At 52.0% G+C, this 57,671-nt stretch carries 44 protein-coding genes and 1 tRNA gene (1 of these 45 running past the window's edge); 25 read left to right on the top strand and 20 right to left on the bottom strand.

The window, feature by feature from the left end; genetic code table 11:
• Window positions 1–1,193: the end of a response regulator gene (locus HMPREF6485_RS06510; RefSeq protein ID WP_004345522.1), read on the top strand. The gene continues 2,773 nt to the left of window position 1, outside the view; 1,193 of the gene's 3,966 nt are visible here — the last part of the coding sequence; its start codon lies off the left edge, out of view; its stop codon occupies window positions 1,191–1,193.
• Window positions 1,194–2,166: 973 nt separating this feature from the next.
• On the opposite strand, the gene HMPREF6485_RS06500 is transcribed toward HMPREF6485_RS06510, so the two are convergent.
• Window positions 2,167–2,237, bottom strand: a tRNA-Gln gene (locus tag HMPREF6485_RS06500).
• Between the two features lie 193 nt (window positions 2,238–2,430).
• Between HMPREF6485_RS06500 and rsfS the strand changes: the two genes are divergently transcribed.
• Genes rsfS through HMPREF6485_RS06480 form a run of 4 tightly spaced genes read left to right on the top strand, consistent with a single transcriptional unit; the run spans window position 2,431 to window position 6,775 of the window.
• Window positions 2,431–2,790 (top strand): ribosome silencing factor, encoded by a 360-nt coding sequence (gene rsfS, locus HMPREF6485_RS06495; protein WP_007411543.1) that lies wholly within the window; start codon window positions 2,431–2,433, stop codon window positions 2,788–2,790.
• 20 nt (window positions 2,791–2,810) lie between these two features.
• Window positions 2,811–4,883 carry an ATP-dependent zinc metalloprotease FtsH gene (gene ftsH / locus HMPREF6485_RS06490; protein WP_004345520.1) on the top strand — a complete coding sequence of 691 codons (2,073 nt, stop codon included), beginning with the start codon at window positions 2,811–2,813 and terminating at the stop codon, window positions 4,881–4,883.
• Between the two features lie 12 nt (window positions 4,884–4,895).
• A complete protein-coding gene (locus HMPREF6485_RS06485; protein WP_004340180.1) occupies window positions 4,896–5,768 on the top strand; it encodes a phosphatidate cytidylyltransferase in 873 nt (290 codons plus the stop codon).
• 53 nt (window positions 5,769–5,821) lie between these two features.
• Window positions 5,822–6,775, top strand: a complete 954-nt coding sequence (locus tag HMPREF6485_RS06480) for a glycoside hydrolase family 5 protein (RefSeq protein WP_004345518.1) — start codon at window positions 5,822–5,824, stop codon at window positions 6,773–6,775.
• Window positions 6,776–6,836: 61 nt separating this feature from the next.
• On the opposite strand, the gene lpxB is transcribed toward HMPREF6485_RS06480, so the two are convergent.
• Together lpxB and surE are read right to left on the bottom strand one after the other, a co-directional pair.
• Complete coding sequence (gene lpxB / locus HMPREF6485_RS06475) at window positions 6,837–7,985, bottom strand: lipid-A-disaccharide synthase (RefSeq protein WP_004345516.1); 1,149 nt, start codon at window positions 7,983–7,985, stop codon at window positions 6,837–6,839.
• 57 nt (window positions 7,986–8,042) lie between these two features.
• Entirely contained in the window at window positions 8,043–8,822 is a 780-nt protein-coding gene (surE, locus tag HMPREF6485_RS06470; protein WP_004345514.1) for a 5'/3'-nucleotidase SurE, read from the bottom strand.
• A gap of 105 nt (window positions 8,823–8,927) precedes the next feature.
• Between surE and HMPREF6485_RS06465 the strand changes: the two genes are divergently transcribed.
• The 11 genes from HMPREF6485_RS06465 to HMPREF6485_RS06415 all read left to right on the top strand — a co-directional run bounded on the left by HMPREF6485_RS06465 (window position 8,928) and on the right by HMPREF6485_RS06415 (window position 29,218).
• A complete protein-coding gene (locus tag HMPREF6485_RS06465) occupies window positions 8,928–9,692 on the top strand; it encodes a ParA family protein (RefSeq protein WP_004340173.1) in 765 nt (254 codons plus the stop codon).
• 114 nt (window positions 9,693–9,806) lie between these two features.
• Window positions 9,807–10,715, top strand: a complete 909-nt coding sequence (locus HMPREF6485_RS06460) for a ParB/RepB/Spo0J family partition protein (protein ID WP_004345513.1) — start codon at window positions 9,807–9,809, stop codon at window positions 10,713–10,715.
• Between the two features lie 49 nt (window positions 10,716–10,764).
• Complete coding sequence (locus tag HMPREF6485_RS06455) at window positions 10,765–11,439, top strand: DUF5683 domain-containing protein (RefSeq protein WP_004345511.1); 675 nt, start codon at window positions 10,765–10,767, stop codon at window positions 11,437–11,439.
• A gap of 43 nt (window positions 11,440–11,482) precedes the next feature.
• Window positions 11,483–12,829 carry a lytic transglycosylase domain-containing protein gene (locus HMPREF6485_RS06450; protein ID WP_004345509.1) on the top strand — a complete coding sequence of 449 codons (1,347 nt, stop codon included), beginning with the start codon at window positions 11,483–11,485 and terminating at the stop codon, window positions 12,827–12,829.
• A 115-nt stretch (window positions 12,830–12,944) separates the two neighbouring features.
• Entirely contained in the window at window positions 12,945–15,233 is a 2,289-nt protein-coding gene (locus HMPREF6485_RS06445; protein WP_044126308.1) for a RelA/SpoT family protein, read from the top strand.
• Window positions 15,234–15,351: 118 nt separating this feature from the next.
• Entirely contained in the window at window positions 15,352–16,329 is a 978-nt protein-coding gene (locus HMPREF6485_RS06440) for a pectinesterase family protein (RefSeq protein WP_004340163.1), read from the top strand.
• Between the two features lie 368 nt (window positions 16,330–16,697).
• Complete coding sequence (locus HMPREF6485_RS06435) at window positions 16,698–18,242, top strand: hypothetical protein (RefSeq protein WP_004345506.1); 1,545 nt, start codon at window positions 16,698–16,700, stop codon at window positions 18,240–18,242.
• 689 nt (window positions 18,243–18,931) lie between these two features.
• Window positions 18,932–22,033 carry a SusC/RagA family TonB-linked outer membrane protein gene (locus tag HMPREF6485_RS06430; protein WP_004345505.1) on the top strand — a complete coding sequence of 1,034 codons (3,102 nt, stop codon included), beginning with the start codon at window positions 18,932–18,934 and terminating at the stop codon, window positions 22,031–22,033.
• Window positions 22,034–22,051: 18 nt separating this feature from the next.
• Entirely contained in the window at window positions 22,052–24,118 is a 2,067-nt protein-coding gene (locus tag HMPREF6485_RS06425; protein ID WP_004345504.1) for a RagB/SusD family nutrient uptake outer membrane protein, read from the top strand.
• A gap of 199 nt (window positions 24,119–24,317) precedes the next feature.
• Window positions 24,318–27,467, top strand: a complete 3,150-nt coding sequence (locus HMPREF6485_RS06420; RefSeq protein WP_004345503.1) for a SusC/RagA family TonB-linked outer membrane protein — start codon at window positions 24,318–24,320, stop codon at window positions 27,465–27,467.
• 11 nt (window positions 27,468–27,478) lie between these two features.
• Entirely contained in the window at window positions 27,479–29,218 is a 1,740-nt protein-coding gene (locus tag HMPREF6485_RS06415) for a RagB/SusD family nutrient uptake outer membrane protein (RefSeq protein ID WP_004345502.1), read from the top strand.
• Window positions 29,219–29,283: 65 nt separating this feature from the next.
• On the opposite strand, the gene HMPREF6485_RS13990 is transcribed toward HMPREF6485_RS06415, so the two are convergent.
• The gene (locus HMPREF6485_RS13990) at window positions 29,284–29,433 is read right to left on the bottom strand and encodes a hypothetical protein (RefSeq protein ID WP_155814395.1); all 150 of its coding nucleotides are present in this window, start codon (window positions 29,431–29,433) and stop codon (window positions 29,284–29,286) included.
• 64 nt (window positions 29,434–29,497) lie between these two features.
• Between HMPREF6485_RS13990 and HMPREF6485_RS06410 the strand changes: the two genes are divergently transcribed.
• Window positions 29,498–30,178 (top strand): hypothetical protein, encoded by a 681-nt coding sequence (locus tag HMPREF6485_RS06410; protein ID WP_004340148.1) that lies wholly within the window; start codon window positions 29,498–29,500, stop codon window positions 30,176–30,178.
• Between the two features lie 627 nt (window positions 30,179–30,805).
• On the opposite strand, the gene HMPREF6485_RS06405 is transcribed toward HMPREF6485_RS06410, so the two are convergent.
• Window positions 30,806–31,153, bottom strand: coding sequence for a MerR family transcriptional regulator (locus HMPREF6485_RS06405; protein WP_004340147.1), 348 nt, complete (start codon window positions 31,151–31,153; stop codon window positions 30,806–30,808).
• A 147-nt stretch (window positions 31,154–31,300) separates the two neighbouring features.
• Here HMPREF6485_RS06405 and alaS point away from each other — a divergent pair, with 147 nt between their 5' ends.
• Window positions 31,301–33,946 (top strand): alanine--tRNA ligase, encoded by a 2,646-nt coding sequence (alaS, locus tag HMPREF6485_RS06400; protein WP_004340146.1) that lies wholly within the window; start codon window positions 31,301–31,303, stop codon window positions 33,944–33,946.
• 122 nt (window positions 33,947–34,068) lie between these two features.
• Here alaS and HMPREF6485_RS06395 read toward each other — a convergent pair whose 3' ends face one another.
• From HMPREF6485_RS06395 to HMPREF6485_RS06380, 3 genes are all read right to left on the bottom strand, one after another.
• On the bottom strand, window positions 34,069–34,731 hold the full coding sequence (locus HMPREF6485_RS06395; RefSeq protein WP_004345500.1) for a SprT-like domain-containing protein: 663 nt from the start codon (window positions 34,729–34,731) through the stop codon (window positions 34,069–34,071).
• A 108-nt stretch (window positions 34,732–34,839) separates the two neighbouring features.
• The gene (locus tag HMPREF6485_RS06390) at window positions 34,840–35,922 is read right to left on the bottom strand and encodes a metallophosphoesterase (RefSeq protein ID WP_248622249.1); all 1,083 of its coding nucleotides are present in this window, start codon (window positions 35,920–35,922) and stop codon (window positions 34,840–34,842) included.
• Between the two features lie 635 nt (window positions 35,923–36,557).
• Window positions 36,558–38,015, bottom strand: coding sequence for an ATP-dependent DNA helicase (locus HMPREF6485_RS06380; protein ID WP_004345498.1), 1,458 nt, complete (start codon window positions 38,013–38,015; stop codon window positions 36,558–36,560).
• A gap of 239 nt (window positions 38,016–38,254) precedes the next feature.
• Between HMPREF6485_RS06380 and HMPREF6485_RS06375 the strand changes: the two genes are divergently transcribed.
• The 4 genes from HMPREF6485_RS06375 (at window position 38,255) to HMPREF6485_RS06360 (ending at window position 41,095) form a co-directional block, all read left to right on the top strand.
• Window positions 38,255–38,710 (top strand): hypothetical protein, encoded by a 456-nt coding sequence (locus tag HMPREF6485_RS06375; protein ID WP_248622247.1) that lies wholly within the window; start codon window positions 38,255–38,257, stop codon window positions 38,708–38,710.
• Between the two features lie 447 nt (window positions 38,711–39,157).
• On the top strand, window positions 39,158–39,970 hold the full coding sequence (locus HMPREF6485_RS06370; RefSeq protein ID WP_004345495.1) for a DUF3822 family protein: 813 nt from the start codon (window positions 39,158–39,160) through the stop codon (window positions 39,968–39,970).
• Between the two features lie 16 nt (window positions 39,971–39,986).
• Entirely contained in the window at window positions 39,987–40,577 is a 591-nt protein-coding gene (gene rsmD, locus HMPREF6485_RS06365) for a 16S rRNA (guanine(966)-N(2))-methyltransferase RsmD (protein WP_258575510.1), read from the top strand.
• Between the two features lie 62 nt (window positions 40,578–40,639).
• Window positions 40,640–41,095, top strand: a complete 456-nt coding sequence (locus tag HMPREF6485_RS06360; RefSeq protein WP_004345491.1) for a DIP1984 family protein — start codon at window positions 40,640–40,642, stop codon at window positions 41,093–41,095.
• 314 nt (window positions 41,096–41,409) lie between these two features.
• Here the strand turns inward: HMPREF6485_RS06360 and cls are convergent, their stop codons facing one another.
• The 5 genes from cls to dnaG all read right to left on the bottom strand — a co-directional run bounded on the left by cls (window position 41,410) and on the right by dnaG (window position 47,653).
• On the bottom strand, window positions 41,410–42,834 hold the full coding sequence (gene cls, locus HMPREF6485_RS06355) for a cardiolipin synthase (protein WP_004340137.1): 1,425 nt from the start codon (window positions 42,832–42,834) through the stop codon (window positions 41,410–41,412).
• A 17-nt stretch (window positions 42,835–42,851) separates the two neighbouring features.
• Window positions 42,852–43,484 (bottom strand): 7-carboxy-7-deazaguanine synthase QueE, encoded by a 633-nt coding sequence (locus HMPREF6485_RS06350; RefSeq protein WP_004345489.1) that lies wholly within the window; start codon window positions 43,482–43,484, stop codon window positions 42,852–42,854.
• Window positions 43,477–43,812, bottom strand: a complete 336-nt coding sequence (locus tag HMPREF6485_RS06345) for a 6-pyruvoyl trahydropterin synthase family protein (RefSeq protein WP_004345488.1) — start codon at window positions 43,810–43,812, stop codon at window positions 43,477–43,479. The genes HMPREF6485_RS06350 and HMPREF6485_RS06345 overlap by 8 nt, the downstream gene beginning before the upstream one ends.
• 12 nt (window positions 43,813–43,824) lie before the next feature.
• Window positions 43,825–45,591: a hypothetical protein gene (locus tag HMPREF6485_RS06340; RefSeq protein ID WP_004345487.1), complete on the bottom strand. Its 1,767-nt coding sequence runs from the start codon at window positions 45,589–45,591 to the stop codon at window positions 43,825–43,827.
• 94 nt (window positions 45,592–45,685) lie between these two features.
• The gene (gene dnaG / locus HMPREF6485_RS06335) at window positions 45,686–47,653 is read right to left on the bottom strand and encodes a DNA primase (RefSeq protein ID WP_044125893.1); all 1,968 of its coding nucleotides are present in this window, start codon (window positions 47,651–47,653) and stop codon (window positions 45,686–45,688) included.
• Window positions 47,654–47,888: 235 nt separating this feature from the next.
• On the opposite strand from dnaG, the gene HMPREF6485_RS06330 reads away from it, so the two are divergent.
• The 3 genes from HMPREF6485_RS06330 to HMPREF6485_RS06320 all read left to right on the top strand — a co-directional run bounded on the left by HMPREF6485_RS06330 (window position 47,889) and on the right by HMPREF6485_RS06320 (window position 51,633).
• On the top strand, window positions 47,889–48,758 hold the full coding sequence (locus tag HMPREF6485_RS06330; protein WP_004340131.1) for an electron transfer flavoprotein subunit beta/FixA family protein: 870 nt from the start codon (window positions 47,889–47,891) through the stop codon (window positions 48,756–48,758).
• A gap of 24 nt (window positions 48,759–48,782) precedes the next feature.
• Entirely contained in the window at window positions 48,783–49,805 is a 1,023-nt protein-coding gene (locus HMPREF6485_RS06325) for an electron transfer flavoprotein subunit alpha/FixB family protein (protein ID WP_004345484.1), read from the top strand.
• A 94-nt stretch (window positions 49,806–49,899) separates the two neighbouring features.
• Complete coding sequence (locus tag HMPREF6485_RS06320) at window positions 49,900–51,633, top strand: acyl-CoA dehydrogenase family protein (protein WP_004345483.1); 1,734 nt, start codon at window positions 49,900–49,902, stop codon at window positions 51,631–51,633.
• Between the two features lie 256 nt (window positions 51,634–51,889).
• Here HMPREF6485_RS06320 and HMPREF6485_RS06315 read toward each other — a convergent pair whose 3' ends face one another.
• The 7 genes from HMPREF6485_RS06315 to HMPREF6485_RS14230 form a co-directional block, all read right to left on the bottom strand.
• Complete coding sequence (locus HMPREF6485_RS06315; protein WP_004345482.1) at window positions 51,890–52,900, bottom strand: hypothetical protein; 1,011 nt, start codon at window positions 52,898–52,900, stop codon at window positions 51,890–51,892.
• Between the two features lie 7 nt (window positions 52,901–52,907).
• Window positions 52,908–54,278, bottom strand: a complete 1,371-nt coding sequence (locus HMPREF6485_RS06310) for an MBOAT family O-acyltransferase (RefSeq protein WP_004345481.1) — start codon at window positions 54,276–54,278, stop codon at window positions 52,908–52,910.
• Between the two features lie 16 nt (window positions 54,279–54,294).
• Window positions 54,295–54,540, bottom strand: a complete 246-nt coding sequence (locus tag HMPREF6485_RS06305) for an acyl carrier protein (protein ID WP_004340126.1) — start codon at window positions 54,538–54,540, stop codon at window positions 54,295–54,297.
• Between the two features lie 106 nt (window positions 54,541–54,646).
• Window positions 54,647–56,128, bottom strand: coding sequence for an AMP-binding protein (locus HMPREF6485_RS06300; protein WP_004345480.1), 1,482 nt, complete (start codon window positions 56,126–56,128; stop codon window positions 54,647–54,649).
• 287 nt (window positions 56,129–56,415) lie between these two features.
• Window positions 56,416–56,781: a hypothetical protein gene (locus tag HMPREF6485_RS13985; RefSeq protein ID WP_155814394.1), complete on the bottom strand. Its 366-nt coding sequence runs from the start codon at window positions 56,779–56,781 to the stop codon at window positions 56,416–56,418.
• Between the two features lie 37 nt (window positions 56,782–56,818).
• Window positions 56,819–57,379: a hypothetical protein gene (locus tag HMPREF6485_RS06295; protein WP_004345479.1), complete on the bottom strand. Its 561-nt coding sequence runs from the start codon at window positions 57,377–57,379 to the stop codon at window positions 56,819–56,821.
• Window positions 57,380–57,462: 83 nt separating this feature from the next.
• Window positions 57,463–57,671 (bottom strand): hypothetical protein (locus HMPREF6485_RS14230; protein ID WP_004345478.1); only part of this gene is annotated, 209 nt, incomplete at its 5' end.

Raw genomic sequence — 57,671 nt, 5'->3', positions numbered from 1 at the left:
TGGGCGAAATGAAGTCGAGATTTTTCAACGACGCTTCCCACCGTTTGCGCACACCACTCACGCTCATCGGCGGACCGGTGGCCGAAGTGCTGCGTGAAGAACAACTGAGCGACAAGGGCACCATGCTGCTCGAAATGGTAGTACGCAACGTACAAAACATGCTCGCCCTTGTCAACCGCATGTCACGCTACGACAACCGCCACTTCTCCGTCGGTGAAGGGGCCACGGACCCTGCTGTAGCCGAAGGCATCGACGATGCCAATGCGGCGGAATACATCAAAGAGGGCTTCGACCTTGGCAGCCGGCCCGAATACGATTCCGACAAGGAGGTGACCATCCTCGTGGTGGAGGACAACAGCGACCTGCGCACGTTCCTTTACAGCATTCTGGGCCGTGACTACAATGTCATCATGGCCGAGAACGGAAAGGAAGGACTCGAAATGGCTATTAGGGAGATGCCCGACTTCATCCTCACCGATGTCTCCATGCCCGTGATGGACGGCCTCACGATGGTGCATCACATTAAGCAGAACAAAGACATCTCCCACCTGCCCATTATCATCCTCTCGGCCCGTGCCTCTATGAAAGATCAGGAACAGGGCCTCCGCGAGGGGGTGCATGGCTACATCACCAAACCTTTCTCGGCAGCCTACCTCAAGGGGCGCATCGAGAACATTCTGGCCCACCAGAAGATGTACCAGCAAAAAGCACTCGAACAGATACTCCACCAAAAGACTCTGACTGTAACTGCCGAAAACACTACAAGTGGCACCAAACCGACAGCCGGAACCGACACGCCCTCTGCTGTCTCCTCTATCGGAGACAGCTACGTTGAAACAGTAGACGGTGACGAACATGAGCGTGAAGACATAGACCCGACCATCGAACAGATTGTCAATTTTATCGACGACCATATCGCAGAACAAAATCTCAAGATAGACGACATAGCCGTCAACGTGGGCATGAGTCGCAGTGTGCTTTACTCCAAAATCAAGACGGCTGTGGGCATGACACCGGTCGACTTCGTGCGGCACATCCGGCTGCTACGGGCACAAAAACTCATCAACGACACCGACCAGTCACTGACTCAGATAGCCTACAGTGTGGGATTCAGCGACCCGAAATACTTCTCAAAAGTGTTCAAAAGGGAAATGGGTGTAACGCCTTCGGAGTATCGGGAAAAGAAAGATTAGACCTGTTAATATTTACTCATAATAGTGTAAAATCGTGTATATACGGAGATTTCCACAAAATTTCCACCCGAAAAAAGAGAATTTACCCCATCCAAAGAAGAAAAATCCTCTACCTTTGTGGCAGTTCTTAGAAAAGTAAAATGATAGATTAATCGTACACTTCCCCCACAAGTTTTTTCTTGGGAAGTGGAAGGAAATTTCCGACCGTTGTGAAACGTTCGGATTTTTTTGTTGTATAAGGTTTATGGGAGTGGAAAAGGATTTCCCTATTGCTATTCTGTTTCGAGCCTTCAATGATCGTCCCCACAAAACATAGGGGAATACACTCCGACTTATTTGAATCTTTAGAAAAGTCATGTTTTTTCTCTACCAATTTGCAGTTCCCCCTATTCTTTCGTATCTTTGCAATAGCAAGAGGAGCGTGATGGCGTTCCTCTTTTTTTAGCTCCAGCCTCTGAAAGGGGGCTTTTTCTCCCTTCTGTGATTGTCATTCGGTCCGAATGGTCTTGCAAGATGGCCTTTTTCAGTTTTTCATCCGGCCCAAACGACCTTTCGACTGTGGCTCTTTTGCATAGTCGCTTGGGCTTGGTAACAAGAAAAAATCATGATTTCTGTTTTTTCAAACCATAGAAAGGCCAATACTATACTTTCCATGTCCGACCAAGTGTAAGCCTTTTTCACAATCTCTGTATGTTAAACACTATAGGGCCGTTTCCCCCTCTTGCAAACGGGCTCCATTCACTTGCCATCCGCAGAAGGGGAGTCTTCTCTTATCGGATTTACACACAAAAAAACAAACACTTGTCAGTTGGGAAATATCAGCAAATAATCCAAGTGAGTGGACAATGCAAAGAAATGGCAAAAAGTTTCTATATTTGGCCACTCCGCCGGTGCCTGTCGCAAACCTTTCGGGCAATTCTAAAAAAGCAAAAAGGCAAGTAATTGAACATCAATCACTTGCCTTTTATCTACGTTGGGATACTCGGACTCGAACCAAGAATGACAGGACCAGAATCTGTAGTGTTACCATTACACCATATCCCAATGTCTTTACAACAAGGCTCCAGCCCCATCGTGTTTGCAAAGTTACTGCATTTTTTCGATTCTCCAAAATAAATTGGGAGTTTTTTCATAAAAAAGCGAAATTCAAGATGCTTTTTAGCGTTTTTCGGATATTTAGGCGTACCTTTGTAACATAAAAACAATGATTTTTTTCATCAAACATAATCTGAATTTAATGGAAGAGACAAAGCAATTAGTTGATATTATCACAGAAGGCATACAGGAGAAAAAAGGTTCTGGCATAGTTATTGCAGACCTCAGAGAGATAGAGGGCAGCATTGCCAACTACTTTGTCATCTGTCAGGGCAGTTCTCCCGCCCAAGTGGAGGCGATAGCAGAATCAGTATCTGATTTCGCCCGCAAGAAAGCCGGCGAAAAACCTGTCAATGTGGTCGGCCTGGGCAATGACCAATGGGTGGCCATCGACTATGTGGATGTGCTGGTACACATATTCCAACCAGAGACAAGGGCCTTCTATGATTTGGAGAATCTTTGGGAAGATGCTCCACTGACAAAAATAGCAGATATTGACTAACGAGACCCAATAAACAAGAAATGAACAATAACTCTTTCAACAATCCCAACAACAGGCAACCCAAGACACCCCGCAACATGGGGTGGTTCTACCTTATTATATTAGTAGGACTGATTGTGCTGTTCTATACCAACGCGGCCAACTCCATGGCCGGCAGTTCGTCGCAGGATGCCACCTACACCAAGTTTAAGGAATACGTGCAAAAGGGTTATGCCTCCAATGTCGTGGTCAACAAGACCGAAAGCACGTTGAAGATGTTTGTCAACTCCAAGAACACCCGCGACGTGTTCCAGCGGTCGGCTAAAGAACTGGGGCCCAATCCATACGTAAAGGTGGAATTCGGTTCGGTAGACGAGCTGGAGAAATATCTCACGGCCGAACAGAAAGCCGGCAAGCTGAAAGACTTCAGCTATGAGAACAAGAGCGGCAACGAACTGGTCAACATACTCATTCAGGTGCTGCCTTTCGTGTTCATACTGGCCTTCTTCTGGTGGATGTCAGGCCGTGTGGGCGGAGGTGCCGGCGGCGGTATGTTCAGTGTGGGCAAGTCGAAAGCCCGCATGTATGAAAAGGGTAACGACCTCGGTATCACCTTCAAAGACGTGGCCGGACAGGCCGGAGCCAAACAGGAGGTCGAAGAAATCGTGGAGTTTCTGAAAAATCCGAAGAAATATACCAACCTCGGAGGAAAAATCCCCAAAGGCGCACTGCTCGTGGGCCCTCCGGGAACCGGTAAGACCCTGCTGGCCAAGGCCGTGGCGGGCGAAGCCGGAGTACCGTTTTTCTCAATGAGCGGTTCCGACTTCGTGGAGATGTTTGTGGGTGTGGGGGCAAGCCGTGTGCGCGACCTGTTCCGGCAAGCCAAAGAGAAAGCTCCCTGCATCATCTTCATCGACGAAATTGACGCTGTGGGCCGTGCCCGTGCCAAAAACTCGATGATGAATGGCAACAGCGAACAGGAGAACACCCTCAACGCCCTGCTCACCGAGATGGACGGTTTCGGAACCAACAGCGGGGTGATCATCCTTGCGGCCACCAACCGTGTGGACATGCTCGACGCGGCTCTGCTGCGTGCAGGCCGCTTCGACCGCCAGATACATGTAGACTTGCCCGACCTTAACGAGCGCAAAGAGATATTTCAAGTGCATCTGAAACCTGTCAAGGTGGACGACTCGGTGGATATCGACCTGCTGGCTCGCCAGACACCGGGATTCTCGGGGGCCGACATAGCCAACGTGTGCAACGAGGCGGCTCTCATTGCCGCACGCCACGACCGCAGTGCCGTGACCAAACAAGACTTCCTTGACGCCGTGGACCGCATCATCGGCGGACTGGAAAAGAAAACCAAGGTGATGACAGCCGAGGAGAAACGCTCCATAGCCCTCCACGAAGCCGGACACGCCACCATCAGTTGGTTCTGCCGGTATGCCAACCCACTCGTCAAAGTGAGCATCGTGCCGCGTGGGCAGGCCCTTGGGGCCGCATGGTATCTGCCCGAGGAACGGCAAATCACGACCAAGGAGCAGATGCTCGACGAGATGTGCTCGCTCATGGGAGGCCGTGCCGCCGAAGAGCTTTTCACGGGGCATATCTCCACCGGAGCCATGAACGATCTCGAACGGGCCACCAAGAGTGCTTTCGGTATGATTGCCTACGCAGGTATGAGCGAAAAGCTGCCCAACATCTGCTATTACAACAACAATGAATATCAGTTTCAGCGTCCCTACTCCGAGTCGACGGCCAAGTTGCTTGATGAGGAAGTGCTGAAGATGGTCAACGAACAATACGAGCGGGCCAAGCGCATCTTGACCGAGCACAAGGAGGGGCACAACACACTGGCCGAACTGCTCATCAAGCGTGAGGTGATATTTGCGGAAGATGTGGAGAAAATCTTCGGCAAGCGTCCGTGGGTGAGCCGCAGTCAGGAAATCATGAACGAAACGCAGGCTGGCGGTAACAGTCCGTCGGCTTCGGAGGCTGTCAAAGAGACAGCAGCCGACGACGAGACGGTGAAGAATCTGCCCGAGGTGCAGGCGGCCATCAAGGAACATGAGAAAATGAAAAGCGAGGAAAAGAACGACGAGGATAAATAAAGACTGCACATCATGAGTGAGAAAGTGAAAAACCTGATTATACGGGCCATTACGGGTGCCGTGTTTGTGGCCATCATGGTGGTGGGCATCTCTTTCCGGCCCGACGTGATGATACTGCTCTTTGCTGCCATCACGGGGCTGACAATATGGGAGTTTACCGGCTTGGTGAACCAATCGGAAAATGTAGCCGTGAACCGTTTCATATCGACGGCGGCAGGCATTTACTTCTTTCTGGCCGTGGCAGGTTATTGCAGCGGGCTCACACCCTCGGCGGCTTTTGTGCCCTATCTGCTCACGGTGGTCTATCTGCTCGTGAGCGAACTTTATCTCAAACAGACCAATCCCATCAATAACTGGGCCTACACCATGCTCAGCCAGATGTACATCGCCCTCCCCTTCTCAATGATCAACGTGCTGGCTTTCCGCAGCACGCCTGATGGCAACGTGACCTTTGAATGGCTGCTGCCGCTGAGCCTGTTCATCTTTCTTTGGACCAACGACACCGGAGCCTATTGCAGCGGTTCGCTCTTGGGCAGGCACAAACTCTTCCCACGCATCAGCCCGGGAAAAAGCTGGGAGGGAAGCATAGGAGGAGCGGTGTTTGTAATGATAGCCGCAGCCATCATCTACTTCCTCAACGTCGGGCAGACGGATGGCCTTGTGGCCGGTATGCCGCTGTGGCAGTGGCTCGGCCTTGGGCTTGTGGTAGTGGTGTTCGGGACATGGGGAGACCTCGTGGAGAGTTTGTTCAAGCGTACATTGGGCATCAAGGACAGCGGCAACATATTGCCGGGACACGGCGGTATGCTCGACCGGTTTGACTCGTCGCTCATGGCCATTCCGGCTGCGGTGGTCTATCTTTACACTCTACAGCTATTCGCATAGCCACTCGGGCCCACCAATCCAAAATAACGTCTCACACTTCAAACCATAAGACGATGAAGAGGCTTTTCTTTTCGCTGCTGCTGATGCTGTCTTTGCAGGCCATTCAGGCGACAAAACCGGTGAAACAATGGGGACAACTGCAAGTGAAAGGCGCACAGTTGTGCGATCACAAGGGGCAGCCCGTCGTGTTGCGGGGAGTCAGTTTGGGCTGGCACAACCTGTGGCCACGGTTCTACAACAAGCAGGCGGTGAAGTGGCTGGCCGACGACTGGCACGCCACAGTGGTGCGTGCCGCCATGGGAGTGAAGATAGACAACAACTATCTGGAGAATCCCCAATTTGCAATCAGCTGCATCACCCCTGTCATCAAGTCGGCCATCAAGAACGGCCTCTATGTCATCATCGACTGGCACGCACACGACATGTACACCGAAGAAGCAAAAGACTTCTTCGGACAAATGGCCAGGAAATATGGCAAATATCCCAATATCATCTACGAACTCTACAACGAGCCCATAGACGACTCGTGGGAAAGCTTGAAAACGTATGCCCGGACGGTTATTGCCGAGATACGCAAGTACGATCCCGACAATATCATTCTCATGGGATGCCCCCATTGGGATCAGGACATCGACCTCGTGGCCGCGAGTCCGCTCGAAGGTGTCAGCAATGTGATGTACACGCTCCATTTCTATGCCGCTACCCACAAAGACGGACTGCGCAGCAAATTGGAGACTGCCGTGAAAGGCGGCTTACCGGTATTTGTAAGCGAATGTGCGGGAATGGAAGCTTCCGGAGACGGGCCGTTAGACCGGGAAGAATACCGGAAATGGCTGGAAACGATGGAAAGAAACAAGGTTAGTTGGGTCAACTGGTCGATTTCCGATAAAGACGAGACCTGCTCCATGCTGTTGCCCGGTGCCCAATCGACAGGCATTTGGCAAACTGGAGTCATCAAACCGTGGGGCCAGTTGGTGCGCAACACCTTACGCCAATACACCCCTTGACGAAACACGAAAAGCTGGAAAATCAAAAAAGGCCGTCCCTGCATAACACAGAGATCGACCTCTAAAGAAAACGGTTTATCAACAAATCAACCATGATATGGGCGGCATTGTCAGGAGCGACGGTGTCGCCCAATTTCTGTCGTACTTCCCGATAGTCGGCCAACATCTGCTCACGACCAGCCCCACCCGGCAGAATGCGACGCAGCGCAGACAGGATATTATCGGTGGTGAAGCGGTCGGCCAGTAGTTCCGGAACAACTTCGCGGTCGGCAATGAGATTGACCAACGAGATGAATTTCACCTTAATAATATGATTGAAAGCAAACCGGATGAGCTTGGGTACGGGGGTTTCATAGCACACCACTTGCGGAACGTCGAATAGAGCAGTCTCAAGCGTGGCGGTGCCACTGGTCACCAGTGCTGCCGACGAGTGGCTCAAGAGTTGATAGGTGCTGTCTTTAACCAGTTTGACAGGCGTGCCCTTAATGAATCTCTCATAATATCCGTCATCAATGGAGGGTGCACCGGCCAGCACCATTTGATAGTCGACAAACTTCTCGGCCGCCTCTATCATGGCCGGTAGGTTGTCTTTGATTTCCTGCTTGCGACTGCCGGCAAGCAGGGCAATAACGGGGCGGTCGGCATCAAGACCGTTGGCGGCACAAAACTCCTCACGCGTCTCGTCATAGGAAGCACGAAATTCGGCCACTTCCTGAGCCGTGGGATTGCCCACATAATGGATGGGAAACTTGTGCTTTTCCTCATAAAAAGGAACTTCAAAAGGCAGAATGGAAAACATTTCCCGCACATCGCGCTTGATACGCTTGATGCGCCATTCCTTCCAAGCCCATATTTTGGGGGAGATGTAGTAATAGACGGGAATGTGGGTCTTGGCATGCACAAACTTGGCTATGTTGAGATTAAATCCCGGATAATCCACTAAAATTACCACATCGGGATTCCAAGCCACTATGTCGCGCTTACAGAAAGCCATGTTCTTGAATATCGTGTTCAAGTGGAGCAACACAGGCACAAAACCCATATAGGCCAAATCGCGATAGTGCTTGACAAGCGTACCGCCCTCGGCAGCCATCACATCGCCGCCAAAGAAGCGGAACTCGGCCAATTCGTCCGCATTTTTCAACGAACGCATTAGCCTACTGGCATGAAGATCTCCACTGGCTTCACCTACTATCAAATAGTATCTCATAACTTCAGTATTACAAATTGGCACTTGCCCTAAAACCTCCCGGTAATGGAAAACTTATTAGAGACTCCATGTCTTCAACTGCTCTGCAAAGTCATAGTCAGTAACATCGATTCGCGTAGGTGTGATAGCTACATAACCGTGATTTACAGCCCATTGATCGGTATCTTCCGCTTCAGGCTCGTCATTGACATATTCACCCACCATCCAATAATAGTCATAGCCGCGCGGATGGTGCCTTGCCACCACTTCATTGGTCCAGCTACCGTATGTCATACGGCATATTTTCACTCCCTTGAAAGGTGGTTGCACGGGAAAATTGACATTCAGGCAAGTGCCTTTAGGAAGTCCGTCTTTGTAAACTTTCATCACTATCGACAGGATATGGTCGGACAACGGTGAAAGGTCGGCATCCTCATCGTAGTTGCAACTGGAAAAGGCTATCGACGGAATGTATTTCAGACATCCCTCCTTAGCTACACCTAAAGTGCCCGAATAATGATTGTTGACCGAAGAATTGTCACCGTGGTTGATGCCGCCGATGATGAGATCAGGACGACGGTTGCGACAGAAACGGTCGAGCGCAAGTTTCACACAATCAACCGGTGTGCCGTTGCATGACCACACTTCCACATCTCCCATATTGTGGCGGCGCTTGAGACGCAGCGGCGTGGTGGCCGAAAAAGCACAGGAAAAACCCGAACGAGCGGCTTCGGGGGCACAGACCAAAAGTTCGGCCACACCGGAAAGGATGCGTACCAGCGTCTTGATGCCATTGGCATGATAGCCGTCGTCGTTGGATATAAGAATAAAAGGTTTCTTAAAATTCTTCATTTTCATCTTGATTTCGATGCAAAATTACTAAAAAAAGGTGTAAACGGCGCGTTTCTCGCATAAAATATGTAACTTTGCAAACTACATATTGGTATTTGAAAGAAGAAGACAATGGCAAAAATCATAGCTCTGGCTAACCAAAAAGGCGGTGTGGGCAAGACCACCACCACCATCAACTTGGCAGCATCTCTGGCCACACTTGAGAAAACGGTGCTTGTTGTTGATGCCGACCCACAGGCCAATGCCTCAAGTGGTTTGGGCGTAGACATCAAAGAGGTGGACTGTTCGCTCTACGAGTGCATCATCGACCATGCCGATGTCCACGAAGCAATCTACACCACCGACATAGAGGGACTGGACATCATCCCCAGCCACATCGACTTGGTGGGGGCCGAAATCGAGATGTTGAACCTTGAGAATCGGGAGAAAGTCATCAAGAATCTTTTGGCCCCGATACGCGACGAATATGATTACATACTGATAGACTGTTCGCCCTCACTGGGCCTGATCACGGTCAATTCGCTCACGGCTGCCGACTCGGTCATCATACCCGTACAGTGCGAGTATTTTGCTTTGGAAGGCATCAGCAAACTGCTCAACACCATCCGCATCATCAAGAGCAAACTCAACCCGAAACTTGAGATAGAAGGGTTCTTGCTCACCATGTATGACAGCCGTCTGCGCCTGGCCAATCAAATTTATGACGAGGTGAAGCGGCATTTCCAAGAATTGGTGTTCAAGACCGTCATTCAGCGCAATGTAAAACTCAGTGAGAGCCCAAGCCACGGCCTACCTGTGATACTCTATGACGCCGACTCCACAGGTTCCAAAAACCACTTGGCACTGGCAAAGGAGATCATCAACAAGAACAGCTAACAGACAATAGAAAAAGACAGGGGCAGAACAAGACACTACAAGAAAATCGACAGCAACAATTTTCGACTATCTCCCGTCCTACTCCACAATAAATACAACTTCATCCGAAGACAGATGGCAGTACACAAGAAATTCAATTCCAACGCCAAAAGCAACGCTCTCGGGCGGGGCCTTGATGCACTCATCTCCACCGAGACGGTGCGTACACAGGGCAGCAGCACCATCAACGAGGTGGCAATAGACCGGATAGAGGCCAATCCCAACCAGCCTCGCCGCGAGTTTGACGAGGAAGCATTGCAAGAACTGGCCCACAGCATACGCCAAATAGGTATCATCCAGCCCATCACCCTACGGCAGACCGACGACAACCGGTTTCAGATCATTGCCGGCGAGCGCCGTTGGAGGGCCTCACAGTTGGCCGGACTAAAAGCCATTCCGGCCTATATCCGCACCATCGATGACGAAAACGTCATGGAAATGGCATTGGTGGAGAACATCCAACGCGAAGATCTCAACTCGATAGAAATAGCTTTAGCATACGAGCATCTGTTGGAGAAGAGTGGCATGACACAGGAAAAGATCTCGGAACGCGTTGGCAAAAGCCGTGCGGCCATAGCCAACTACCTGCGACTGTTGAAACTGCCGGCACAAGTGCAGATGGCACTCCAGAAGAAAGAAATAGACATGGGACACGCCCGGGCACTGTTGGCACTCGACAGTCCGTCACTCCAAATCAAACTCTTCAAGGAAATTCAGAAGAACGGTTTTTCCGTGCGCAAAGTGGAAGAGCTGGTGCAGCAACTCAAAAACGGCATTGACATAGAGGCCGGAAAGAAAAAGATTGCAGCCAAATCGCAGTTGCCCGAAGAGTTCAATCTGCTGAAAGAGCACCTCTCGGGCTTTTTCAACACGAAGGTTCAGATGACCTGTTCCTCCAAAGGCAAGGGCAAAATCAGCATTCCCTTTGCCAACGAGGCTGAACTGGAACGCATCATGAATGTTTTCGACAAACTGAAAGACTAAGATTCTCGTTGTGAAAGGAACAGTATCACGGTTATGCCTCGTTGCAGCATTGCTGCTTGCCGCGTCCGGAACGTGGGCCCAAGAACATGTCGGACAAGTCTCTACCGGCAATATCGAAAGCGTTGTCGACTCGTTTCCGACAGACAAGCCGGTCGTGTCCGGGACCGTTTCGACGACTCCCCAAAAGCCAGAACGCACCAAGCGTGACTGGACAACGTGGCGTCCGGAGACCAAACGGGCCATGTGGCTGTCGCTTGTATTGCCCGGGGCAGGCCAGATATACAATCGCAAATACTGGAAACTCCCCATACTCTACGGGGGCTTTGTAGGCTGTGCCTATGCCATGACTTGGAACAACATGATGTATCATGACTACTCGCAGGCGTATATGGACATCATGGATAACGACCCGACCACGCAGAGTTACAACCAGTTTCTGCATTTAGGCAACAAAATCGACGAGTCTAACAGGACACGCTATCAAGAGCTCTTCCGCAAACGGAAAGACCGCTACCGCCGCTGGCGCGACATGAGCGTATTTGCCCTCATCGGGGTTTATGCACTCTCGGTCATTGATGCCTACGTCGATGCTTCCCTTTCCGACTTCGACATATCGAGAGACCTCAGCCTGCACATCCAACCGGCCATCATCAACAGCAATATGACCATGAGCCACCCATGGGAATCGGGGGCACTGGGACTGCAATGCAGCCTCACCTTTTAAACAACACCCAAACTCAAACCATATATAAGTTAAGGAATACAGAATGAAGAAAATCCGTTTATTGATGGTCGCAATGATATTCGGTGGCGCGTGCGCGATGCAGGCGCAGACCGACAACGACAAAGAAATCACAGTGACCGATGCACAAGGAAATCAGGAAGTGATAGATCTTCCCGAAGGCATGAGCTACGAACTCGACAGCCTGCTCCACCAGTATAATGCGAAGAACTACCTGCAACCCGACACCAACTGCCACTACCGCGATGTCAATCCTGTGTTTGACAAGGAGGTGTACATAGACCGCCTGAAGCGTATGCCAACTGTCATTGAGATGCCTTACAACGATGTGGTGAGGCAGTTTATCGACCGATACAGCGGCCGGCTTCGCCGTTCCGTGAGCTATATGCTGGGAGCCACCAACTTCTACATGCCCATCTTCGAGCAGGCACTGGAAACTTATAACCTGCCTTTGGAACTGAAATACCTGCCCGTCATCGAGTCGGCACTCAACCCCACAGCCGTTTCCCGCGTAGGGGCCACCGGCCTTTGGCAGTTCATGCTGGCCACCGGCAAACGCTACGGCCTGAAAGTCAATTCACTTGTAGACGAGCGTCGCGACCCGGTGAAGGCCTCCTACGCCGCCGCCCACTACCTGAGCGACCTCTACAAAATCTACGATGACTGGAATCTTGTGATTGCCGCCTACAACTGTGGGCCCGACAAGGTAAACCAGGCCATCCATCGCGCCAAGGGCAACGCCGACTACTGGAACATCTACCCCTATCTCCCCAAAGAGACACGGGGCTACGTGCCGGCCTTCATCGCAGCCAACTACATCATGAACTACTACTGCGACCATAACATCTGTCCGATGGTCACGGAGCTGCCGGCAAAGACCGACACTGTGGTCGTGGACAAGGACGTACACTTGCAGCAGATAGCCAAGGTGCTCAACATAGGCATGGACGAGCTACGCTCACTCAATCCACAATACCGCCGCGATGTGATCAACGGGCTCAACGAGCCGATGGCCGTGCGCCTGCCCACCTCACTGATAGGCATGTTCATCGACAATGAAGACTCGATATACAGCTACAAGGCCGACGAACTGTTGCTCAAACGTGACGAAGTGGAGGTGAACGACGAGACACCAACCTACACTCGGAGCCCCCGAACCTATACCCGGAGCAGCAGTTCGCGTAGCAGTCGCCAGAGCCGGGGCAAGCGCAGCAAGAAACGCTCGGCACGCAACAAGAGCGTGACCGTGAGGAGCGGTGACACGCTTTCAGAGATTGCCGCACGCAACCACACCACCGTGAAGAAACTCAAACGACTGAACGGCATCAGCGGATCGGGGATCCGTGCCGGAAAGAAAATCAAGGTGAAATAAACCAAGGCCATGCCCGGCCGACTGTCTGTTGTGGAAAGACACCACACAGGCTGTCGGTCGGGTTTTTGCATTAGCCCAAACACCACACCTTATATATCATACATTCAGCATGAACATGGACGAACAAGCCATCAAGGACAAGGAAAGAGAAGCTGCCGACGACCTGATGATCACTACGGCCTTCCAAGAGTTGCTCGACATTTATCTGGCTTCGCGCCACCGCAAAAAGGTGGACATCATCACCAAAGCCTTCAATTTTGCTCGCCAAGCGCACAAAGGCGTCCGCCGCTTGTCGGGCGTACCTTATATCATGCACCCCATTGCCGTGGCCCGCATCGCCTGCGAGGAAATGGGCCTGGGTTCCACGAGCATCTGCTCGGCCCTGCTCCACGACGTGGTGGAAGACACCGACTACACGGTAGAGGACATTGAGAACATCTTCGGCCCGAAGATAGCGCAAATCGTGGACGGCCTGACCAAGATTTCGGGCGGTATCTTCGGTGACCGCGCTTCGGCCCAGGCAGAAAACTTCAAAAAGTTGCTGCTCACCATGAGTGACGACATCCGTGTGATACTCATCAAGATTTGTGACCGTCTGCACAATATGCGTACACTCAGTTCGCAACCGCCCAACAAGCAATATAAGATTGCCGGCGAGACCCTCTACATCTATGCACCGCTGGCCAACCGTCTCGGACTGAACAAAATCAAGACCGAACTGGAAGACCTGAGCTTCAAGTACGACCATCCCGAAGAGTATGCCAATATCGAGCGCAAGCTGGCGTCCACCCAGGCGCAACGCGACACCCTCTTCAGTCAGTTCACCCAACCCATCAAGGAAGCCCTTGACAAGATGGGCATCGAATACACCATCAAGGCCCGTGTGAAGAGTCCTTATTCCATTTGGAACAAGATGCAGAACAAGCATGTGTCGTTTGATGAAATCTACGACATTCTGGCCGTGCGCATCATCTTCACGCCCAAGCACCGTCAAGACGAAATCAACGAATGCTTCAACATCTACGTGGCTATCAGCAAGATATACAAGAGTCATCCCGACCGCCTGCGCGACTGGCTCAACCACCCCAAGGCCAACGGTTATCAGGCCCTCCACGTCACGCTCATGTCCAAACAGGGGCGTTGGATAGAGGTGCAGATACGCAGCGACCGCATGAACGAGGTGGCCGAACAAGGCTTTGCCGCCCACTGGAAATACAAGGAAGGCGAGGAATACAGCGAGGATGAGGGCGAGTTCAACGACTGGCTGAGCACCATCAAGGAAATACTTGACGACCCACAGCCCGATGCCATGGACTTTCTCGATGCCATCAAACTCAACCTTTTTGCCAGCGAGATATTTGTCTTCACGCCCAAGGGTGAGATCATCACCATGCCCACCGGATGCACGGCCCTCGACTTCGCATTCCAAATCCACACCTTCCTCGGCAGCCACTGCATCGGTGCCAAGGTGAACCACAAGCTCGTGCCGCTGAGCCACAAACTGCAAAGCGGCGACCAAGTGGAGATACTCACCAGCAAGTCGCAGCACGTACAGCCCTCGTGGATCAACTTCGTCTCCACGGCCAAGGCCCGCGGCAAGATACTGGCCATTTTGCGCCGGGACAACCGCGAGTCGCAGAAAAAGGGAGAGGAGATACTCACTGCATGGCTGAAGAAGCACGACATGGAACTGTCCACCTCCGTGCTTGACAAGCTCTGCGAGTTCCACGATGTGAAGAAACATGAAGACCTCTTGCAGGCCATTGGTGAACACAACATCCTGCCGGGGGAGAAAGACCACGACGAACTGTTGGGAAAATCACGCAAAGAGGGTACCGACACCATCGGGTGGAGAAGATACGTGCCTTTCATGGGCAAAGACCGCAAGAAAGACAAGGAACCGCAAACCGACACAGCTGCCCCCAACCTGATGGTCGTAGACAAGAACTTCAACAAGAAGAAGCCCATCATCGTCAGCGAACAAAACTTCTCCCGCTTTATCATGCCCGACTGCTGCCACCCCATTCCCGGCGACGACATCATGGGCTATATCGACAATCAGAACCGCATCGAACTGCACAAGCGGTCTTGTCCCGTGGCAGCCAAACTGAAATCCAGCTTCGGCAACCGCATTGTCGATGCCAAGTGGGAGATGCACAGGCAGCTCCTCTTCGATGCCACCATCCAACTGCGGGGCATCGACCGCATGGGCATGTTGCTCGATGTGTCGAAAGTCATCTCCGACCAGTTGGCCGTAAGCATCCACAAAATCACCTTTCAGAGTGACGACGGCATCTTCGACGGCAGCATCGAATTGCGCGTACACGACCGCGAAGATGTCAGAGTCATCATGAACAATCTCAAGAAAATCGAGGGTTTGCAGGAGATACAGCAAATCATCTGACCTGCTCCTCTCCCCCCGAGGGACAAGGGCTTCCTGCTTTAGTGCTAAGGCCGGAAGCTCTTGCCTCTCAAAAGACTCCACCGATCTGCCATGCACTTACACCAAAAACTACATAAAAATGAAAAATCTACTGCTCACCTTACTCCTGTTGGCCGCCACCGGCATACACGCCGCCAACAAGTATGACAATCCCGACACGCTCTTCGTCTCCCGCGACGGCACCTGCGAGTTCCGCAACATCGATGATGCCATCGAGGTGTGCCGCGCCTTCATGGACTATCACAAAGTGATATTCGTCAAAAAGGGCATCTATAAGGAGAAGCTCATTATCCCCTCTTGGCTCACCCACATCGAGATCTGTGGGGAAGACCGCGACCAAACCATCATCACCTACGATGATCATGCCAACATCAAACGCCTTGACAACGGCCGGCCGATGGGCACTTTCCGCACCTATACATTGAAGATAGAAGGCAGCGACATCACGCTTCGGAACATCACGATAGAAAACAATGCCGCCCGACTCGGGCAGGCCGTGGCCCTGCACACCGAGGGCGACCGCATCGCCTTTGTCAACTGCCGCTTCCTCGGCAACCAAGACACCGTCTACACCGGCGTGGGAGGCACCCGTCTCTATTTCCTCGGCTGCTACATCGAGGGCACCACCGACTTCATCTTCGGTCCAAGCACGGCGTGGTTTGAGGATTGCACCATCTTCAGTAAGGCCGACAGCTACATCACAGCTGCCTCCACACCGGCTGCCCAAGCCTTCGGTTACGTGTTCAATCACTGCAGGCTTACGGCAGCTTCCGAGGTAGACAAGGTGTATCTCGGGCGTCCGTGGCGGCCCTACGCCTACACGCTGTTCATGGATTGCGACCTCGGCCAACACATCCGCCCTGAGGGATGGCACAACTGGGGCAAGACCTCCAACGAACAGACCGCCCGCTACATGGAATACGACAACCGCGGACCGGGAGCCTCTACGGCCGGTCGTGCCCCTTGGAGCCGGCAACTCACCAAAAAAGAAGCAGCCAAGATTACCCTTGCAACGGTGTTCGGCAGCGACCGCAGTTGGATTCCTGCAAGCCGGTAGCCTTCCCTTACGGCTGATTACAACAATCTCAACGGATGCGCCCATGGCGCATCCGTTTTTATTACCTCTCATCCATCTTTCAACCCTTACAGAAGTCCTGTACCCCTTTCCGGGCTTTCTTTTGCATTTCGCCAAACCGCTTATAAGAACGCAACCGCACTCACAACCCGGGCTCCGAATTGCATGAGAAAGTCGGGAAGTTAGCGTTTTTCTTCCCATCGGCATACTTAGAACTGGGTATTTCGCGTGCGTGAATGTGATTTTATGCGCCCGGCGTTTGGCCGAACACATGGAATATGCGTAACTTTGCCCTTACAAGACACATTTCTGTCTATACAAATTCATCATTTAACACATCAAAAAACAACATGAAAAGAAACTTACTCCTATCAATTTGCGTCGTGGCGTGTGGCCTCACGGCCAGCAGCCACGCGCAGGTGAAAAACAACGCTGCCTACGGGAAAATCCGGACGAAAGCCGCTGACGAGACGCTCACCAAGGCTCCTGAGGGGAAGAAGACCGTCTATCTGATGGACTTGCTGACCCACGATGATGCCGGGGGCAACATATATGACTATCACAACGAGGTGGCAGTCACCTTTTGCGACAATGGCGATGTGTATATGCCCAATTTCGTTTCGCGCAAACGGATGAAAGGCCTGCTCAAAGGAAAGCTGAACCTGACCGGCGACACCATCGTCTTTGCCAACAAGCAGGCCGTAGGATATGCCCCCAACAAGCAGGAAAACTATCAGCTGTATGTGGCCAACGAGCAAGGAGCACCCGTGGAGACAGAGACTTTCAAGCTCGCCATTGACAAGGGCACCGGCAAAATCACCTATACGGACCAAGGCCTCTGTCTGGCCCTTTATCTCGGCAATGACCTTTCCGAGATGTTGGGCAAGGGCTCCAACCCCACGTTTGTGAAGAAAGACGAGGTTGAAGCACAATTAGATTCGTATAACTTCACCTACAACAACATCCTGACAGACAACACTGTGGGGGCGGCCAAAGCCAAGGGATATTTCGACGGCAAAGATTTCTACGTGAAAGGGTTGGATCCGAAATATCCGCAGGCATGGCTCAAAGGCACAATCGGAGACGACGGCACAATCGTTTTTCTGTCCCGGCAAATGGTGAACCTCAGTTCACAGGATGATCCATACGTGGCCTACGCTGCCAAACAGACGGGCAAAGAGCAATTTGAACAACAGGCCTCGTTCAGCTTGAAATATGACGCAACCGCCCGTTCGCTGACAGGTCTTGACGGCGATGCAGCCTTGGTCAACTACAATATTGACGACAACGGCAACATGAACCTCTTTCAAGCCTACAACCAACTGCGCCTCTCGTTCAACGAACTGAAGCCTGCCACACCGCAGACTCCCGATTTTATCCGCTACGATGCCTCCGGACAGGAGTTTGTCATCAATATTCAAGACAAGGATACAGACGGAATGGCACTCGACACCGACTTCCTCACCTATAGAATATATGTGGACGGAAAGCCCTACACCTTCAAAAAGGCCGCCTATCCCAAAATGAGACGAGACGACGACATGGAGGAAATACCATTCACTTTCTCCGACTATCACACCATTCAGGGGAGCTCCAACAAGAAGTATGTCTATTTCACAGCTCTCCCCCCGGCAACGAAAACCATCGGAGTGGAGACCCTGTATCGGGTGAAAGGCGTGACGAAAGTGTCAAAGCGACTTGTCTATGACATTGCAACGAACACGACTTCGACCACCACGGGAATCAAAACGGCCCATGCCGGTAGTGACGGGCAGTCGGTAGCCTACTACGATCTCACGGGCAGACGGTTGCAACAGCCGCAACACGGAGTGACCATCAAGGTGACAACCTACACCGACGGCACACGGAAGTGCGAGAAACTGATGGTCAGATAAACGTTCAGGAGCCTTGGAAAAGGTCTGACAAGAAGACACATAACAGAGGGTGCAGCCTGTCATGGGCGCACCCTCTTTTTCATTATCCACATCGTTTTGATTGGCAAAGAACACGACAAAAAGTAAAATTGCGTAACATTTGGACTTTGAGAAACAGACGATTGGATGCCACGAAAAACACACCAATCCTCCTCTTTTCTCCCCCTTTCGATGCAAAACGGCCCATCCAACCATGCAAAAGAGGCTCTTTGACCACTTCGCTACGGCCCTTTGACCGCCTCAAAGAGCCTGTTTGAGCGAGCCGTTCAGGCTAAGTGAGCCGGCATTTAAGATGCCAAGAAATCTCCAAAATAGTCAACAGGTTGATTATCAACACCTTACAAAAGTGCCCGTTTTTCGCGTATTTCAGCCCTAAGGAATTCTTAAGGGCAAATGGGCAAATCTCAGTACCCTTTTGAGTTCTTTTTTGTTTACATCCGACAGGGGCACTTTGACAAGTGACAAACGCACGGACCAACCGTTAATATTCCTAAAAAACAATCCCTACATAGCCTGTCATCTGAATATTATTCGTAACTTAGCCCCGTCTTAATAGTCTATCACCCCAAACGGCTGCAAACTACAATCTGCCTTCATCAACAACAGAGAGCAAAGATCTTTTATCAATTTAATAACTAAAACAAACATTTATGTATCTACAAATCAAAAGAGCCACATTGGCCGCATTGCTATGCTTGTGCTGTTTCGTCGGTGCGTTTGCACAGAAGACGGTATCAGGCAACGTGAAAGATGCCGCCGGCGAACCGATGATCGGAGTGAGCGTCATCGTGGACGGCACTTCCATCGGCGGCGTGACCGACCTTGACGGCAACTTCACCATCCCCAACGTGCCCGACAATGCCACACTGAAAGTGAGCTATGTGGGCTACCGCGAACAGAAAATAAGCGTGGCCGGAAAGTCGAGCCTCAACATCACTATGAAAGAAGACAACCAGAACCTTGACGAACTGGTGGTCATCGGCTATGCCGTGCAGAAGAAGCGCGACCTCACGGGCTCTGTTTCCTCCATCAAGGCGGGCGACCTGAAAGACGTGGCTGCCCCCAACGCCATGCAGGCCATGCAGGCCAAAGTGCCGGGCATGAACCTCACGCAGGCCTCGGGTGAGACGGGCGGCAAGCTCAACATCAACCTGCGCGGGGCCCGTTCGCTCCTCGCAAGCAACGACCCGCTCATCTTGGTCGACGGCGTGGAATATGGTTCGACGCTCGATCTCAACCCCTCCGACATCGAGTCGATGGACATTCTGAAAGACGCTTCGTCCACGGCCATCTACGGTACGCGTGGTGCCAACGGTGTCATCATCATCACCACCAAGCGCGGCAAGGCCGGCAAGACGAATGTTTCGCTGAATGTCTACAACTCGTGGAACTCCGCCACCGCCACTCCGCACGCATTCTACGGCGACAGAGAGGTGAGATTCATGCAAGACAAGGCCGAATATCCCCTCAACTACAAGGACTATGTGCAGACCGGCACATGGGGCACACAGACCGTGACACCGGAGACCGTGCTGGCAGGCTATGCCCTCGAAGACAACACCACGGCCCAGAGCATCTACGAGGACAAGTCGTACACCGACTGGAGCGACCTCATCATCAGGAACAGCACATCGCAAAACTATGAAGTGGGCGTGAACGGCGGCAACGACAAGACCAACTTTGCCGTATCGCTGGGACTGATGAAAGACCGCGGACTGATGAAGCGCGACCAGATGACCCGCTACAATGGCAAGGCCAACATCGACCACAAGATAAGCAACTACGTGAAAGTGGGCACGAGCCTGCTCTTCACCTACAAAGACTGGAACCGCCGCAATACGGGTGTGTACACCCAGATGCTCAAGATGACCAGCATCACCCATCCATATCTCTATCCGGGCACGGACAAGGAAAGCATCAACTATCAGCCCAACCCGTGGTATGAGGCCCATTGCAGCCCGATGCTCGACGAGGTTCCGGGAGCCTTCCAGCACAATGTGGAGAGCACGCGTTTCTTCGGCAACGTGTATGGCGAACTCTATCCGGTCAAGGGCATGGTGTTCCGCTCCCAGTTTGCCGTAGACCGCAGTGACGCGCGCGACGGCATGTATCAAGACTATCTGAGCCAAGGGCGCTACCAGGCCGGCCAGACCAGTATCATCGACCTATACAAATATCACAACACCTCTTTCACTTGGGACAACACCCTCAACTACACGACCGACTTCGGAGGCAGTAAGCACAACGCCACTTTCCTTCTGGGACACGAGATGACCCAACTGGTAGAAGAAGGCACCGACATCTACGGAGATGCAGGAAAGAACCACTATTATAAGAGTTCCTTCTACGACGTTTCCAAGATCAACTCGCCCAAGCTCACGCCTACCTATCGCAAGAAAAGCATGGTTTCGTTTTTCGGTCGTGTCAATTATAGCTATGCCGACAAATACCTGCTCACGGCTTCGCTCCGTGCCGATGGAGCTTCCGTTCTGGCGAAAGGCCACAAGTGGGGCTACTTCCCCTCCGTGGCAGCCGGTTGGCGCATCATAGAAGAAGACTTCATGAAAGGCACCGCCTCTTGGCTGAGCAACCTGAAACTGCGCGCTTCTTGGGGAATCTCGGGCAACTCGGACATCGAGGCTTACCAAACCTTGGCACAGCTGAGCCCCACCACCTATTACTATTATGCCGATGGCAGCAGCATTCCCGGCAAAATTCCAAGCAGCATGGCTAACGAAGACCTCACTTGGGAGAAGACTTCATCCTTTGACCTCGGTCTGGACTATGGCTTCCTCAACGGGCGCATCAACGGCACGGTAGACCTCTATTGGAGCAACACCTACGACCTGCTGTTCTACAAGACCGCACCCGCCTCATCGGTATTCACGAGTGTGATCAGCAATGTGGGCAAGACCAAGGGCTTCGGTGTCGAAGTGGCTTTGAATGCAGACATCATCCGCGCCAAAGACTTCAACTGGAACGCCAACCTCAGCTATACGCACTTCTCCGACGAAGTGAAGGAACTCACAGAGGGTGTCAAGCGCTATCCACGCGACAATACGGCACTCATCGTCGGCGAACCGGTGCACGTATTCTACGACTACAAGGCCGACAACACGTGGAAAATCGGTGAATACAAGACCTATCTGGAGAATTGGAAGGCCCGCCACAACGGGCAGGAACCGTCTTATGCCGCCAACTACGGAGACCCGGGAACACCGAAGATTGTCGATGTGAACGACGACGGCACCATCGATGCCGAAGACCGCGTTATCTACAAGCGCGACCCGGATCACATTTTCGGCCTGACCAACACGTTCTCCTACAAGAATTTCTCGCTGAGCGTGCAGATGTACGCCCGTCTGGGTGGCTACATCCAATACCAGCTCTCCAACAACATGAACTTCGAAACGGCCAACTGGGCTGATGTGGACTATTGGACTCCGAACAACCAAGGGGCCAAATTCCCCAACCCGGGACTGACCAGCGCACAACAGAAGTGGTACACGCAGTATCGCTCGGCACTGCAATATGAGAAGGCAGACTACTTCAAGGTGAAAGACATCACCCTGTCGTACAACCTGCCCAAGTCACTCATCAAGAAGGCCTATATAAGCAACTGCCGCGTCTATGGTTCGCTGAAAAACTTCTTCACCATCAGCGGCATCGACAACTACGACCCCGAGCGCGGCGGAGCTGTCACCTTCCCGCTGCAAAAGCAAGTTGTACTCGGTATCAATGTTGAATTCTAAACAAACACTTCAAACGTCATGAAAACAAAACTTTATATATCTATGGCCGCTCTGGCTCTCGGCATGGGAGTCACCACCTCTTGTTCCGACTTTCTGGAAGAGGAGAATAAAGTGGGCGAAACGGCCGATCTCACCTACAGCACCAAGACCGGTATAGACGGACTTGTGGCCAACTGCTACAGCTTTGCCCGAGGCTGGTATGGCAAGGAGGCCGGACTGGGACTGAGCGAAATGGGAACCGACCTCTTCTGTTATGGCTTTGACAACAAGCAGAAGTCGCTCAACCAATACACTTTCACCTCGGCCGCTCTGGACAACAACGTGAACGACAACTCCTCGCTCGACCACTATTGGGAGATGTTCTACTGCGCGGCAGACGTATGCAACAATGCCATTGTGCAAGTGGGCAAAAGCACCGTGCTCTCGGAGAGCGAGAAACAACAATATCTCGGCGAGGCTTACTTCTTGCGGGCATTCTACTATTTCCACATGGTGAACATCTGGGGAGCCGTGCCCTACAACGACGCACCCATCAAATCGCAGAATCTCAACCCCATCCGCATGTCGGAAGAAATGGTCTATGGCAAGATTTTGGCCGACCTTGACACTTCCATCAAGGAGTTTGAGGCTGCCGACTACAAGACTAAGGCCAAAGGCCGGGCCAACTATTGGGCAGCCCGCGCCTTGAAGGCCCGCGTGCTCATCTACGCAGCATCGTGGCTCAATGGCCAGTTGGGCAAACAGGTGGCCGGCAACGACAGCTACGCTGCCATGAACGGCACACAGCTCTACGCAGCCGCACAGGCTGAAGCCGAAGCCGTGATGGGGGCAACGGGCTACGCTTCGCTCTACAGCAACTACAACGATGTGTGGTCGATGGACAATGAGGCATACGAAAACAATCACGAAGCCTTGTTCGGCATCACCTACTCCGACCAAATCACGAGCAATGTCAACTGCATACCTTATCGTTATAAGAATGACGAATCGGGCAAACCGTTGAACTACAACTCACTCATCACCCGCACGGGCTACACGCGCGGAGGTTCGGCCATGCTCCTGATGTTCGTCTCCAAATGGAACAACGGCTGCAACGACTTGGGAGGCAACGGACAAAAAGAGACACAGGTATTCTGGCGTGTGGCTGCCGGCAAGACAACAATCAAGAGTGCGGCCACAAAGAAAGACATCGAAGTGGGCGCAGCCTATTCGCCCTACGGCCGTGGCTTCTGCCGCTATGTGCCCTCCATGCGCCTGTGGCAGCTGCTCGAAGAGCACCGCGCCACCGACCAGCGCACGGAAGCAACGCTGCTCGACCACTACGACATAGCCTCACCGGATCTTGCCGGCAATGCCCGCAACTATCCGCTCTTGAAAGACACAGCCATCTACTACTGCCCGCTTGACGGTAATTCTGCTGAAGGCAAGGCCAAGCAGGCATGGGCCAAAAACCGTTACCGCATCCAGTTCATGAGCGGTGGAGACATTCCGGTATTCTCGTCAAACGACCCGGCTTTAGCCAAACCCACCGAGGCAGCCAAACCCACCTCTGATGTGTATGGAGACAAACGCTACAACTCCGTGGCCATCGGTGGATGGCAGTCGTATCCGGGCATCAAGAAGTTCCTCGACAATGTGTACAATCCGACTTTCCCCACATGGGACATCTCCAGTCGGGATGCCATAGTAATGCGTCTGCCCGAGATGTATCTCATCAAGGCTGAAGCGCAGTTGGCACAGGGAGATGCCACCGGCGCATTGGCAACTATCAACCAACTGCGTGCCGTGCGTGCCAAGGACGGTGCGGACAACTCGCTGAGCGGAACGCCCACCATTGACACCATCCTTAACGAGCGTGCCATTGAGTTCTGCGGTGAGCAGATGCGCTGGTTCGACCTCAAGCGCACAGGCAAGCTCCACGAGTATGTCATCAAGTACAACGCACAGGCTTCGCCCCAGCTCAAGGCCGACAGCAACAAGCATTTCCTCTACCGCCCGATACCGCAAAACGAACTCGATGCGGTGCAGAACCTCACTACGGAAGTGAACAGCACCACCGGTTTCTGGCAGAATCCGGGATGGTAAACGCTATTAGAACACAGACCATTGATAACGGATGCCCGCGCATTCCGTTATCAATGGTTTGCCGTTTACAAGCAGCCCCTTTCGCATAACCGCCATCATCTGATAATCTAACACTCCTATCTATCTTTCGCAAAAACTCATCTTAACCAAGAAAAAACAAGTTCTAATAATCTATTATTCATAACCAAAACAAACTTCTATGTATTTACAAATCAAAAGAGCCACATTGGCCGCATTGCTGTGCTTATGCTGTTTCGTTGGTGCGCTTGCGCAGAAGACGGTATCAGGCAACGTGAAAGACGCTTCGGGAGAACCGATGATCGGAGTGAGCGTCATCGTGGACGGCACTTCCATCGGCGGCGTGACCGACCTTGACGGCAACTTCACCATCACAAATGTACCCGCCAACGCCTTCATCAAAGTCAGTTACATCGGATATAAGGAGCAGCGTCTCCCTGTGGGCAATCGCAACACGCTCAACATCACCATGCAGGAAGACAATCAAACGCTTGACGAGCTTGTGGTTGTGGGATATGGCGTGGTTAAAAAGTCAGACCTTACAGGTGCTGTAGGCAGCATTCATGCCGACGACATTGTGGCCAAAGGCTCGACCAATTTGGCCGGAGGCCTGCAAGGTTCGATTGCCGGTGTCAACATCTCACAGTCATCAAGCCGTGCGGGCGACAGCTTCTCCATGCAGATTCGTGGTAAAAGTTCGCTGCAAGGTGGCGAACCACTCTATGTAGTCGACGGCATCGTATGCGACAACATCAACTTTCTCAACCCAATGGACATCGAGAAAGTGGACGTACTGAAAGACGCATCATCGACAGCCATCTACGGTTCGCGCGCCACCAATGGCGTGTTGATGATTACCACCAAGAAAGGGTCGGCACCGGGAGAAGCCAAAACCACGGTAAGCTACGACGGATATTATGGCATCAAGACCGTGGCCAACATGCCCGACTTCATGGATGGTGCCGACTGGATGAAGTGGCGCATCATGAGATACACCACCTCCAAGCTGGATCCGAAGACCGGTTCAACCACATGGACACTCACCGACTCCAATCTCAAGGCCGCATGGGCTAACTACAGCCCGCGCTGGGATGATAAATACAAGAACCGTGACTTCACCAACTGGCCCGACCTCGTGACCAGAAACGGCCATGAGCAAAACCATTTTGTCAACATCACGGGCAACACCAAGAACACAAGCTATCGCGTAGGACTGGGCTACCAGAACGAAGAGGGGGTGCTCTACGATGCTTACGAGCGCTGGAACATCAAGGCCGCCGTAGACAATGTCATCAACGAACATTGGGCTACGGGGGCTTCCGTCAACCTGTCTACTGCCTTGAAGAGGAGTGGCAGTAAAAACTCTGTCATCAACGGATTCCGCATGTCACCGATGATGGATGCTTTCTATTGGGATGGCGAGAATGCCGGCACACCGGTGGCACAACCGGGTAAAGACCCGGCCATTTACCCCTACGGAGGCGGTCCCACCTCTACGCTCAATCCACTCGTCGATCGTGAGCATTCGAAAGACAACACACGCACTTACAATGCCATGGCCAACCTCTATCTGCAATACTCCCCTATCAAGGAAGTTATCTTAAAGACGACCCTTTCCCCCATGTACGACCGCAACAAGGAAGGCATATTCTATGGCGGAAACACCACGCAGGAACGTAATGGAAAGACCAACTATGCCAGAACCATCGGCCGTGACGCGTTCTCTTATACGTGGGACACGCAGGCTAACTTTATCAAAGACTTCGGCGATCACACCATCAATGCTCTCGGACTGTTCAGCGTCTATCAGCAGAAGACCGAAGGCGACGGGCTCATCACAACCGACATGCCCTTTGATGTGGACTGGTACAACATGGGATCGGCAGCAAACGTAGAAGACAAGTCGAGCGGCTACCGGAAGATTTCGATGCTATCATGGGTGCTGCGCCTCAACTACGACTATAAAGACCGCTACTTGCTGACCGTATCTTCGCGTTGGGACGGAAGCTCCAAGTTCCAGAAAAACAATCGTTGGGGATGCTTCCCGTCGGCTGCCGTGGCTTGGCGGATCACCGAAGAGCCTTGGATGGCAAGCACGAAAGACTGGCTGAGCAACCTGAAACTGCGTCTGAGTTTTGGCGTAACGGGCAACAATGGAGCCGTAGGTCCCTATCAGACCCAGCTCTTGGCCAACACCAAATACTACTACAACTTTGGCAATGTCGTGGCCAACGGCTATGGCTATGACCTCAGCAATAAAGACCTGACATGGGAAAAGACCACCGAGTTTGACTTTGGTTTGGATTTCGGCTTCCTCAACAACCGTATCAACGGTTCTGTAGACCTCTACACCCGCAACTCCCACGACCTGTTGATGGAGATGGAGACCCCACTTGAGATGGGCTCTTCCACCGGAGCCATTTGGGGGAACGTGGGTAAAGTGAGAAATACGGGACTTGAACTGCAACTCAACACAGTGAATATCCAAAGCCGAAACCTCACTTGGACCACCAGTTTCACCTTTGCCCGCAACAAGAACAAGATTATCGAACTGAACGGCGGCAAACAAGACATGACCGGCAATGGCTGGTTTATCGGCCAGCCCATCGACGTTGTGTACGGCTATGTGCCGGCAGGCATCTGCACAGCCGAGCAAGCTGCCGCCCTCGCTGCCGACGCATCGAAGAAGACCAAGTTCTATGAAGGAGAATACATGGTGAAAGACATGAACAACGACGGTGTCATCGACCCGAGTGACCGCCGTGTGCTTGGACACGCCGAGCCATCTTGGACGGGCAGTATCAACTCCACTCTGACTTGGAAAGGCTTCGACTTCTCGTTCAACATCTACACCAGCCAGGGCAGCAAGGTGTACAGTCCGTTTATGGCCGAGTTCACCGATTTTGGCCAGCGCGGCATGGGGCGGTTGAAGATGGACTTCTACACGCCGGCCGGGGTAAAACTTTTGGGCGACGACGGCAAGCTCTATACCACCACCGAGGCCCACACGGGCACCTATCCTTTCCCCACCAATGGCGGCAACAACAAGGGTACAGGACAGTTCTGGGTGAACAACTCCACCGGTTCACAGTATTTTGTGAACAACTCATTCACCAAAATCAAGAATATCATCCTCGGCTACACCCTCCCCAAGAAGTGGATAGCCTCCATCGGGCTGACTTATCTTCGCCTCTATGTCAACTTTGTCAATCCTTTCGTATTTACCGACTACAAAGGTTTCGACCCCGAATGGGCCTCGGCTAAGATTAACGACGGCACGGGTGGTCCGGCCTCAAGAAGTTATCAGTTCGGTCTCAGTGTTAAATTCTAAACCGTAAAACCATGAAACTAAAATATATTTTTGCAGCAGTCTTGATGCTTGGTCTCACCACCGGCTGTTCCGATTTTCTGGAACAAGACAACAAATCAAATGTACCGGCATCATCTTTTTATAACACCAGAAACGGATACGAGAGTCTGACCAACAGCATGTATTCGTCTCTACGCCCCCTCTACAACACGTCGCCTCTGACCATGACGGCCGGCACCGACCTCTTTGGCGACGGCAAGTCCTCGGGAGTGGCCATGAACTATTACCAGCATACGGCCACCGAAGGAAACGTGCTCACGCTCTACACCAACTTCTTCAAGTCTATCCAGCTGGCCAACTCGGTCATCGCCTATGGCAAAACAACTGCCGAGAGCAGCACCCGAGCCCGATATATTGATGAGGCGCGCTTCATCCGTGCATGGGATTACTTCATGCTCGTGCAACTCTTTGGAAAGGTGTCGTTGGTGGAGGAGATGTTTGATGCAGCCCACATGAATTTCGAACGCACCGATCTGAAGACACTCTACGACTTCATCATTTCCGAGTTCGAGTATCTGGCCAACAATTCTCAACTGCTTGAAAGAAGCGCATCGGATGTGGGGCGTGCCAACAAACGGGCGGCCAAGTTCTTCTTGGCCAAAGCCTATCTGACCAGAGGTTATCTCAATGGCAAAGATTATGAGGCACAAGAAGAGAACATCGCACAAAGTTCTGATTTCCAGAAGGCCATCACCTACGCGCTTCAAGCCATCAATAATGAAGTGCCTTCTATCTCCATCGAAAATGCTTTCGATGTGAAAAACGAGAGCAATGGCGAGATATTCTGGTCTGTGCAGTTCAGCTCCGCTTCGTTCGGCAACGCGACAAAAGAGGGAAGCTATCAACAAGCACAGTTTGGCAGCTACCTCGGTGGGGCCGAATATCCCAAGACCAAGGCCATAGACGGCAACGAGTCTCCTTTCCTCCGTTTGCTGCAAATGTACACCCGCGGCGACGGACGACTCGAACAGACATTCATGCTTGAACTGCGTGGAAGTGAAAAGAGCAAGAAAGACAGCTACTTCGACTACTACAATGCACCGACCACGACTCCCATTGTGGTATATTACGCACCGACATGGGCAACCGATGCCGACATCGCTGCTTGGAAAGCCGACGATCCGCACAATCAGAAAAAGAACACTATCATCTCCAAGAGCTTGGCCACAGGCGGCCTCGCCCCTGCACAGGAGATTCCCGAAACATGGAGCGTGCGCCGGTCGGAAGACTATGGTGTGCCCTGCATCAAGAAGTTTGACGACTACACAGAGGCCTCTATGGGCAACCGCTCCACATCATGCAGCACCCACGACTTTGTGGCAGCGCGCCTTGGGGAAGCCTATCTCATCGCAGCCGAGGCCTACGTACAGACAGGTGACACCCGGGCCGCCGCTGAGATGATCAACAAGTTGCGCCAGCGTCCGGGCACCATCAAGAAAGGCTATCAGACAGCCATGACCGTTTCGGATGCCGACATGACCATCGACTTCCTGCTCGACGAGCGGGCCCGCGAGATGGCAGGCGAGTATGTGCGCTGGTTTGACCTCAAGCGCACGCACAAACTCGTGGAGTATGTCACCAAATACAATGAAGACGGAGTGACGGAAGCCATGATGCAAGGTTCTGGCGGGAAGTATAAGATATTGCGGCCCATCCCGCAGGATGCCATCGACAAAAACCAAAACAAGGTGGAACAGAATCCGGGATACTGACAAACCGGCCTTGCAGATCCTTTTTCTGAATCGGCAGGAGGCAGGCAACCATTCTGCAAGGCTGCTTATTTCCCCACAACAATCTTCCAACGGAGCGTCGCACATTTCGGCGCTCCGTTTTGTATTTTTCCCTTCCTTGCTCTTTCAAAAACACGAATATAAAAGTTTTTCGGAAAAAAAGACTCCAAAACATTCGCGCTTTCAATATTTTTCATTATCTTTGCTCTACAATACTACGCTTATACTAATATCTACATTTCTTATAACTAAAAACAAACAATGATGAAAAAACTTTTTACTCTTATCGCAATGGCAGCTATGGCCATGAGTGTCAACGCACAGACCACTCTCACATGGGAAAAGACCATGGATAAAGCCCAAAGTGTGACAACCTCTTCAGGCTACAAGTTGACCATCTTAAAAAATGGCAAGACCTACAGTGCAGGAAGTGTCATCACGATTGACGGAACCGAATACACCACATTCAAACTGTCAAATGGAGCACAAAACACCTTAGAGGCTCCCGACGGCAAAGCCTTTGACAAGGTGACGTTCTACAGTTATATGAATATGAAAGCTGATGCCCAAAAGGTCAGGGCTTCCTATTGGAAGGAGTTCAACAACACCTCTGTTTCTATGGAAGAACAAGGTGGAGCCATGAAAAGCTGCAATCAGACTTTCGATCCAACAGTGGAGGGTGCAGCCGGACTGGTAGGATTGGACAATCCCGATAAACGAGAGTTCTCTCTTGACTCCCCTGCCACAAAGATAACCTTCACCAATACGGGTGAACAACTGGGGTTCATCGTTGTCTTACATGAAGTATCGTCTACAGGAATAGCAGAAAACATCAGCACGCCTGTGAAACTCAATACGCCTATTTACAACCTTGCAGGCCAGCAGGTCTCAAAGACTTTCAAGGGCGTAGTGATCAAAAATGGCAAGAAGTACGTACAATAGCAATCTCTCATACAGAAAGACAATCAATTAAGAATCACCTCACAATAGAAAAAGGCGCCCGTGTGGACGCCTTTTTCTATTGTGTCCCATTCCCCAATCTCTTGTCCTTCATCTCAATCATCCTTTGTCCCGCGAGGCACTCCCCTCCTTCGGAGGGGCCGGGGGAGGCCTCTTCTCCATATAGCACAAAACCTACTAAGATTACGAAAAAGCCTTACATGCCTTTTTCTTGTATTCATCTGTCCGTCCATTTCCATCCGTCTCATTAGCCTCATCCGCCCCATCAATTTTCCCACTCGGCCCAAACGACATTGCAAAAGGGCCACACCCAGAAACTCATTCGGGCCGAACGAAAATGCAAAAGAGGCCCTTTTGCAAAGCCATTTAGGCCGGAAAAGCCCTCTTTAGGGGGTTGGGGGGCTGTTAGAGGCTTGGGGACATAAAAAAAGGAAACGCCATCGCGCTTCCCTTGCTAATGCAAAGATACAAAACAAATAGGCCGAATGCAAATCCGGCAGGAAATATCCTGACAGAAGAAGTGACCGCACAGACGGATTTCCACGGCCAAACGACCATACAAAATTTTGCTGACAGCCGTCTCGGCACAGCCGGACCGCCATTTCATGGTCATACGATGCCGTCGAGAGCCCGCTTGAGTTCCTTCAGCTGTTCGCGCACCGACAGAAGCCGCTCAAGCACTTCGCCGCTCTTTTCCGCCCCCGAACGGTTTTCGTTGAGCATCTTGCGGGCGGCGGCAATCTTGAAACCGCGCACCTTGATGAGGTTGTAGATGAGCTTGATGTGCTCAATGTCACCCTCGGTGTACTGCCTCACGTTGTTGCCCGTGGTCTTCGGCCTGAGATGCGGAAACTCCTTTTCCCAAAACCTCAGCGTCGACTCGTTGACCCCAATCTGCGTTGCCACCTCCTTGATGGAATAGTACAACTTCACGTTTTTGTCCTTGCTCAGTGCCATAAAATCACAGCTTTTTATCCAACAATGTCTAATTTATTTGCAAAGATACGAAAAATCTCCTATCTCCCACCCCTCGTATGTTATCTTTTTTGTATCTTTGCACGTGTTTTGGACTAATTCAGAATTAAATAAAACGACATATCTTATATGATGACAGCAAATGAAGTGCGCGAGTCTTACAAGAAATTCTTTGAGACGAAAGGCCACAAAATCGTTGCATCGGCCCCTATGGTGATCAAAGATGACCCCACGCTGATGTTCACCAACGCCGGTATGAACCAGTGGAAAGATATCATTCTCGGCACCAAAGACCCCGGAAAAGACGTGCGCCGGGTGGATTCGCAGAAATGTCTCCGCGTGAGCGGCAAGCACAACGACCTCGAGGAGGTGGGGCACGACACCTACCACCACACCATGTTCGAGATGCTGGGCAACTGGAGCTTCGGCGACTACTTCAAAGAAGGGGCCATCGACTATGCCTGGGAGTATCTCGTGGACGTGCTGCATCTGAATCCCGAAGACCTCTACGTGACGGTCTTTGAAGGTTCGCCGGAAGAAAATCTCAGCCGCGACGACGAGGCTGCCCGGTTCTGGGGCAAGCACGTGCCGGCCGACCACATCATCAACGGCAACAAGCACGACAACTTCTGGGAGATGGGCGACACAGGACCGTGTGGCCCGTGCTCGGAGATTCATGTGGACTCCCGCACGCCCGAAGAGAAGGCCCAAGTGCCCGGACGGGAGCTGGTGAACAAGGACAACCCACAGGTCATCGAGATATGGAACATTGTCTTCATGCAGTACAACCGCAAGGCCGACGGTTCACTGGAGCCGCTGCCCATGCATGTCATTGATACCGGGATGGGCTTCGAGCGGCTTGTGCGCATGTTGCAGGGCAAACACTCCAACTACGACACCGACATCTTCCAACCCATCATCAAGGAAATAGAGCGGCTCACGGGGCTGAAATATGAAGACGCCCACGGCGACAGCCGCACACAGACAAACATCGACGTGGCCATGCGCGTCGTGGCCGACCATCTGCGCGCCGTGGCCTTCTCCATTGCCGATGGGCAGCTGCCTTCCAATGCCAAGGCCGGCTACGTGATCAGACGCATTTTGCGCCGGGCCGTGCGCTATGCCTACACGTTCCTCAATCGGAAAGAAGCTTTCATGTATAAGCTGGTGCCCGTACTGGTGCAAGAGATGGGTGCTGCCTATCCCGAACTGCCGGCCCAGCAGGAGCTCATTGCCCGTGTGATGAAAGAGGAGGAAGACTCTTTCCTGCGCACACTTGACAAAGGCATCAATCTGCTCAACGGCGACATGGACGAACTCAAGGCTCACGGAAAGACCGAACTTGACGGAGCGGCTGCGTTCCGACTGTTCGATACATACGGTTTCCCACTCGACCTGACAGAACTCATCTGCCGCGAAAACGGCTATACCGTAGACGGCAAAGGCTTCGACGAAGAAATGGAGAAGCAAAAAGCCCGCGCCCGCAATGCAGCCGTCGTGGAAAACGGCGACTGGGAAGTGGTGAAAGAGGGCGAACAGGAGTTTGTGGGCTACGACTACACGGAGTATGAGTGCCACATCCTGCGCTACCGCAAGGTGACACAAAAGAAAAATACATTCTTCGAACTGGTGCTCGACCACACGCCTTTCTATGGCGAGATGGGCGGTCAGGTGGGCGACACGGGCGTACTCGTTTCAGCCGACGAGACCGTGGAAGTCATCGACACCAAACGAGAAAACAACCAAAGCATCCACATCGTGAAGCAGTTGCCTAAAGACATTCGGGCCGACTTCATGGCCTGCGTGGACATCGACAAGCGCGACGGCAGTGCTGCCAACCACACCGCCACCCACCTGCTTGACTACGCGCTGAAGCAGGTTCTGGGTGACCATGTAGAGCAGAAAGGTTCCTATGTGAGTGCCGACACGCTGCGTTTCGACTTCTCCCACTTCCAGAAAGTCACCGATGAGGAACTGCGCCAAGTGGAACGCATCGTCAATGATATGATCCGTCAAGACTTCCCGCTCGACGAACACCGCGACACTCCGCTTGAAGAGGCCAAGGCACTTGGTGCCATCGCCCTCTTCGGAGAGAAGTATGGTGACAAGGTGCGTGTGGTTCGCTTCGGGCCGTCGTGCGAGTTTTGCGGTGGCATCCATGCCAAGTCTACAGGCCGCATCGGCTTTTTCAAGATCATCGGCGAAAGCAGTGTCGCTGCCGGCATACGCCGCATAGAGGCACTTACGGGCAAAGCCTGCGAAGAAGCCATCTATGCCCTGCAAGACACACTGACCGATGTGAGGGCACTTTTCAACAATGCCAAAGATCTGAAGGGTGTTGTAGGCAAGTACATCGAGGAGCACGATGCCATGAAAAAGGACATCGAAAAGTTCCGGGCACAAACCGTTGAGCGTTTGAAAGACGAACTGGTAAAGCGCGTCAAGCTCATGAACGGTGTGCAAGTGGTACGGGCCGTCATCGAGATGGAGCCGTCTGCCGCCAAAGATCTGGTGTTTAAGATACGCGAGGCACTGCCAGAGAATCTGCTGTGTGTCATCGGATCGAAAGCTCATGAGAAGCCGATGCTGAGCGTGATGCTGAGCGACGACATGGTGAAGGGCCACAGTCTCAACGCTGGACAGATGATCCGTGAGGCAGCCAAACTCATACAAGGTGGCGGAGGAGGCCAGCCCCACTATGCACAGGCCGGTGGCAAGAACATCGACGGACTCAATGCAGCCGTGGATAAGGTGATAGAATTGGCCGCCCTGTAAGCAAGCAAAACAAGCAAATACACTTATATTTTATTTCACTAAATCAGCAAAGCCGTGCCTCCGTGAGGAAGTGCGGCTTTTTTCGCATCTTGAAAGGAAACCTATAACAAGGGGACGAAGCATTAAAAAACATATTGCTTCATCTCGGCTGTTTTCTCCTCATACACATCGACAGACACCCGCCGCCCCCGCAGGGAGCGACACCGGGGAAAATCTTTGAAATAGGCATCGTGCGTGATGTACCATCCGTAGTTGCCTATCTCGCTGAGCCGGACAAGCTGGCGGTCGATAGTACGCGCAAAGCGGGGGTTGACGGAAGACAGGAAGTGCCGGCCGTCTCTCATGCGGAGAGCTAAGACGAGATAGACAGACGGCGGGCCCACCTTTCGGGGTTTGCTCCCGTCGGCCACCTTCCAGCCTTTCGTGGTGGTCATGGCCTGTATGTGCCAGCCATGCTTGCGGTTGAGCGAGTCGGCCATTCCGCGCCACACAATGCCGTGGGGTGCCGTATCTTTCACACCGGTGTAGGCTATGCTGTAATGAATCATCTCGTGGAGGAGTACATTCTTGGCCTGATCCTCCGTCATATCATAATAGGTGGAGAGCTTGATGGTGAAATCGTAGAGTTTGGTGCGCCCCCATCTCATCGTGCGCTTACAGGCCATCTGTCCGAGTTGGGTGCGTGCATGCGACAAGGCAAAAAGCGGAACGGGCAGTCCGCTGCCAAAATACAGGCGGTTGAACTCCCCAAACCACTGTTCCATCCATGCTGTCGTAACGATCATCGTTTGTCAGGTTTTGAAATTTCCGTTTTACTTTTAAAAGAACCTCCTATCCTCTTTTCGCCGATTCGCTCCTGAGAGAGACAAGAAGAAAGCTCCCTTCCGCGCCCATCAGTCACTGTTGGCGAGCGTCGCCACCAGATATTCCGAGCGAGTGCCGATGCGGAATTTTCCGCCCCAAATGCCGATGCCACTGGTGACGAAATACTGCGTGCGCCCCTTTGTCAGCGGTCCGTAAGCATCTTCATAGATAACATCTTCTATCCATGATATGGGCCACACCTGCCCGTAGTGGGTGTGTCCGCTCAACTGGAAGTCTATACCGGCCTTCTCAGCCTCCTCCAAGTGGTAGGGCTGGTGGTCGAGCAGGATGGTATATTTTGACTTGTCCATCTTCCCGGCAAGCGTTTGCAACGAGGCTCGCCGGCTGTTGGTGCGGTCGTCCCGCCCCACGATGTTGATGCCGTCGACGGTAATCACGGAGTCGATGAGCAGATGGATGCCTGCTTCACGATAGAACTGCTGCGCCTTGCTGTTGCCGCTATAATACTCGTGGTTGCCCAGACAGGCGTAGACGGGTGCATTGAGCTTGCGAAACTCCGCCGCCATGCCCTGCTCGTTGAGTGCGCGTATGCTGCCATCGATGATGTCTCCGCCGATAAGCACAAGGTCGGGATGCTCGTCGTTGATGAGTTTCACCCAACGTCGAAACTCCCCCACGCGGTTGTGATAGCCCAGATGCAAATCGCTCAGCATCACCATCTTCAGTGGCCGCGGGAGCGGTTTCGAGGTGGCGAGGGTGATTTCCTGCCTCACTTTGTCCTGATAGTGGAAATAGCCATAGGTGAACAACACCGCCAAGAGACCCACCACAGCGAGCGACCCTCTCACGCTGCCGGTCACAAACGACGGCGGCACGAGATGAACCAGCCGCCCGAGGTCGAGCAGAAGGTAGATCATCATGAGATAAAGCAGAATGAAAATCGTGGAGTTACCCACCTCATACATGCCGATGGCCACCGGCATGGGCTTGTCGTCGAGTCCCCAAGCGAAGTTGAGGAAGAAACAGACAAAGCACAGCAGCATCACTCCCAGCACCATCCATTTATATATCGGCGCGAGTGGCAGAATGGTCCAAGTGCGCCACAGCGAATATCCCAATCCCGACAGGGGGATAAGGAGAAACAATAACATCCAATATGATCTCATGGGTGCAAAGGTAAGAAGTTTTTGCGAAAGCCTCTCCATCCGCTCAAAAGAAAAAACTACCACTATTACAGAATCTGCCCACAGATGGTGGAAAACGGACGAAGAGTCAAGAGGGAGGGTAGAAGCGTAACAAATTCCGGATATTCCGAAGCACAAAACTGCACGCATTCCATTTTTCTTTCCCCGGAATGGCGGTGGCAAAGGACTTCCGCTGCATTTACAAGAAAAAAACATTGCCACACGACGATGTATAGTAAGAAAATCAATCTTTTTGACATGGGCTTTCGGGCAAGCCCCGACGGAAAGCCGGCAAAAGCCAAGTCGGGTTGCCGAAGGGCCCGGATGACTTTGCCAAAGAGCCACAGTCAGAAGCCCAAAGAGCCACAGTCAGACGGCCAAACGGCCCCTTTCGCAAGGTCAGGAAGCCCCTTTGGCAACAGTGCTTGACCAAAAGGCATGAAAAAAGGAGCACCCTCCGGCACTCCTCCACTACAAAGATACTGCTTTTTTCAGCCGAATCCAAATCGGCACTCAAATAAGTTTACACCGTTCCGTCACCTCCGCTTGACGGCGCTTGCGAGTTTCCCGCCTGTCCGCGCCTTCCTCCCGGCCTTTCCGTTTTATTCCGCTTCCACGTCACCGTCGGTCTGTGTCTTGGGCCAGTTCACGAGAAAGAGTTTTTCCGAAGCGCGGGTAAAAGCCGTGTAGAGCCAGTGGATGTAGTCGGGCGTGAGCATGTCGTCGGTCATGTAACCTTGGTCGAGATAGATATGCGCCCACTGTCCGCCCTGCGCCTTATGGCAGGTGACGGCATAACCGAACTTCACTTGCAGAGCATTGAAATGGCTGTCGCTGCGCAACTTGTCCATGCGGTCTTTCTTCAGTGGCAAGTCGGCATAGTCTTCCATGATGCCGTTGAAGAGCCGTTCGCTCTGTTCGCGGGTCAGTGCGGGAGCCTCGGAGGTGAGCGTGTCAAGGATGACGGTGGCCCGGAGCTCGTAGTCGTCATAGTCGGGAAACTGCAACCATGTGTCAGCAAAACGGAAGCCGTAGAGTTGGCGCACGTTTCTCACGCGCAACACCTTGGCTCTGTCGCCATTGGCCAAGAACGAGGGAGCCCGGCTGTCGCGCTCCTCGCCGGACCGCGAGGGCGCAGTGAGACTATAGTTGTTCTTCACGATCATCAGCATGTCACCCGTACAGAGCTCATCCTCGCGGTCAAGCACGGCATTGCGGATACCCTGATTGTAGATGTTGGCGCGCTTGTTGCTGCGCGTGATGACCATCGTTTCGTCCTGCCCCACCTCAGTGTAGCTCGTGGCCAGTGCCTCGATGAGTTCCATGCTGATGTCGGCAAAGCCCCGGAAGCGTATCTTCGGCAACTGCGTGGCCTCGTCATGGGTTATCATCCGGCGAATGACGGTGGCATTGTAGAGGATGCCCGAAGTGCTGCTCTGGCGCAACACCTCGTTGAGGTCGCACTCATACACTTTCAGTCCGTAGCCTTCCAGCACTTCGCCACTCAGTGCCGGAGCCTCCTCCTCTCCCACCGGGGGCAACTGTGCCCGATCGCCGATGAGCAGCAGGCGGTCGTTGCGCCCCGAGTAGACAAAGCCCACCAAGTCGTCGAGCAGATTGCCGCTGCCAAACATGCTGTTTCCGTCCGTGAAACCGGAACCGGCCGACACCATTGAGGCCTCGTCTATTATAAATAAAGTGTCTTGATGGAGGTTGTCGTTGAGGTTGAACCGGCCGCCGATGCCCGAATAGGCCCTTTCGCGATAGATGCGCCGGTGGATGGTGAAGGCGGCATGACCACTGTTGAGCGCAAACACCTTGGCGGCCCTGCCGGTGGGTGCGAGCAGCATCACCTTCTGCCGGAGTGCCACCATCGTTCGCACAATGGCCCCGGCAAGCGAAGTCTTTCCCGTGCCGGCCGACCCGCGCAGAATCATCACCGTCTGCGGATGGCGGTCGGTGAGAAAACGGGCAAAGACCGTGATAGCCGCGTCCTGCTCGGCCGTGGGGTCAAAGGCAAACTGCCGGAGTATCTGGTATCGTAGCTCGTCGATGATCATTCTTTCCCGGAGGGGAGGATTTTTTAAGGAGTTAAGGGAGTGAAGGAGTGAAAGGGAATAAGACAACGGCATAGGTGTTTATATTCCTTGTATTCTAGGAAATAAGGCTATTTATCTTAACTCCCTTTCACTCCTTCACTCCCTTAACTCCTTAAAAGAAAACCTTTTCCTCATTTAGTGAATCTGTTTGCAAACATTTTCGTAACTTTGCAAAGTTACGAAATAATGCTAAGATGCAAATGAAAATTAGCAATAATTACATATTGTCCTTCTGTATTGTGGCCCTTGCCGTGGCCGCCTTTGTGAGTGTGAACCGCCCGTTGCGATTCGACCGTAAGCGGAAAGCACGCGAAACGGCCGTCATAGAGCGCATACGGCTCATCGGGCAGGCCGAAAAAGGCTATCTGCAAAAGCATGGGGTCTACACGGCCGACTTTCGGCAGCTCACCGCCGAGAAGTTGCTGGCTGACTCCCTGCAATTCATTCCCTACTCCAACGGTCAACGATTCGTCCTGCAAGCCACAGTAGATGTATCTCCGACAGGACACCGACGGCCCCTTGTGGAATGTTCGGCTCCTTACGAAGCCTATCTGAACGGACTCGACGAAAATCACATTAAACGACTGATAGACGATGCCATGGCGGCAGGAAAGTTTCCGGGAGTGAGCATCGGGGACACCAATGGCACACAATAATCCGGACGGTCCCTAAACAATTTCCACGCACCATGACAGAAAACTAAAATCCTTTCGATTTGGCTATGTTGGGGAAATGTTGTATATTTGTTGTCGAATATCAATAACGAGCAAAGCATGAAATACGAAACTGTAAAATACCGCAACCGCGACGAAGCGGCGGAAGCCTTGCGCAAAATGATGAAACGCAAACACTAATGGGTGGAAAAGACGGAACGTGAGTTTGAGGAGATGCATAAACAATAACGCTGCTGTTATCGTTCAGAGAAACAATCCGAATATTACCGACGTTATCCGCGACTTTGATGACTTCGTTGACTTCTTCCAAAACAAGCCCGAATAAAACAAAAATAGAAAGCAAGGATAATATCCTCCCTATATAATTGTGCGATCCGTAATGCGGGACTTTGCCACACCATTCTAATAGAAAAAGCCGAATAACCATATATGGATAAAGAACCGACAACCACTAAAAAGCCTCGGCTGACCATTCGCCTCAGCCGCAAGACGATAGCTTTCTCGGCTTTGGACAAAGAGAGCGAGAAGCAGGTGTGCTATGAGCCCTACACCGTGAAAAGCGGTATGTCGCTCGCCGCCAATCTGCGGGAAGCACTGAAAGAGTGTGAGTTACCACAAAACGACTTCGGCAAAGCACAGGTGATGATAGACACACCGGTGCTCATGGTGCCGACAGACGAGTTTGGCGAAGACAGCATCGCCACACTCTACCGACATTCGTTCATCGGCTATGACAACGACGTGGTGCTCCACACTGTGCTGCCCGACCTCAATGCCGTGGCAGCCTTTTCCATTGGCAAAGACCTGCACATCGTCATTGAAGACAACTTCAGCGATGTGCGCTATCTGCCTCTCATGCTGCCCGTGTGGAACCATCTGCACGTGAGGAGTTTCACCGGAACTTACCGCAAGCTCTATGCGTATTTCCACAACAAACAACTCGACATCTTCAGTTTCGACAAAAACCGCTTCAAGTTTACCAACAGCTTTGAGGCTTCCCATGCCAAAGATGCCATCTATTTCATGCTCTACGTGTGGAAACAGATGGGACTGGACACCCACAAAGACGAGTTGCACCTCGTGGGCGAAATGCCTGCCAAAGATGACATGCTGGCCGACTTGCGCCGCTATCTGCAAAAAGTCTACATCATCAATCCGTCGGCAGAGTTCAACCGGGCACCGATAACACAAATCAAAGGTCTGCCCTTCGACCTGCTCTCGCTCTACGTGAAACGGAACTGATTATCTTAACACACCTATCACCCACCACCTATCACCTGACATGCGCATCATCACAGGAGAATATAAAGGAAGACATTTCGACATTCCTCGTACATTCAAGGCCCGACCCACAACCGACTTTGCCAAAGAGAACATCTTTAATGTGCTGCAAGGCTACCTCGCTCTTGACGGTGCATCGGCACTCGACCTCTTTGCCGGCACGGGCAGCATCTCGCTTGAGCTCATCTCGCGCGGTTGCCGGCAAGTGGTGAGCGTGGAAGCCGATCGCGACCACGCCAACTTCATACGCCGGTGTATGCAAAAATTGGGCACGGAGCGTGACATCCTCGTACGTGGCGATGTATTCCGATTCATGAAATCATGCCACCGGAAATTTGACTTCATTTTCGCCGACCCGCCCTATACCCTAACCGAATTGGCCACAATACCCGACCTCGTGTTCCAATACGACCTGCTGGAACCGGAAGGCTTGCTTGTTTTTGAGCATGGCAAGAGAAACGATTTCTCCAGCCATCCCAACTTTGTGGAACATCGGAGTTATGGCAGTGTGAATTTCTCCCTGTTTCGTGTAGCCCGGACAGAAGAAACCACCGGAGATAGAGAGTGACGGGCACGAGGCATCCACCCGCTTCTATCCGGAAGAGGTAGAAACCATTAAAAGAAAAGGCAATGAAACTAGCAGAAGCACTCAGCATCAGAAAAGACTTGCAAAAGCGTGTAGAGCAAATCAAGGCACGCTTGCTCAACAGTGTAAAAACACAGGAAGGAGACGAACCGGCCGAACAGCCGACCGAACTGTTTACCGAACTTGACGACAGTCTGGCCCGGTTGGAGACCTTGGTCTTCTACATCAACAAGACCAATATGGAAATCGGCATCGACGGTCGGACGCTCACCGAACTACTGGCCCAACGGGACATGTTCACAACTAAAATCAATGTACTGCGCAGTGTGTTTGACAAAGCCACGGAAACACAGGACAGATATAGCCGCACGGAGATAAAACTGGTGACGAATGTAGATGTCAAACAACTTGGCAAACAAATAGATAAACTGGCAAAAGAATTGCGCGAACTCGACTACAAAATACAATCGGCCAACTTCACAACCGAATTGGCTGAATAAAAACCTTTAGGCCAAGACCCACCCAACGTGGAGCGAGCTAAAAACAAGCATCTCCATGCATTCACAGCCGCACGGAACCAACGGCACGATGCCAACCGGCATCTATTACGATTCAGGTTCAGCACGACTGTACACGCATACACCGGGCAATGCGCACCGAGCACTACCGTCAGCTGACCACACACGGTGAGGTCTTGGCCTTTCTCTTTCTCTCCAACAAACCGGCTACCGGGACTTTTCACTCTCTTCCCCCTTGCAACTTAGCCATGCCTGCGCAACGCGGTATCCACATTCTTCACTTCCTCTAATTCCATTCACAACAACGGACTCAACAAGCGCACGAGCGATTCCCATAAACGGGTGAGAAACGGCCGGTGGCTGATGTCGGTCACCTCTTCAATGAGCTGGCAGTGCTGCTGGTCATCAAGGAAAACAGTCTTCAGGCGCAAAGCCATTTCCTTGCCATAGAAGAAGGCGTTGGCTTCAAAATTGTTTTCAAAACTGCGAAAGTCGACATTGGTGCTGCCACAGGTGGCCACCGTGTCGTCGCTTACAAGAAACTTGGAATGGTTGAAGCCCGCTTCGTAAAAGTAGATTTTCACGCCCGCCTCAATCGTTTCGAGCACGTATGACCGGCTGGCCCACTCCACCAGTTTGGCATCGGAGTGGAGGGGAATCATCAGTCGCACATCCACGCCACCCAATGCCGCTGTGCGCATGGCAAAAAGAATAGGCTCGGTGGGCAGGAAATAGGGGGTCTCCATATAGACATAATACTTAGCCTGCAAGAGAATGCGCACGTAGCCCTGCATGATGTCGGGCCAAGGTGTGACCGGACTGCTCGTGACCACCTGCATGAGGCAGTCGTTATTGATGGTGGGCGAGACATCGGGATAATAGAGACGCTTGGTGAGAAGGGTGCGATCGACAAAATACCAGTCTACCAAAAAAGTGCGCTGAATGGCATATACCCCTCCACCCTCTATGCGCAGATGGGTGTCGCGCCAGGCATAACGGCGGGTTCCCTTGACATAGCGCATGGCGATGTTCATGCCACCGATGAATCCTACACGACCGTCGACAACACAGAGTTTGCGGTGGTTGCGGTAGTTCACCTTGCTCGTGAAAGCAGGAAACTTCACAGGCATGAACGAATGGACATCAAGCCCATTGTCACGCAGACGCTCAAAAAAGCTGTCACGCACACGCCAACAGCCCACATCGTCGTAGATGAGCCGAACCTCCACCCCCTCACGAGCCTTGGCGATGAGTGCATCGGCCACGAGATTGCCCAAGGGGTCGTCTTCAATAATGTAGGTGGAGAGATGAATGTGATGAACTGCCCGGGCTATGTCTGCCAACAAGGCGGGGAAAAACTCATAGCCCGAGGTGTAGATTTCCACATTGTTGTCCTTGAACGGCAACGCAAAGTTCTGATTGGCGAAAAGCCTCATCAGCGGAAGCTGGTTTTCGGGAATATGGAGGTTCTGCTGTTCGGCAAATTCGAGCATGGAGCGCTTGGTGAGCTGATCCATACTGCGCTGACTGATCATGCGCTCTTTGCGTATGTTCTGACCGAAGAAGAAATAGAGCACAATGCCCACCACGGGCAGGAATACGAGCACCATCAGCCAAGCCATGGTCTTCACCGGCTGACGGTTGTCCATCAGCACAGCTGTCATCGTGGCTACAATCACGACGACATAGACGGCGAGAATCATCCAATGCAAGTAAACCATACGCTCAAGTTGCCTTTCTATTTGAAACCAATCAGCTTGTGAGTTTGCAACGACAGCTGCCACTTGGGATGCTGTTTGATGTACTCGGTACAGGCAGCAATGATCTCGGCATTGCGCACAGGGTCGCCCGTGTCGCAAGGCTGGAGATAATAAAAGTCAGCTCTGATGCCGCAATCATCCGCCCTGCCGGACTCATCGAAAAGGCATTTCAGTTCATTGCAGCGGTTGACAGACACCTGTTCTTTGGGAGACACCGTGAGCCAGTCAAGATTGGGAGGAGGTTCCTTCGTCCCGTTCGACTCCATTGCCACTTCCGGAAAACCGGCATGATGCAGGGCATCAATCAAGTCGAAGTCTACTTGTAAAGTGGGCTCTCCCCCGGTCAAGACCACAAGCACGCTACTACGAGCTGTCCCCACGCCCTCTCCCGACCGATTGTCAACAAATGAGGGCAAAATCCCTTTAACGGTATTGACCACCTCATCGGAAGTCATCTCACGGTAGGCCCTAAAATCGGTGTCACAGAAAGAACACGCAAGATTGCATCCGCTGAATCGCACAAACACGGCTGCACGTCCTGTGTTGCGCCCTTCTCCCTGTAAAGAATAGAATATCTCGTTGATGCGATAGCGTTTCATGGCTCTACTCATCTTTTTCGTAGATGGCAATATTGCCTTCACTCTCCTGCACCACGGCCTTATAGCACAGAGGTATCTGTTCCGTCACCCACCGTGCAATGTTCTCTGCCGTGGGGTTGAAAGGGAGCACTTCGTTAAGATCGGCATGGTCGAGAGGTTCCTTAATCTTCTGCTTGATGAGCGTGAAGTCCACCACCATACCGTCGGCATTCAGTTCACGGGCCTTACAAAAGACTGTGATCTTCCAATTATGACCATGAATGCGTGTGCATTTACTCTCATAGGAAAGTGAAAGGTGATGACTTGCCGATATCTCCAATGTCTTCTGTACGTAAAACATAAAATTTTGCTTTTATTTTTCCTGTTCTTCTGTTTGTTTTGTATTTTGTCTGCCGGTAGCCTTATCCTCCAGATCGACAGCCCTGATTTTCTGCAGAAGAGCCAATTCATTGAGGGCATAATCGCTACTGTCAGGCTCATTGAGCAAAGCTTTGAGCAACACTTCGGCAGCGGTATAAAGGTGACGGCGGATGAGCAGTGTGGCTTTCCGGCGCAACAGAAAGTTGCGGAAACCTACTGCATAAACTGCTTTCTCAACCCCTTCTTCCATACCGCGTGTCACCTCGGCGAGCAATGTGTCGATGACAGTCACAGCCCGAAAGTCATTGCTGTTGACAAGGCAGTTGACAAAAGCCTCGGTATAAGTCACCCGATTGAGCCCGAAAATGAGGTTGAGGTAGAAGTAGGCCTTGTCGTATTGCTCCAACTGGCAATAGGCAAAGCCTATGCAATAGCACACCTCATAGAAATGTTCACGCGCTGCGGGCGGCATTTTCTCGTAAGCATTCTGCGTCAGTCGGAAAGCGTTTTCCAGCCACGGAAGTGCTTCGACATAGCGCTCAGACAAGAAAAGTTGCCGACCGCGATAGACGGCGTGGCCCACTTGAGGATTGAGGCATTCGCTGAGAATGCGCTCGTCGGGTGAAAGTTTTTCCTCGCTCCCACCCATAAGTTTGGCTTGGGCCTCTTTCCAATGATAACGAAACTCTTGCAGACGCTCGTCGGGCGAAGACAGGTCGTAGGCAGCAAGAGCCGAACGCGTAAGTGGCTGCGCCTGAATATTGCCCTTCGGGTAACGAGGCTGTATGGAAAGGGGGACAAGCGTCGCCGTGATGCGGAAGTAGAGCGTCTGCTGACAGCCGGGCAGTGCCAACAGATGGATCACCAAAGAACGCTCGCGCGTCAAGTCGGATGCCTGATAGAAAGTATAGGACAACGTGGCCTCGGTCTTGACAAACTTTCTGCCAGCGATGAGCATCTCGGCAAGATTCAGCCGGTCATCGGCTTCAACAGTTTGTCCGTCAACAGTCAATGCCACGGGAACCGTCTCATGCAGCTGCATGGCCACTTCCATCCATAGGTGCAGCGTGAGGGGTGCGTCTTCCCCGGCACGCCAACTGCCGGGCGTCTGCTGATGTGCCATCTCCTGTTCACGGATAAGGAATAATTCACGTTCAAACTGCTGATGTTCCGTCTCAAAGTCGAACATACCTGCTCGCTTGGCATGTTCGACACCCTCTTCCAACTTGCGGACAAAAGCATTCTGCCAAGAAAATGCATCTATCATTACATGCTTGAGCATACTGGCAGCCCTTTGTTCGTCAAGCAACAGTCCGGCATAGAAATGCACATCGACCACATTCTCCTTCTCGTTGAATGTGTAACAGGCCGTGAGCCCATCTGCATTGATATTGGTTTGGTTACAAAGTTGTCTCACCAGATCGATGTTCTCCGCCGACGTGTCACAAAAGAAAAGATAGAGCAAGCGCACATAGGGTGTACCACGTCTCACCCGCAAACGAAAATGTCCACGCTGGAAATCAAACTTTACCACCCGGTCGTTACCATCAGTGACCCATGTTCCTTTACAGTTGAGTTCACGCAGTGCAGCCTTGATGATTCGCTGATTGGCCGTCTGGTCTATCTTGTCGATGTCTTTACGGATACGACTATGTTGGTTCCATATTCTGTAGAGAGGCAGACCATAGAACCAAAAAACCGCAACCAAGATAGTTGCAAGCAGCAGAAACACCAATACGTTTAACAAAATTTCCTCCATGCGTAAAGTCTCAATATTTAAGAGTTAAAGGAGAAGTCACTTGACATAAGCGGAAAAGAGCACAACACTTGTTTCCCGCATCAGAGGTCAAAGACTAAAGCACGATGTTGCTGCCCAAATGGCGGGCCAAGTTGTTGCGGATAATCTGCATATTCTTGTATTCTTCCATCAATGCCATCATCTTATCGTTGTCGTCGGCATGGCGAAGGATATCCCGTTTCAGTTGTTCAAGATGCCCCTCCACATAGTTCATCCGGAAGTCGAGAACCAAGCGGACAACCTCATTGCGCAGCTTGTCTTCGCTCGGTTGTGTCTGCACGTTTTTGGGCATAGGCACTTTGTCCACACTCATCTCAACGGCCAACTTACTGATTTCCGGATCGTGATGACGTAAAAAATAGTTCTCAGCCTTGAAAGTTTCATCATCAAGATGGTCGACACATTCTGTGAGCACACGGTTGTAAGTGTCATTTTTGAACTTCAGGCCGTCGGCCTCCAAGTCGTAATAGATGTATTGGGCCACAGGGAGTGTAACTGTTTCAGTCTCCCCCTCACCGCCATTGGCATCTACGCTGATCAGTTCATCCCCATGCCTGAACACCATTTGAATGATCATGCGTTCCACCTCCTTTTCCTGTGTGGTTTTTGCAGCCTCTATTGCCGGACGAGACTCGACCGCTCCCGGTACCGACGGTTCGCCGGGAGCCTGCTGCAAACCCGCCGACCGCATCTCTGCCTTCTGCCGCTCGTCTTTTCCGTTACGGATAAAGCGGTTCATCTGACTGATGAGCGTGGCCTCGTTGATGCCCAACCGCTGTGCGCAGTCATGGATATAGGCGGCCCGGACTATCTGGTCGGTGATGAGTGAAATGCTCTCCACAATAGAGTTGATGGCTTCCGAACGCTTAATGGGGTCGGTGACACCTTTCAGCAACAGATTGGTCTTAAACTGTATGAAGTCGGTCTGGTGTTCCTCAATGTAGCTTTTGAAATCGGCAGCCGTATGATTTCGTGCGAAACTGTCAGGATCGTTACCGTCGGGCAAGAGCAAAACCTTAATGTTCATACCTTCAGAAAGCAACATATCCGTACCACGCATAGCTGCATGGATACCGGCCGCATCGCCGTCGTAGAGCAACACGATATTGTTGGTGAACCGATGGAGCATGCGTATCTGATAGTTGCTGAGGGCCGTTCCCGAATTGGCCACCACATTCTCGATGCCGCATTGGTGCATCGAAATCACATCCGTGTAGCCCTCCACCATATAAACGCAGTCTTCTTTGGCGATAGCCTTCTTGGCCTGATAGATGCCATAGAGCTCGCGCTCCTTGTGATAGACCTCCGAGTCGGGCGAATTGACATACTTCTGACTCACACCTTTTGTTCTTGAGTCGAGCACACGCCCACCAAAAGCCACCACCTTTCCACTCACCCCTATCCAAGGGAAAATGGCCCGGCCGGCAAAACGGTCCACCAATCCACCGCCATCGCGCTGATAACAAAGTCCGGTTTTGATCAGGAACTCGGCTTGATAACCATGCTTAACAGCTGCCTGTGAGAGAGCATCACGCTGATTGGGTGCGAAGCCCAACTGAAACTTGCGGATGATATCGTCCCGAAAACCGCGGCTGCGAAAGTATTGCATACCGATGGCCATTCCGTCGACATCTTCATGGAGAATCTGCTGGAAATACTTGGCGGCCCACTCGTTGACGATGAACATCGACTCCCGTTCGTTTTCGCGTTTCTTTTCTTCATCGGAAAGTTCCCGTTCCCGCACTTCGATATTGTATTTCCGGGCCAACCAGCGTAGCGCATCAGGATAAGTCATCTGCTCCAACTCCATCAGAAAATTGACGGCGTTGCCTCCTTTTCCGCACGTGAAACAATGGCAAATGCCACGACTCGGCGACACGGAGAAAGAAGGATGGGAGTCGTTGTGGAACGGACAAAGGCCCACATAGTTGACCCCACGTTTCCGCAACGACACATATTCGGACACCACATCTACAATATTGGTGGCATCCATGATTCTATCTATTGTAGCTCTATCTATCATACCTTATTATATATGCAAAGGTACGAAAAAGTTGGATAACGGCAACGGCATTAAAAGTTTTTAATTGAAACGATGCACAATTCACTCCTTTTGTGCGCAAAAACCATCTCGTTGTGCAATTTTAAACCTTTTTATTTGCTCAACAGGTAAAAAAGAAGTATTTTTGCGACCGTATTTTTACTGTTTTACACCGATCTAACCCTTGCAATATTACATATATAATTGATATCGTTTTATGAGTTTAAAAATCGTAGTACTTGCCAAGCAGGTACCAGACACAAGAAACGTGGGCAAAGACGCCATGACAGCCGAAGGGACTGTCAACCGCGCCGCTTTGCCTGCCATTTTCAATCCTGAAGATTTGAACGCATTGGAACAGGCCCTCCGACTGAAAGAGCTGCACCCCGGATCTACTGTCGGAGTGCTCACAATGGGGCCTCCACGTGCGGGCGAAATCATCCGTCAGGGACTTTACCGCGGTGCCGACACCGGCTGGCTGCTCACCGACCGTCTCTTTGCAGGTGCCGACACACTGGCCACTTCCTATGCCTTGGCTATGGCCATCAAGAAAATTGGCGATGTGGATATCGTCATTGGCGGTCGTCAGGCCATCGACGGAGACACGGCACAGGTGGGACCGCAGGTAGCCCAGAAGTTGGGATTGAATCAAGTGACATACGCTGAAGAAATTTTGAAAATCGAAAACGGCATCGCTACGATTCGCCGTCACATCGACGGTGGCGTGGAAACGGTCGAGGCTCCGCTGCCGGTTGTTATCACCGTGAACGGCTCGGCCGCCCCTTGCCGCCCCTGCAACGCCAAGCTCGTGATGAAATACAAGTATGCCACTTGTCCCATGGAGCGCAAGGGCAACGAACCTTGGAGCAACCTCTACGACGAGCGGCCTTACCTCACGCTCAACCAATGGAGTGTGGCCGATGTAAACGGAGATCCGCAGCAGTGTGGTCTGAGCGGTTCGCCCACCAAGGTGAAAGCTGTACAGAATATCGTGTTCCAAGCCAAAGAGAGCAAGACTCTTACCTCGGCTGACGCTGATGTGGAAAACCTCGTGAAGGAACTTATTGACGAAAAGATTATCGGTTAACTAAAAACGGTGTACTAAGATTTTATGAATAACGTATTTGTATATTGCGAGATCGAAGGCACTTCCGTTGCCGAAGTATCTCAAGAACTGCTCACCAAGGGCCGCAAGCTCGCCAACGAACTGGGTGTGGAACTCCATGCCATTGTTGCCGGAACAGGCATCAAAGGTCAAGTGGAGGAGCAGGTTCTCCCTTACGGTGTGGATAAATTGTTTGTTTTCGATGCGGAAGGGTTGTTCCCATACACTTCCGCTCCCCATACCGACATTCTCGTCAACCTCTTCAAAGAGGAGAAACCGCAAATTTGCCTCATGGGGGCAACAGTTATCGGGCGAGATCTCGGCCCGCGTGTGAGTTCGTCACTGACCAGCGGACTCACAGCCGACTGCACACAACTGGAAATAGGAGACTACGACGAAAAGAAAACCGGTAAGCACTATGAAAATCTGCTCTATCAGATTCGTCCGGCTTTCGGGGGCAACATCGTTGCCACTATTGTCAATCCCGACCATCGCCCACAAATGGCTACCGTGCGTTCGGGTGTCATGCAGAAAGCCCTTTACGAGGGTAAAGCCAAAGGAGAAGTGGTTTATGCCGACACAGCCAAATATGTGCCCACAGCTGACTATGTAGTGAAGGTCATCGATCGGCATGTAGAGGCAGCCAAGCACAACCTGAAAGGTGCTCCCATCGTCGTCGCTGGAGGTTACGGCGTGGGCAGTAAGGAAGGATTCGACAAGCTCTTCCAACTGGCAAAGGAACTCCACGGAGAGGTGGGAGCCAGCCGTGCCGCTGTGGATGCGGGCTGGATCGACCACGACCGGCAGATTGGCCAAACGGGCGTAACAGTTCATCCCAAGGTGTATATTGCCTGTGGCATCTCCGGACAGATACAGCACATCGCCGGTATGCAGGACTCGGGCATCATCATTTCCATCAATAGCGATCCTGATGCCCCCATCAACCAAATTGCCGACTATGTGATCAACGGAACTGTAGAAGACGTTGTTCCGAAACTCATTAAGTATTATAAGCAGAATAGTAAGTAAAAAAATAAAAAACTCCTCCCCGGCCTTCCCACAAGGCCGTTCACTCCCTTCTCCCCCTCGGAGAGGGGACGGGGATAAGGCTTTTAAAACAACTATGGCAAATTACTATACCGACCATCCGGAGATAGCGTTCCACCTGAACCATCCGTTGATGAAGCGCATCGTTGATCTCAAAGAGCGCAACTATGCAGACAAAGACCAATTTGAAGATGCTCCCGTAAATTATGAGGATGCCATCGAGAACTATAAGCGCATCCTTGACATCACAGGCGATGTGGCAGCCAATATCATTGAACCCAATGCAGAGGCCGTTGATCTGGAAGGCCCGCATCTTGAGAACGGGCGCATGATCTATGCCGGCAAGACCGTTGAGAACATCGATGCCACCCGCAAGGCCGGACTTTGGGGCGTTTCCATGCCGCGCCGCTACGGCGGACTGAACCTGCCCAATGTCACTTTCTCCATGTTGAGTGAAATCATTGCCGCTGCCGACGGTGGATTTCAGAACATCTGGAGTCTTCAGAGTTGTATTGACACCCTCTATGAGTTCGGTTCCGAAGAACAGTGCAAGAAGTACATCCCCCGCATCTGTGCCGGAGAAACCATGTCGATGGACTTGACCGAGCCCGATGCCGGCTCTGACTTGCAGCGCGTGATGCTGAAAGCGACTTTCGACGAGGCAGAAAACTGCTGGCGGCTAAACGGCGTGAAGCGTTTCATCACCAACGGAGACTCCGACATCCACCTCGTTCTGGCCCGCTCCGAAGAAGGAACCAAAGACGGGCGCGGCCTGTCCATGTTCATCTATGACAAACGTGATGGCGGCGTAAACGTGCGCCACATCGAGAACAAGCTCGGCATCCACGGTTCGCCTACCTGCGAACTGGTCTACAAGAATGCCAAGGCCGAACTTTGCGGCAACACACGCATGGGCCTCATCAAGTATGTCATGGCACTGATGAACGGTGCCCGACTGGGCATTGCCGCCCAAAGTGTGGGTGTAGAACAGGAGGCTTACAACGAAGGACTGGCCTATGCCAAAGAGCGTGCGCAGTTCGGACAGAAGATCATCCACTTCCCTGCCGTCTACGATATGCTTTCTCGCATGAAAGCCAAACTTGACGCAGGCCGCTCACTGCTCTACCAAACCGCCCGCTACGTGGACATCTACAAAGCTCTGGAAGACATCTCACGCGACCGCAAGCTCGATGCCGAGGAGCGTGCAGAGATGAAAAAATACAATCGTCTGGCCGATGCGTTCACGCCACTGGCAAAGGGCATGAACTCTGAATATGCCAACCAGAACGCCTACGATGCCATCAGCATCCACGGCGGGTCGGGCTTCATCATGGAGTATAAGAGTCAGCGACTGTTCCGCGACGCCCGCATTTTCTCCATCTATGAAGGCACGACACAGCTTCAGGTGGTTGCCGCCATCCGCTACATCACCAATGGCACCTACCTCTCCATCATCAAGGAGATGCTCGAAGCCCCCGTTTGTGACAGTCTGCAACCGCTCCGGAGCCGCGTAGCCAAGTTGGTGGCTCTCTACGAGGAGGCTGTCAACCATGTGAAAGAGGCCGACAACCAAGAGTTGCACGATTTCCTCGGTCGCCGCCTCTACGACATGACGACCGAAATCATCATGTCGCTGCTCATCATCGACGACGCTTCGCGTGCCCCCGAACTCTTCGGAAAGAGTGCCGAGGTGTACGTCCGCATGGCGGAAGAGAACGTTCTCGGCAAAGCCGCCTACGTGAACAACTTCAAGGCTGAAGACCTTCCGTCTTTCCGTGCCGTAGAGCAAGAAGCCGAAGCAGGCGAATAAGAAACGCCTATCGCGGCCTCTCGTCATTGAAAGACCGCAAAAAGCCAACTCACCCATCAGGCGTGTCCGACAGCGGACACGCCTTTTTCTTTGCTCCACACCCGCCGGACTTCTCTCCCACCACACAGCCTCCACCATCACCGCAGACAAAAGCAAACTCCCACTGTCTCAAAACCGACAGCGGGAGTTTAAAAAAATTGGAACAAACATAAGTGGGAACAGACCTATTCACATAGATCCAATCCGATCATAATCACTATATACAATATAACTCTCTGAGCAATTTCTTTCCGATACCGACGCGATAGTGCGCCCCGTCATAGAAGTTGTGATAGTCCGACAGATAGGCATGGGCACTGTCAGAGGCATCCAATACCTTTTTTTCGCCGAATAGACTGCGCAAGATACGCACATCTTCGCGGTTCATCGCCGGGCCGTTGTACATGGGCCCGATGACCAATCTGACATCCGTACGGTGCTTCCGGCAGATGCGGCGGATGCGTTGCAGCGTTGCCAACTGTCCGCTGTATATCGTGCGCGGACTCTCCGTGCGCACCCCGTGCCGCCGTCTTTCCATGCGCCAATGGTCACTCTGCCAAAAATCCTCGCCCATACGGGCTATCTTCCGTTCGTCGGGCAACACGGCATCGTTGGTGTAGCGCGTGTGCGTTTGTCCGAACGGGTTGATCACACCGTTCATCGAAGGTTCGTAGTGCCCCGTGAGCTGATACTTGAGGTATTTTCCCAAGAACATGGGACTGAAAAAACCTTGCATGAAGATGGCCTGATAGGCCGGCCCGCCCAGTCCAGACACCTCCGGCGGCATCACGTGCATCACATCGTTTTGCACGTCGGCATTGACAAAGAAGCGGTCTTCACACACAATGAGCAGGTGGCGGATGGGCTGATGAGGCTGCCGGTCGAGAGCCTCAAGCTTCTGGCAAAGGTCGGCCACCCCTTCGTTGTTGCAAAACATGCGGAACGGACGGCCGTGGATATATTGGTTCCAGTCGGCTGTAGAAAAAGCCTTCGTACACGACGAGCCCATGATAAACGAATCGTAGTGCATACTGTCGCGATTGGCTTTATACTTGAGCCAGCTTACTGTGCCCTCACTCTGGCACACCTTGGGATGGTCATAGTCGGCATAGCGGCGCAACACCATGAAGGGGTCTTCCACCACATAGAGCACTCCCAACAGGAGAAACGGCAGTGCCAACAGAGCGCACCTAAAATAGAATCGGTGTATGGTTTTATGCTGTTTCATGCCTGTTTCAGAATTGAATATAGATAAAGTTCTCCACACCGAAAGCCCCAAAAAGGAATATGAGTACCACGGTGCCTACATACATTGACCATCGCAACCATGCCGGCCGGCTGCACGACCACGCTTTGAGATCGAAACGCCCATTGAGTTGCTCCCCGGCAAACATCATCACCACGGCCACGGCAAAGACTATCCAGTAGAAGTCGGTCAGCCCCAAACGCAATTCCTTGATGTTGGTATTGAAACCGTCGAGCAGATGGCGGTATATATAAAAGGTGTCTTCCACCTTCGCCACTCTGAAGAAGAGCAGCGAGAGGGCAAAGAGCAGGTAGGTGCGCAGTTGCATGAGCAGTGCCGACAGCCCGTGGGGCAGCAGACCGAGCATCCGACCACGCCACTTCCCTGCCATCGTCTCATAGCACACCACGACACCTTGGAACAGTCCGTAGAGGGCAAAAGTCCATCCGGCCCCGTGCCACACGCCTATCACGACAAACGTGACGAGCAGCGTGGCGTAGACACCCCACCGCCCCCAGTTGCGCAATTCGGCCGAGAGGGGCATGAACACATAGTCGCGCACCCAGAAAGAGAGCGAGATGTGCCACCGCCGCCACAATTCACCGGTGGTTTGCGAGAGGAACGGGCGGTTGAAATTGGGTGACAATCGGAAACCGAACATCTGCCCGAAGCCGATGGCCATGCAGGTGTATCCGGCAAAGTCGGCATAGAGTTGGATGGGATAGAGCATCGTGGCCGTGAGCAACTGCATGCCCGAAGCCACCCGGGGAGCGTCGAACACCCCGTCGAGCGAAGGGGCTATGCGGTCGGCAATCACCAGTTTGAGAAAAGCTCCCCACGCTACCACCTTCATGCCGTCTACCACCCTATCGTAGCTGAATGCCTTGCCGGCCTTCAACTGCGGCAGGAGATCGAAACCGCGCTCAATGGGCCCGGAGAGAAATTTCATGAAGAGCAGCATGTAGAGTGTGAAGTCAGGCAAACTGCGTTCGGGTTCTTCGTCCCAGTATATCTCTATCAAATAGGACAGGGCCTGAAAAGTATAGAACGAAATGCCCAGCGGGAAGAGCGGCGACCAGTAGCGGGCCACGAGCCAGATGCCGACGAGCGCACCCACCGAACCGCCGAATATCCACGAAGCCAGACGGGTGTCACGCTTGCGGTGAAGCCACAGGCCGGCATAAAAGGTCAGGAGCGTGATACCTAAAGCAAACAGCAGATAGACCAAATGATAGTAGCCTATAAACACACAACTGGCCAAGAGCAACACGCCATGTTGCCAACGGCGGCCGGTGCGCATATAGTAGAGCACAAAGGTGAGCACAAGGCACACCACAAAAGGAATCGAGAGAAACTCCATGCGAGTTGTCCGGTTTCTATTTATTGGTCTTTTCCACTATCAGGTCGCACAGTGCGCCCACATTCTTCATGCGTATAATCTCGCGCAATTTCAGTTTCAACCCGAAGTGCTTCTCCACCTCGCTGATGATAATCATGTTCGACACCGAGTCCCATCCCTCCACATCGGCAGCAGTGGTTTCGTCGGTCAGTGTCACTTGTTCTTCCTGCAAGGCCTCAGCAAAGATTTTCTCCAGCTCGGCCATGATTTCTTTTCTTTCCATTTATCTGTTGTTTATTTGTTCTTCTTTTAAGTTTTGTTCTTTGTGTGGTTGAGGGAAATGTCAGTCATTCTCTTAACGCGAGTGTGTGTGGAGGATGTCTTCCACCTCACACCATTTGCGCTATCTTCTTCCGGTCGATTTTGTTGTTCACGTTCAGCGGGAAACGGTCAAGGAAGTGGATGGTCTGTGGCAACATATAGGTGGGCAGCAACGCCTTCATGTGCTTCATCAGGTTGTCACCACAGTCGTGGTCGCGGGTCTCCACGGCCAGACTGATCGAACAGTTCTTGCGGGCATCATACACCGGCAGGGCCACCACGGCAGCCTCGTCGTGGAAGAACTTCCTCGCCACGCACTCTATTTCGCTCAACTCGATGCGGAAACCCTGAATCTTGATTTGCGAATCCTTCCGCCCATAGTAGGCAATGTCGCCGTCAGCATCTACGGAGCAGATGTCGCCCGTGCGGTAATATCGTTTGCCGTCGAGCAGAAAGAAGGCTTGGCGGTTTTTCTCCTCGTCATGCCAGTAGCCGGGTGTCAGTTGCGGACCGGCCAAGCAGAGTTCGCCCCGCTCGCCGGTCCCGACAACCTTGCAATCTACATCAACAATCAATGTGTCTACATCTTTCATGGGCCGTCCGATGCTCATGATGCCGTTCACAGCCTTACATTCCTCCTCGCGCTCATAGCGATAGGCGGTGCAGTAGATGGTGTCTTCCGTGGGCCCGTACACGTTCCACACCTCGGCACAGGGCACACTTCGGCTCCAGCACTCGGTGTCGTCTACGGGCAGTCCCTCGCCGGCAAAAAGCGAATAGCGCATTTCGGGCACGTCTATCTCGTCCATGTAGGGGCGCAGATAGTGTATCACCGATGGCACCATCATGGCAAACGTGAGCCGGTATTCATCCAACAGCTCAAACACGGCCTGATATTTTATGCGGTTGGGGGCCACGGTGTAGGTGCAGGCACCGGCCAAGACGGGAATGAGATAAGACTGCACGGAGAGGTCGAACGTGAGGTCGAACATCTGCAAGCAGCGGTCGTCCGGCCCGATTTCCATGCCCAGTGCCTCAAAGGCTTCCATGAAAGCGGCCACGTTGCCTCGCGTGATGGGTACCCCCTTGGGCCGTCCGGTGGTGCCTGAGGTGAAGAGGATATAGGCCGTCTCGCTGTCGGCGCACTCTACGGGCTTGTCGGTCAGCGCATCGCCATCTTCCAGCGTGCGCGTCATCACCACGTGACAGCCCTCATATCGTGTCTCTTCACTCGAGTCGAGAATCGTCTTCATGCCCACCTGCCCCACTATGTCGAGGCAGCGGCCAAGGGGTTGCAGCGGGTGGAGGGGCACGTAGCACTTGCCTTCCATCCAGAGGGCAAAGATGGAGGCGTAAGTCTCCAAGTCGTCATTGGCCACAAGACCGATGTATTTCTCGTCCACCCGGCGCAGTGCCCCTCTGATTCGGGCCACACATGCAGCCAGTTCCCAATAGCTGTAAAACTCGTCTTCTATGCAGAAAGCCGGAGCACCCTCACCCTCGGTGAGTGAGTGTACCAGCTTTTTCATCACTGTTTCGTTAAACTTCATACCTCTTTATCTATTTACGCCCCATGCACAAGGCATCGACGTGAGTTCTTCCTTCTGCTGTCTGATACTTAAACACGGAAGATGAGAAAAACCCCTATGAGATTTCCGAGTTTAACATTTATTTAGAAGAAAATCAATCAGGATTTCTTACGGAGACTATCGACAGCCACTACTCATCGTGTGTTTAGACAGTGGCATACAATATGGCATTATCTCATAAGATTAAGGCGAAAGACGCTCTTACAACAATGAAGCTGTAAACGGCCTATCAGAACAAATGCCGCCTCTCACACTATAAAAAGATAATTCCGGAAATATTTACAAAGCAAGAATACACACCCTCCACTTAATAGGGAAGCCAGCATATCAAATATATCCTGATGGGGATAATTTAAAAATTCATATACGATAAAAAAGAGAACTACTGCTATAACATCTTTTAAAAATCTACAGAAAGGTGCTGGTCGAAAAGTATATACCAATCCTAAACACGCAGGAACTGCAAGGAAATTGGAATAAGAATCCGCTATATGATAATCAAACAGATGATTACCATAGATGTAAGGTCGATAAAAGAAATTCATTAACAGGCTGGCACTGCTTGCCACAACACAAATTATAAGCCAAATAGCATTTACCGTACCATTTTCCATTATCTTCTCTTTCTCGTGGTTCAGTTCGTAGCCCTGATTATAGTAGCAAGACCCCCCACATGGCCACAATCCCCAAAAACACTGTAGCTATAGCACCAATACAGAACAGAATTGTTATCCTTTTCCACTTCTGATGCCATGGCTTGTCTTTTTTTTCAAACTGCTTGAAGTATTTCAGATAGCGATCTTTACTAAAAACAGATTGGTAGGCTGGAATATAGAAAATTCCAACGGGAATAGCCACTGTCAATATAATTACAAGGAAACTTACCTTTCCAAAGTATCGGAAAACGATACCAAGTAATATAAATGACAAAAAAGCCGGATAACAAGAATAAAAATAACCAAACCAATGGTGGGCCCAACCGATATGATAACCATATTCTTCGTCATAGAAAAACTTATCTATATTTTTTTGTTCTCTTTGCCGACGCTCATAATATTTCTTTTTATATTCTTTCGTAAAGAGATACTTGGGTATGGGAGAAAGTAGTATATTGACTACCCTCCCCATAAAATCGCCAAATGTCATATCACCGATCCAAAGACAATAATGTATGGCGTTTAAAAAATATTCAAAATTATTGCTGTTTATCATTTACACCTACATTTACATTCCATAAATTATATCCACAGTTCTTGTACCTAACCAACCGCCACCAAAAGTTCCGACTACCCCTCCTATGGCACCGCCAACAATCGTTCCTGGGACAACACCAACGCCGCCAAGCCGTGGGCTCCTGCACGCAACAGCTCTTTGCCAAAAGTTGCAGCTGCCCCTTTGAATATTTTTCCAATGCCATAGCTTGCAGCTGACGACAATAGGCTCAAGTCACCAGTCTTCCATACACTTTTTCCTTCGAACGACGCCTGCATCATGCTGCTGGCTA

Origin of the sequence: Segatella buccae ATCC 33574, assembly GCF_000184945.1 — a bacterium.
In the GTDB taxonomy this organism is placed as follows: Bacteria; Bacteroidota; Bacteroidia; order Bacteroidales; family Bacteroidaceae; genus Prevotella; species Prevotella buccae.
This window is presented reverse-complemented; position numbering and strand designations above follow the sequence as displayed.

Bases quoted from the DNA above. Each gene is read 5' to 3' on its own strand.
- HMPREF6485_RS06435 (WP_004345506.1), top strand. From the start codon at position 16,698: ATGAAAAGAAACTTACTCCTATCAATTTGCGTCGTGGCGTGTGGCCTC.
- HMPREF6485_RS06370 (WP_004345495.1), top strand. From the start codon at position 39,158: ATGGATAAAGAACCGACAACCACTAAAAAGCCTCGGCTGACCATTCGC.
- surE (WP_004345514.1), bottom strand. From the start codon at position 8,822: ATGAAAATGAAGAATTTTAAGAAACCTTTTATTCTTATATCCAACGAC.
- HMPREF6485_RS06310 (WP_004345481.1), bottom strand. From the start codon at position 54,278: ATGGAGTTTCTCTCGATTCCTTTTGTGGTGTGCCTTGTGCTCACCTTT.
- HMPREF6485_RS06345 (WP_004345488.1), bottom strand. From the start codon at position 43,812: ATGTTTTACGTACAGAAGACATTGGAGATATCGGCAAGTCATCACCTT.
- HMPREF6485_RS06425 (WP_004345504.1), top strand. From the start codon at position 22,052: ATGAAAACAAAACTTTATATATCTATGGCCGCTCTGGCTCTCGGCATG.
- HMPREF6485_RS06305 (WP_004340126.1), bottom strand. From the start codon at position 54,540: ATGGAAAGAAAAGAAATCATGGCCGAGCTGGAGAAAATCTTTGCTGAG.
- HMPREF6485_RS06390 (WP_248622249.1), bottom strand. From the start codon at position 35,922: ATGTTATTGTTTCTCCTTATCCCCCTGTCGGGATTGGGATATTCGCTG.
- HMPREF6485_RS06445 (WP_044126308.1), top strand. From the start codon at position 12,945: ATGGACGAACAAGCCATCAAGGACAAGGAAAGAGAAGCTGCCGACGAC.
- alaS (WP_004340146.1), top strand. From the start codon at position 31,301: ATGATGACAGCAAATGAAGTGCGCGAGTCTTACAAGAAATTCTTTGAG.
- HMPREF6485_RS06320 (WP_004345483.1), top strand. From the start codon at position 49,900: ATGGCAAATTACTATACCGACCATCCGGAGATAGCGTTCCACCTGAAC.
- HMPREF6485_RS06395 (WP_004345500.1), bottom strand. From the start codon at position 34,731: ATGATCGTTACGACAGCATGGATGGAACAGTGGTTTGGGGAGTTCAAC.
- HMPREF6485_RS06480 (WP_004345518.1), top strand. From the start codon at position 5,822: ATGAAGAGGCTTTTCTTTTCGCTGCTGCTGATGCTGTCTTTGCAGGCC.
- HMPREF6485_RS06415 (WP_004345502.1), top strand. From the start codon at position 27,479: ATGAAACTAAAATATATTTTTGCAGCAGTCTTGATGCTTGGTCTCACC.
- HMPREF6485_RS06460 (WP_004345513.1), top strand. From the start codon at position 9,807: ATGGCAGTACACAAGAAATTCAATTCCAACGCCAAAAGCAACGCTCTC.
- HMPREF6485_RS06450 (WP_004345509.1), top strand. From the start codon at position 11,483: ATGAAGAAAATCCGTTTATTGATGGTCGCAATGATATTCGGTGGCGCG.
- HMPREF6485_RS06330 (WP_004340131.1), top strand. From the start codon at position 47,889: ATGAGTTTAAAAATCGTAGTACTTGCCAAGCAGGTACCAGACACAAGA.
- HMPREF6485_RS06350 (WP_004345489.1), bottom strand. From the start codon at position 43,484: ATGAGTAGAGCCATGAAACGCTATCGCATCAACGAGATATTCTATTCT.
- HMPREF6485_RS13985 (WP_155814394.1), bottom strand. From the start codon at position 56,781: ATGGAAAATGGTACGGTAAATGCTATTTGGCTTATAATTTGTGTTGTG.
- HMPREF6485_RS06360 (WP_004345491.1), top strand. From the start codon at position 40,640: ATGAAACTAGCAGAAGCACTCAGCATCAGAAAAGACTTGCAAAAGCGT.
- HMPREF6485_RS06430 (WP_004345505.1), top strand. From the start codon at position 18,932: ATGTATCTACAAATCAAAAGAGCCACATTGGCCGCATTGCTATGCTTG.
- HMPREF6485_RS06405 (WP_004340147.1), bottom strand. From the start codon at position 31,153: ATGGCACTGAGCAAGGACAAAAACGTGAAGTTGTACTATTCCATCAAG.
- lpxB (WP_004345516.1), bottom strand. From the start codon at position 7,985: ATGAGATACTATTTGATAGTAGGTGAAGCCAGTGGAGATCTTCATGCC.
- cls (WP_004340137.1), bottom strand. From the start codon at position 42,834: ATGGTTTACTTGCATTGGATGATTCTCGCCGTCTATGTCGTCGTGATT.
- dnaG (WP_044125893.1), bottom strand. From the start codon at position 47,653: ATGATAGATAGAGCTACAATAGATAGAATCATGGATGCCACCAATATT.
- HMPREF6485_RS06375 (WP_248622247.1), top strand. From the start codon at position 38,255: ATGAAAATTAGCAATAATTACATATTGTCCTTCTGTATTGTGGCCCTT.
- HMPREF6485_RS06380 (WP_004345498.1), bottom strand. From the start codon at position 38,015: ATGATCATCGACGAGCTACGATACCAGATACTCCGGCAGTTTGCCTTT.
- HMPREF6485_RS06295 (WP_004345479.1), bottom strand. From the start codon at position 57,379: ATGATAAACAGCAATAATTTTGAATATTTTTTAAACGCCATACATTAT.
- HMPREF6485_RS06440 (WP_004340163.1), top strand. From the start codon at position 15,352: ATGAAAAATCTACTGCTCACCTTACTCCTGTTGGCCGCCACCGGCATA.
- rsfS (WP_007411543.1), top strand. From the start codon at position 2,431: ATGGAAGAGACAAAGCAATTAGTTGATATTATCACAGAAGGCATACAG.
- HMPREF6485_RS06465 (WP_004340173.1), top strand. From the start codon at position 8,928: ATGGCAAAAATCATAGCTCTGGCTAACCAAAAAGGCGGTGTGGGCAAG.
- HMPREF6485_RS06315 (WP_004345482.1), bottom strand. From the start codon at position 52,900: ATGAAACAGCATAAAACCATACACCGATTCTATTTTAGGTGCGCTCTG.
- HMPREF6485_RS13990 (WP_155814395.1), bottom strand. From the start codon at position 29,433: ATGAAAAATATTGAAAGCGCGAATGTTTTGGAGTCTTTTTTTCCGAAA.
- HMPREF6485_RS06340 (WP_004345487.1), bottom strand. From the start codon at position 45,591: ATGGAGGAAATTTTGTTAAACGTATTGGTGTTTCTGCTGCTTGCAACT.
- HMPREF6485_RS06485 (WP_004340180.1), top strand. From the start codon at position 4,896: ATGAGTGAGAAAGTGAAAAACCTGATTATACGGGCCATTACGGGTGCC.
- HMPREF6485_RS06325 (WP_004345484.1), top strand. From the start codon at position 48,783: ATGAATAACGTATTTGTATATTGCGAGATCGAAGGCACTTCCGTTGCC.
- HMPREF6485_RS06410 (WP_004340148.1), top strand. From the start codon at position 29,498: ATGATGAAAAAACTTTTTACTCTTATCGCAATGGCAGCTATGGCCATG.
- HMPREF6485_RS06300 (WP_004345480.1), bottom strand. From the start codon at position 56,128: ATGAAGTTTAACGAAACAGTGATGAAAAAGCTGGTACACTCACTCACC.
- ftsH (WP_004345520.1), top strand. From the start codon at position 2,811: ATGAACAATAACTCTTTCAACAATCCCAACAACAGGCAACCCAAGACA.
- HMPREF6485_RS06420 (WP_004345503.1), top strand. From the start codon at position 24,318: ATGTATTTACAAATCAAAAGAGCCACATTGGCCGCATTGCTGTGCTTA.